The following is a 55,838-nucleotide window of genomic DNA, read 5'->3' on the forward strand; positions in this document are numbered from 1 at the left end:
GGCGGCGGCGACGCCGACGATCGACAGCGCGCTGAGGCCGAGCACCAGGCTGTAATCGCCGGCATGCACCGCTTCGATCAAGAGATTGCCGATGCCGGGATAACCGAAGACGATTTCGGTGATGACGGTGCCGTTGAAGATCGCGCCGAGCGACATGGCAAGCCCGGTGAATTGCGGCACCATGGCGTTGCGGGCGATATAGGAGCGCAGGATCTTGCCCTTCGGCACGCCGCCGAGCTCGGCAAAGACGACATAGTCGTCGGTGATGATGTTGGAAACCAATGCCCGCATCCCGATCAGCCAGCTGCCGGCGCCGACCAGGATCAGCGACAGGGCCGGCAGGATGGAGTGTTTGAGGATATCGACGACCAGCGCAAGGGAGAGGTCGAGATTGGCGTTCATCTCATAGCCGCCATTGATCGGCAGCACCGGCCAGATGAAGCCGAAGACGATGAGCAGCACGAAGGCGAGGATGTAATAGGGAATGGGCAGCATCGCGATGAAGACGAGGCTGACGGCCTTCAGCACCATGTCCTTGCGGTAATAGCCCGCAAGCGCGCCGATCGCATTGCCGAGCACGAAGGTGATCAGCGTCGACACCGTCATCAGGCCGATCGTCCAGGGCAGCGAGCGCAGGATGATGGTGGAGACGGGGGTCGGAAAGGCCGAGAGCGAGGGGCCGAGATCGCCGGTCGCCAGCCGAAGCCAGAAATGCAGATATTGCTCCCAGATCGAGCCCTGCATGCCGTAGAGCTCGCGCAGCGACTGGCGCATCAGCTCGATCGCATTGGGATCGGACTGACCCATCTGGGTGATGGCGCCTATGCTTTCTTCGACCGGATCGATCGGGGTCAGGTGGGTGACGAAGAAGGTGATCGTCACGCCGAGAAAGACGACGAGCAGAAACTGACCAAACCGCTTCAGCACAAAGATCAGATAGGGCGTCATAAGGCAGTGGTTCCTCTCTGCTTCCCTTCTTGAAAGGATCGACGAGCATGGCAGCTGGGGCACATGCCCGCCGATAAGGGGGCCGGCGCGGTGGCTTACGCGCCGGCGTTGGGAGGGTTATTGCGGCTGAGCCGGCTTCAGCTTGACCATCATCAGCCGCGAATTCGCCCAGTTCGGCACCGGATCCGTATAGGGGTCCTTGATGGTGGGATAGCCGGTCCAATAGGTCGTATCCATCGAGGTGAAGACGTTATAGGACATCAGCGGGATCGTCGGCATTTCGCGGGCGACCAGCTTCAGATAGTCCTTGCCAAGCTCCATGCCCTTCGGATCGTCGGCGCTGATGCCGCGGATGCTCTCGATGATCTTGTCGAGCTCCGGATTGGACCAGCGCTGCCAGTTGCGCGGCGGCTGAACCTCGCCCTTCTTGGCGACGAACTGCGAGTGCCAGCTGTCGAGGAAGAAGGAGAGGTCGGGATCGCCGCCCCAGGTTTCGACGCTCCAGGCGATCGCCACCTGGAAATCGCCGGGCTGCAGCGCCGTCTGCCAAAGCTTGGCGGCCGGCACGGCCTTGGCGTCGATGCCGAAGGCCGCCCATTGCTGCGCGATCAGCGTGCCGGCGCGGGTGAAGACGGAGCGCGTGTCGCCTTCGACCGTCATCCGGATCTTGAAGGGCTGACCATCAGGCGTCAGCCACTTGCCGCCTGACTTTTTGAAGCCGGCCTTCTCCAGCAGTTCACCGGCCGCTTTCGGGTTCGGCTTCCACCAGCCATAGCCGAAGGCACCGCTGATCGCTTCCGGATCGGTCGGGATCTGGTCCTTGAACTTCGGCTGCTTGCGCAGGATATCGGCGATCTGTTGCCCGACCGTCGGGTCATAGGGCTTGATCTTGCTCTTGCCGGTATCGATCTCGAAATCCTTCAGCCAGTCCTGCATCGGCGCCTGATAGTCTTTCATCGTCGCCGCTGTCGGCGGCACGCCGAGTGCCGAAAGCGTCGCCGCTCCGCGATAGCTCGCCATGTCGACGGCCTTGATGTCGATCAGCAGGGCCAGCGCCCAGCGCACATCGGCATTGTCGAAGGGCGCTTCCTGGGTGTTGAAGATCACGGCCGGCAGGGTCGGATCCGGATGAGCGAACGGGAAGCCCGGGAACCAGGTGTCGATCGTCTTCGACTTCTCCTTGAGGGTGAACATGCCCTCCGGCGTGTTGTCGTGGATGATATCGAGATTGTGCTCGAGCTGGGCGATCGTGCGCTTATCCGGCGGGCCGGGATCGGTATAGGTCACGTATTTCGGGGCCGGCTCGCCGAAGCGGGCAAGCGAGGTGCGCTGCCAGTCGTCGCGCTTCTCCCAGGTGTACCATTTGCCCTGCGGATCGTAGGCCTTCAGCTTGTAGGCGCCGAGCGAGACGGGATTGGCGAAATCGTAGCGAAGCGGATCCTCGACCTTCTCGAACACGTGCTTCGGCATGATCCAGGCGCCGTTCCAGCGCACGGTGAAGATCGCATGGAAGCGCGAATTCGGCTTCTTCAGCTTGAACACCACGGTCTGCGGATCGGTCGCCTCGACGCTTGCCACCTGCACCGAGAAGGCCGCACTCCAGACCATGCCGGGATGGTCCATCTGCGTCTTGACGGTATAGACGACGTCATCGGCGGTGAATTCCACGCCGTCGCTCCAGTAGAGCCCCTTGCGCAGTTTGACGGTCATTTCGGTGAAGTCGGCATTATATTGCGGCTTGTCGGCGGCGAGTGAATTGTCCCAGGCCGCACCGCCAAGCCCCTGTTCGGGATCGATATACCAGAGCGTATCCATGGTCAGCTGCTGCAGGCCGGTCGAAACCCCGCCGCCGCCATTGACCCAGATGTTGAACCAGCCGGGATTCTTGATCGTCCCTTCCGGATTTTCAACGATGAGCGTCTCCTTGCGCGGCAAGGAGGTGTAGTCTTCGGCGATGGCCAGACCGGTCAGGCCGAGCGTGGCCAGCACGAAGCCGAATGCAAACCTCTTCCACTTTTGCATGAACTCCTCCCTTGTAAGCGACGATGCGGCGGCCGCTGAGGCGCGCATGGGCATGTCGCGGTTGTCGGTTCGCAGAAGTGACTTGGCAGAGCCGTTAAGTCTTCGGCGAACCATCCGTCCGGCTACCTGCCTCCTCGCAGGGAGCCGATACTTCAGCCGGGGCTTAACCCGGCGGCGGCTGTCACACCGACAGCCGGATGACGTTGTAGGACAGCGGCTTCAGCGCCGCCCGTACCCGTCCGTCCTCGATCTTGGCGCTCTCGACCTTGGCGGGCACGACTGTCTCCGGCCGCCGCGCCGTGTTGACGGCTTCGAGATCGCCATGGGTCATCTCCACCTGCTCGATCAGCCGGGCGCCGCCAAAACCCTCCAGCCGCACGTCGAGATCGAGCGCGCTATCCGGGTGGCGGTTGACGGCAAAGAAGGTCAGCGACCGGCCATCCTCGGAATGCACCGCCGAGACATCGAGATAGGGAACCTCGTTCTCTTCGTCGCTGTCATAGGTCGGGCCGTCGACGACGAGTTGCAGCGCCGATCCGCGGCCATATCGCGAGGCGTAATAGAAGGGATAATAGATCGTCTGGCGCCAGGCCGCACCACCGTCCTCGGTCATGATCGGCGCGATGACGTTGACGAGCTGGGCGATGCAGGCGATGCGCACCCGGTCGGAGCGGCGGATGAAGGTGTTGAGGATGCCGCCGACCTGCAGCACGTCCTCGAAATTATAGACGTCTTCGAGCAGATGCGGCGCGTCCGGCCACTCGTCGCGGGCCAGGATCTCCTTGTCCTGCTGGTTGGAATGGTACCAGACGTTCCATTCGTCGAAGGAAATGCCGATCGTCTTCTTCGAGCGCTTCTTCGCCTTGATGTAATCGATCACGCCGCCGATCGTGGTGATGTAGCGGTCGAGCTTGGTCGCCCGGGCAAGGTAGTTCAGCGTGTTCTTCTCGCGGTTGGCGAAATACATATGCAGCGAGATGTAGTCGGCGCTGTCATAGCACTGGTCGAGAACCTCGGCCTCCCACTGCGGATAGGTCTTCATGTCGGAATTCGACGAGCCGCAGACGACGAGCTCGAGCGACTTGTCGAAGCCGCGCATGGCTTTTGCCGTCTCGTCCGCCAGCCGGCCATATTCATAGGCCGATTTGTGGCCGACCTGCCAGGGCCCGTCCATCTCATTGCCGAGGCACCAGAGTTTCACGTCGTGCGGATTGGACCAGCCGTGCTTGCGGCGCAGGTCCGACCAGTAGGTGCCGCCGGGATGGTTGCAATATTCTAGGAAATTGCGGGCGGCGTCGAGGCCGCGGGAGCCGAGGTTGACGGCGAGCATCGGCTTGGTATTGGCCTTCTTGCACCAGTCGACGAATTCGTTGACGCCGACCTGGTTGGCTTCGCGGGTGCGCCAGGCAAGGTCGAGGCGCACCGGCCGCTCCGAGCGCGGGCCGACGCCGTCTTCCCAATTATAGGCCGAGACGAAATTGCCGCCGGGATAACGGCAGTAGGGCGTGTCGAGCTCACGCACCAGATCGAGCACATCGCGGCGGAAGCCGTCTTCATCGGCCGTCGGATGTCCGGGCTCGTAGATGCCGCCGTAGATCGCTCTGCCGAGATGCTCGAGAAACGAGCTGTAGAGCCTGGCGTCAATGGTCGCGATGCGAAAATCGCGGTGGGCAACGACATTCGTCTTCAACGGATCCTCCCCGTTTATGTATCAGGATTTTTGTTTTCGTGCCTCTAACTTGATATCAGGAATGTGGTGATGTCAACCGAGAGGCTGATTTAATCATACTAATGCCTATCCGGATGAAATATGTTAAGTTACAATAACTTACCTAAATTTAGCGGCTACTGAAATAGGAAATAAATGCAATTTTTAAATCAGGATATCCGATATTATAAATTCACACATGCAGCCGCATGATGATATCGCGGCCGTGATTGCCGAAGCCGCGGCCGAAGATATTGACGCCGCCGGTATGGCCGGCGTTCTCGGCGATGCCGACGCGCAGCCGGATCGAGGAATGCTGGCCAAGCGCCAGATCGCTGAGCGTGACGTTCGATGCGGCGATACCGTCGATAAAGGTGCCGCGCGTCGAGATCCGCCAGGTTTTCATCGTCCCGTATTGCGAACCCTCGAGCTTCCACCAGGCCGGCGTGAAGGAGCCGCGCTTGTCGCCGTAATCGCCGGGCGAGGTCCAGGTGCCGATCGCCATGCCGTTGACCCAGAGCGTGACGTCGGACGGCCAGTCCGGATTGGTGCCCGGCACCTCGGACGACAGCTCCAGCGAAAATTCGATCGCCCGGATTTCCTTGTTCAACACCTTGGCATTGTTTGGAAATTTGTATTCGACATAACCCCTGCCGAACCAGACGAGCCCGGCCTGCATGCGCTGTGGGTCGAGGAAATAGTCGGGCACATCGAGCGGGCCGATGACGCTTTCGGTCGAGCAGAGGCCGCAGGGCGCATGCACGTCGCAGCTCGTATAGAGCCCGACCGGCATCTCGACCTCGATGATATTGTTGGCCCGCTGCGCCGCACTTTCCTCGAAGCTGATCAGGATTTCGCTATAGACCGCCGAGCAGATCTTCTGGTTGCCCTTGCGCGCCTTGGCGAGCCTGGAATCGACCAGCCCGGCATCCTCGAGGATCTGGATGCCGGTGGCGACGGTGGATTGCGGCAGGGAAAGCGTCTGGGCGATATCGTTGATGTTGAGCGGTCCCTTGGCGCAGAGCAGCTTCAAGATCTCGATCCGCGCCGGCGCCGAAAGCGCTCGAATGGCCTCACTATTCTCGCCGGCGGCGATCGTTAAAAACGAACGTTCCATCATGTCCCCATAATTTCCGAAGTAATGATGTATATCGGAAATTATGATGCATCAAGGGATAGTTGGGCCGACCAGGTCTGGATTATACGAGTTGCATTCGATGCGGGCTCAGCGATACTTCCACGGATTGATGATCTGCAAGCCACTTCCCTCGAAATCGGACACATTGCGGGTAGCGAGTGAAGCGCCGCGCGAGATGGTGATCGCCGCGATCTGTGCTCAAACTGGCTGATCGGCCTGCCGGCCTTGCGACGATCGGTGGCAATGATGGCGTAGACATCTGCCGCGTCACGATCGAATGGCAGGACACGGCTACTGAGATCCTCATTGAATATCGGCAGGACCGCCGCCTCGAGATCACTCCGGCGCCGACCGGGAGGGAGGAGGCGCAAGCTATATAGAATTTCCGCTTCGGTGACCGCTGTCGTAAATACCGATGAGGGATGTTGTGCGCCCAGCGAGTCGATGACAGCCGCAGTCGGCGCCGGCGTGAGCAGTTCCGAAACGACGTTGGTATCGAGAATGATCACGCGTCGAAGTCCGGCGCGTCGCGGATCGGCTCTCGGGGTGGAATTTCGAGTTCAACTCCCCCGACCGGGCTGCAGGCGGGCGCGAATGATCTCGGCCAGGTTGCGCGCTGCCGGCTCGGGGTCGCAAGTGCCGTACGCAGAATATCGCGTGCTTCATCTTCCATGGAACGGCCATGCGTCGCGGCGCGAACGCGCAGCCGCTGCTTCAATCCCTTATCCAGATTGCGGATCGTCATGCTGGATCTTCTTAAACAATTGCTGCGCAAGGATACTCATTTTAAACATGAGGATGTCGTATCCGCTTTGGCTGAATTGAAAGCGCCGGAAGCTATAGAAGCGTTGTCTCAAGCTTGCTTGTGGGTTCCAGCTTATCTGGAATTTGACGAAGCTCGAGCTCTCGCGGTCAAAGTCATTTGGGCGCTAGGCGCGCGCGATCCCTGGCCAGCAGGCGCAGGCTGCCTTGATTGCGCTCGGTGAAAATCAAAACGCAAGCAGAGGCGGGCACGAAACTAAGTGTCGGCAATTAGCTGCGCCTATCGACCGGGGTGTATAGTGAAACGCCCGCCTTTCCGGCTGCTCCCTGCAGACGCTTGTCTCTGGTCCAGAGGGCTGCTCGCCGATCAAGGAGGACCGAGGCCAGCACATGGGCATCCGTATAGCCAATGCCCATGCTGAAAATGTTGTGGCGATCAATCATGACCATGACTTCGTCGTGTGTGGCGACGGCGACTTCGCGTTGGGCCGCGAGGAAAGCGATAACGCTGCCGCGATTGCGAAGGCTGCCAAGAGCCAACTCGCCAATCACAGCCGGATGGCACAGGAGACGATCATCCTCGATAATCTTGCGCAGCTCTGGATCGGCATGGCGGAAATGATCAATCCAAATCGAAGTGTCCGCCAGAATCACTTGGCCACGGCGCTCCGGCGTCGTGGGGCTGCCTCTGCCTCCGGCATGGTTCCCCCGAGCGCGATGAGGCGTTTTCCGGATTCCACCCGGACAAGTGTCTCCAACGCTTGGCGGACGAGAGCGGCAGTTTCTTTTGTGCCGGTCAGGGCCTTGGCTTTTTGCATGAGAGCGTCGTCGAGGTTAATAGTCGATCGCATCGTCCAGTTCCCTGTTCTGACGCTTAAATAGCACCATTTGGTGCTGAGATCCATGCTTGACTCGACCCCGATACGTCGGAAATTGTTAGAACCTTCAGCCTATTCAGCGATTGCGTCAGTGCCCGTTCGCCTCGGGCTGCAGATCGGCATCCGTCAGCGTCCCGAGGAAGGCGACGATGTCGTCGATCTCGGGATCGGTCAGTGCGGGCGCATCACCGGGTTTCCGGCCGAAGGGCGGGCAGCGGGATCTTCGCCTGATCGGCGCCGCGGTCGACCCGGCCGTCCCAGGTCAGGCCGACGGTCGGGCCGTTGTCGACGCTTTCGTCACCCTCGTCCTCGGAATCGTAATAATGCTCGGTGAAGGCGGGCACGGCCTGCAGGTAGCGCAGCGTCGGAACGGCGCGCAGGCCCGGCCGGTCCATATGCTCGCCGCCCAATTCGACCGGCGCTGCCGATGCCGGGCCGAAAGCATGCGCCGGGTCATGGCAGGAGGCGCAGGCCTGCAGCCCGGAGGCCGACAGCGATGGATCCGAGAAAAGTTTGCGGCCGAGTGCGGTCAGCGTCTCGGCCCGGGCGAAGGCCTCGGCGCTGCCAAGGACGGCGATCCAGCCTATGCCGATCCCAATGCGGCAACGACCCTGCCGCCGCAACATGAAACCACCATCGGCGATCTCCTGTCGCTGAAGGGCGTCAGCTGGGGCCTGGTAAAGCGGCGCCTGGCAGGCGGCCCTTGACGGCAAGAACGTCACGCCGGTGCCGAACTTTCAGTTCCACCACCAGCCCTTCAACTATTTCGCCAATTTCGCCCCCGGGCACCCCGGCGCGTGCCGAACATCTGAAGGATGGCGGCCTGGCCGGCGAGGCCTTCCTGAAAGATATCGACGACGGCAAGCTGCCGGCCGTCTCCTTCTACAAGCCGCAGGGCAACCTCAACGAACATGGCGGCCATGCCGATGTTTCGAGCGGCGACCAGCATCTTATCTTGCCGATATCGTCTCGCATCTCGAGAAGAGCCCGCAATGGAGCCATATGCTGGTCATCGTCACCGATGACGAGAATGGCGGTTTCTGGGATCACGTCGCGCCGCCGAAAGCCGACCGCTGGGGGCCCGGGCAACCGCATTACGGCCTTCGTCATCTCGCCCTTCGCCAAGGCTGGCACGGTCGATCACACCCAGTGCGATACGACCTCGATCATCCGTCTGATCACCGCGCGCTACGATCTGCCGCCCGCGACACGGCGCTGCGCGCCAACGGCCAGCCGCCGCTGGGCGACCTCACAGCCGCGCTCGAGCTGACGCATTGACCGATTGCACGTGGCCCCGGTTTTAACTGGGGCCGCGCCGCCTTCAGGCTCTTCTTCACCGGCGCAGCAGCGGCCGCAAGGCGGCCTGCGTTTCCTTCAGCAGTTCGAGATAGCGCGCTTTCATCTCGGCGGCCGGGACGAGGGCGGCCGGCGCGCCGATATTGATCGCCGCGATCGTTTCGCCGCGGTCGTTTTCGATTGGGACGGCGATCGAGCAGAGGCCGATTTCCAGCTCCTGGTCGATGATGGCGTAGCCCTCGGCGCGCACCCGGCGGAATTCTTCGATCAGTTCTTCCGGGTCGGTCCTGGTCTTTGGCGTGTTTTGTTTGAGCTCGCTGCGGGCGAGGATGGCGCGCGCCTCGTTTTCGGAAAGGGCTGCCAGCAGCACCCGGCCCATCGAGGCGCAATAGGCGGGCAGGCGGCTGCCGGGGGTGAGATTGATCGACATGACCCGGCGCTGCGCGGCGCGGGCGATATAGACGATCTCGGTGCCGTCGAGCACCGAGGCCGAGGCGCTCTGGCCGGCCTGTTCCGAGAGATGATCGAGATGCGGCTGCAACAGCGCCGGCAGCGGTGTCGCCGCCAGATAGGCATGGCCGAGCCGCAATATCTTCGGCGTTAGCGTGAAGAACTTGCCATCGTAATCGGCATAACCGAGCTCGGCGAGCGTCAACAGCGAGCGGCGCACGGTGGCGCGGTCGAGCCCGGTCAGCTTCGCGGCTTCGGCGATCGACAGCCGCGGGCGCGTCTCGCCGAAGGCTTCGATGACTTTCAAGCCGCGGGCAAAGCCGCTGACGAAATCGGTTTCGCGCATGAATTCGCTTCTCCACTTATCCAGCATTGTGTGCGATATACGAACAAAAGTCAAATAACGCACAAAATATCTTGCCGCTGCTCCTGCTGCATTCTATTTCTGATGACAAGAACGGGCTGAGGAGATCCCCATGGACAAGACAATCGCGAGCACGGCGCAGGCCGTCTCCGAGATCGGCGACGGCGCCACCGTCATGATCGGCGGTTTCGGCGGCTCCGGCGCACCGATCGAGCTGATCCATGCCCTGATCGACAAGGGCCCGAAAAACTTGACTGTGATCAACAACAATGCCGGCAACGGCCGCATCGGCATCGCCGCAATGATCGATGCCGGCCTGGTCCGGAAAATGATCTGCTCCTTCCCGCGCTCCTCGGATCCGCGCGCCTTCACCGACAAATATCTGGCCGGCGAGATTGAGCTCGAACTGGTGCCCCAGGGAACGCTGGCCGAGCGCATCCGCGCCGGCGGCGCCGGCATTCCGGCCTTCTACACCCCGACCGGCTACGGCACCGAACTGGCCGAGGGCAAGGTCATCGCCGAATTCGACGGCCGCCACTATGTGCAGGAGCGCTGGCTGAAGGCCGATTTTGCGATCGTCAAGGCTCAGGTCGGCGACGTCCACGGCAACCTCACCTACAACAAGGCCGGCCGCAATTTTAATCCGCTGATGTGCATGGCGGCGGCCAGGACGATTGCCCAGGTCTCCTCGATCGTGCCGGCCGGCGGCATCGATCCCGAGCATGTGGTGACCCCCGGAATCTTCGTCGACCGTCTCGTCGCCGTCCCCCATCCCCAGCAGGAAGAAGAGCTCATCCGAGCCGGAGTGGCCTACGCATGACCGTCGATATCAGGGACGACATCAAACTTTCCAATGCGCAGATCGCCTGGCGCGTCGCCCAGGACATTGCCGACGGCGCCTATGTCAATCTCGGCATCGGCTTTCCCGAAATGGTCGCCCGCTATCAGCCGCCCGGCCGCCAGGCGATCTTCCACACCGAAAACGGCATCCTCAATTTTGGCGAGCCGCCAGCCGAAGGCGAAGAGGACTGGGATCTGATCAATGCCGGCAAGAAGGCGGTGACGCTGAAGCCGGGAGCCGCCTTCTTCCACCATGCCGACAGCTTCGCCATGGTGCGCGGCGGTCATCTCGATGTCGCGATCCTCGGCGCCTACCAGGTGGCGGAGAACGGCGATCTCGCCAACTGGCGGGTCGGCAGCAAGGGCGTGCCGGCGGTCGGCGGCGCCATGGACCTGGTGCATGGCGCCAAGCAGGTCTGCGTCATCACCGAGCACGTCACCAAGACAGGCGAGCCGAAGCTGGTGGAGAAATGCAGCTTTCCGCTGACGGGTGTGGCCTGCATCACCCGCGTCTATACCAGCCATGCCGTCATCGACATCGTCGACGGCCGTTTCGTCCTGCGCGAGAAGCTTGCCGCCATGTCGCTGGAGGAATTGCAGGCGATGACCGGCGCGGCCCTCCATCTCGAGGGGCCGGTGGCCGATCTCGTCGTCCCGAAACTCTAAAGGAAACGCCATGACCGAAGCCTTCATCTGCGACTATATCAGGACGCCGATCGGCCGCTTCGCCGGCGCGCTTTCTGGGGTGCGGGCCGACGATCTCGGCGCCATCCCGCTGAAAGCGCTGATGGCGCGCAACGGCAGCGTCGACTGGGAAGCCGTCGACGACGTGATCTTCGGCTGCGCCAACCAGGCGGGCGAGGACAACCGCAATGTCGCGCGCATGTCGGCGCTGCTCGCCGGCCTGCCGGTCGCGGTGCCGGGCACGACGATCAACCGGCTTTGCGGCTCCGGCATGGATGCGGTGATCACTGCGGCGCGCGCCATCCGCGCTCGCGAGGCGGAGCTGATGATCGCGGGCGGCGTCGAAAGCATGTCGCGCGCGCCCTTCGTTATGCCGAAGGCCGAGACGGCCTTTTCCCGGGCCGCCGAAATCCACGACACGACGATCGGCTGGCGTTTCGTCAACCCGATGATGAAGAAGCAGTACGGCGTCGATTCCATGCCAGAGACCGGTGAGAATGTCGCCGAGGACTACCATGTCAGCCGTGAGGACCAGGATGCCTTCGCGCTACGCAGCCAGACGAAGGCGGCGGCAGCACAGGCGAGCGGACGGCTGGCGAAGGAGATCATCCCGGTCACCATCCCGCAGCGCAAGGGCGAGCCCGTCATCGTCGACAAGGACGAGCATCCGCGCGCGACGACGATCGAGGCTCTGGCGAAACTTGGCACGCCATTCAAGAAGGAAGGCGGCACGGTGACGGCGGGCAATGCCTCCGGTGTCAATGACGGAGCGGCGGCGCTGATCGTCGCCTCGGGAGCGGCGGCGCGAAAATACGGCCTGACGCCGATTGCCCGCGTCCTCGGCGGCGCATCTGCCGCCGTTCCGCCACGGGTGATGGGCATAGGGCCGATCCCGGCCTCGCGCAAGCTGATGGCGCGGCTCGGCCTGATCCAGGAGCAGTTCGACGTCATCGAACTCAACGAGGCCTTTGCTAGCCAGGGGTTGGCGGTGCTACGCGAACTCGGCATTGTCGATGACGATCAACGGGTGAACCGCAATGGCGGCGCGATCGCGCTCGGCCATCCGCTCGGCATGTCGGGCGCCCGGATCACCGGCACGGCGGCGCTGGAGCTTGCCGAAACCGGCGGACGGTATTCACTGTCGACCATGTGCATCGGTGTCGGGCAGGGGATTGCGATCGCGCTCGAGAGGGTTTGAGCGCAAAACCGACGCTTGATATCGAGAGGCGCCGCATCTCCAGCTGAAGGTGCTCCGTTGCCGCGGCACATCATTTCAGACGCGAAATCCTATCACGGGAGATGGATTCCGGTTGCGCGCATGGGTCATGGGCAGTGGGAAAGCAGGTCCTTTCAGTCTGAAAGCGTGGGCAATCTTGCAGCGCTTCAGCCCTCGAGCACGCTTTCCTGACGCCGTCGCAATGAGTTGAAGACCGTGTGCGGGAGCCGTAGTTTAGGATCCTCGGAAAAACGCCGGCTCAACGCATCGAAATCTGCATCTGGATCGGCCGTAATCAAAGCGACCTCGTCAAAGAAATCCAGTTCGGAATGCGAAAGCGTCGCGTTTAACGCGGGTTGCGCTCCCCAAACGTCCCAAGGCAGGATTTCGCGACCGTTGAGAGTGGCGAGATCTCGGATCAGGTTACCGGCGATGAACCACAGACCACGAAGCTGCTCAAACTCGATGCCGAACAGATTTGGATCGAGTTCTCCGCTGCGGCATCTGCGCCAGGCCTCGGAAGCGGTCAGGAATTGGGCGCGCGGAACGTCATGGATGTCGAAACGAATTCCGAGATTGCGGATGAAACCCCCGTCGAGCTGGCTGTCCAGCAGGGCCCAGCGCCCATCAGCCGCTTTCCAATACTCACATACCCAATGATCCTCGAACTTGCCCGGATTGAAGTAAGTGGCGAAGCCTCCGCGGCCACGGGCGGGAATTCCGTGCTGCCGAAGGATTGCGACGGACAGCAACATGTAATGGCGGCAGATTCCGACCAGACGCTTCTGGGGCGGCCGGGCGACGGAGAGCGGACGGTCGTCGAGCACCAGCAACGCATCGAGCATCTTCTCCAACGGCCGGACGTGGCTTTCGCCGCGGCGCGCTTCGGGAACCTTGTAACCGTAGAATGGTTCTGCGGCGTGCTCGTAGATCAGCAAAGCCTGCGCCGTGTGGGCAACGCCGGCCGGATCGGACGGCAGTATGTCGAGGAGCGCAGAATGGCGGCCGGGCGCGCTAAAGGCAGAATGCCTTGTATAATGTTCATGCTTGCAATGCTGCGCGCCATCATTGCCCGCGCAAGGGGCGGAAAGGGCCTTGGCGTTCATGATAAACCTCCTGCGGATGGACTGCCGGTACGCCTGTTCTGCCATGGGCTCTGAAGGGGTGTTTGATCCTGGTTGCTGACGTTTGCGCCTTATTCGCCCCTGGAGCTTTGTGAAGACAGCGCGCTGTTCGCTCCCGGCAGGGCGCATCGTAACCGGCACGATATAACCGGCCGCGCTATGAAACGCGCGGAACGTTGCGTGCCGCGATCTCCTTCGATAAAAACCCGGCATGCTGATCCGACTCGCAAACGACGACGACCGAAGCGCGATCTGGCGGATCATCGGCCCGACGATCCGCGCCGGCGAGACCTATGCGCTCGATCGCGATCTTTCCGAAGTCGATGCGCTCGCCTACTGGATGGGAGCGGACCGCGAGACCTTCGTCGCGGAAGAGGATGGCATTATCCTCGGCACCTATTACATCAAGGCCAATCAGGCGGGCGGCGGGCGCCACGTCTGCAATTGCGGCTACATGACCGATCCCGCCGCAAGAGGCCGCGGCGTCGCCCGCCGCATGCATGAACATTCGCTGCAGCATGCCCGCTTGCGGGGTTTTCGGGCCATGCAGTTCAACTTCGTCGTCAGCAGCAATCGCCGCGCCGTCGCGCTGTGGCAATCGCTCGGCTTCGACATCGTCGGCCGGCTGCCCGGCGTCTTCCTTCATCCGACCGAGGGCTATGTCGACGCCTTGGTGATGTTCCGCACTCTCTAAACGGCACGTGGAAAAAAGATGTAAGCGCGCTGTCGAAATCGCAGCGGTTCAAACGTCTTTAATCGCAAGGCGCGGAACCGGCGGACCGGCTGCACGCGCCGCGATCACTCTGTCGGCATGGAGGTATGAAGCCATGAGTGTTTCCTATCGTTGGGTCATCGTCGCAGTCGGCGCCCTGATGTCGTGCGTCGCCATCGGCGCAATGTTCTCGCTGGCGATTTTCCAGGAGCCGATCGCCACCGCGACCGGCTGGTCGCATGTCGGGATTGCCGGCGCCATGACGCTGAATTTCCTCGTCATGGGTCTCGGCGGTTTCCTCTGGGGGGCGGCAAGCGACCGTTTCGGGCCGCGCCTCGTCGTGCTGGTCGGCTCGGTGTTGCTCGGCCTGGCGCTGGTGCTCGCCAGCCGCACCGCAACGCTCATCGAATTCCAGCTGACCTATGGCATCCTGGTCGGACTGGCCGCCAGCGCCTTTTTCGCGCCGATGATCGCCGCGACCACCGCCTGGTTCGACGTCAACCGCGGTCTTGCCGTATCACTCGTATCGGCCGGCATGGGGGTGGCGCCGATGACCATCTCGCCCTTCGCCCGCTGGCTGATCTCGGCCTATGAATGGCGCCCCGCCATGTTGATCATCGGCGTCGCCACCTGGGTGCTGCTGGTGCCGGCCGCGCTGCTGGTCAGGCGCCCGCCTGCCGAGAGCGTCGATGCCGGCACGGAGTTTGCCGCGGCGGGCGCTCGGCCGCAGCTGTCGAAAGTCTTCCGGTCGCCGCAATTCATCGTGCTCGGCCTCACCTTCTTTGCCTGCTGTGCGGCCCATTCCGGGCCGATCTTCCACATGGTCAACTATGCGACGATCTGCGGCGTCGCGCCGATGGCGGCCGTCAGCATCTACAGTGTCGAAGGCCTGGCGGGCCTCGGCGGCCGGCTGCTCTATGGCAGCCTCGCCGACAGGCTCGGCGTGAAGCCGGTCCTGGTCGCCGGCCTCCTCGTGCAGGCGGCCGCGCTCGCGACCTATCTCCTGGTCAGCGAGCTGACGGAGTTCTATGCGCTCGCCATCGTCTTCGGCAGTGCCTATGGCGGCGTAATGCCGCTCTATGCGGTGCTGGCGCGGGAATATTTCGGCCAGCGCATCATCGGCACCGTGCTGGGCGCTGCGACCATGCTCTCCAGCCTCGGCATGGCCTTCGGCCCTCTGATCGGCGGCTGGATCTTCGATACGTTCGCTAATTATTCCTGGCTGTTCATCGGTTCTGCGATGGTTGGGCTCGGGGCTGCGGCAATCGCGCTGGCATTTCCGCCGCTTGTCCGGCGGGAGCAGGAGGCGGTTTTCGGTGTGTCGTCATGAGGAGTCTCCAATCAAGGAAGTCTGCAAGACCAGTCTCAAGAAAGAACCCTCCCCAATCCCTCCCGATAAGGGGGAGGGGCTAAGCTCTCGCTGTATGGGGCCAAACAGCGAAACTTTTCTGCAGATGAAACGGTGAAATGGTACGCGGTTGCGGCACTTTGGTCCCTTCCCTTGTGGGGAGGGGTCTTTGGCCCGAACCGGCCAGCCATGACATCTTCCAGGACGCAAATCTCCGGCTTTCGTGCATTGCCCTTCCCCGATTTCGGCTGATAGACTTCCCCCATCTGTTTCATCACCTATGTCCTTGGTTTTCGGGAGGCTTCTTGGCCATGACAGAACTTGCTCAATTGCTCGCATCCATCAATCTGCCGGATCTCGCCGGCAAGGCCGTGCTGATCACCGGCGCCTCGACCGGGATCGGCGCGGCGCTCGCCCGCGCCTTTGCGGCTCAAGGCTGCAAGGTCGGGGTGCATTACAACGCCAGCCGTGAACCGGCCGAGAAGCTCGCCGAGGAAATCCGAGCCGCCGGCGGTACGGTGCATCTGATCCAGGGCGACGTGTCGAGGGAAGGCGAGACCGAGCGTGTCGTCGAGGAGACGGCGAAGACCTTCGGCCATCTCGACGGGCTGATCAACAATGCCGGCGGCATGCTGGGGCGCAAGCCAACCTCCGAATATACCGACGCCCATTATGCCGCGGTGATGGACCTCAACGCCCGCTCGGTGCTGGCGGCGACGCGCGCGGCCCATCCCTGGCTGAAAAAGCAGGGCGGCTTCATCATCAACACCACCTCGATCGCCGCCCGCAACGGCGGCGGCAATGGCGCGGTCCTCTACGCCGCCTCCAAGGGCTTCGTCTCGACCATCACCCGCGGCCATGCCAAGGAGTTCGTCGCCGACAGGATCCGCGTCAACGCGGTGGCGCCGGGCGTGATCGCCACGCCCTTCCACGAGCGCTATACCAATGACGAGCAGATGGAGTTGCAACGCAAATCGATTCCGATGGGCTTCGTCGGCACATCGGAGGATTGCGTCGGGGCCTATCTCTTCCTCGCTTCGCCAACACTTTCGGGCTACATCACCGGCCAGGTCATCGAGGTCAACGGCGGCCAACTGATGCCGTAAACGCTTCGATCGGCAAACGACAGCGTCCGCTTTTGCCTAGGGCTACGGAACTTTCGAACCACCTTCACGTTTCCCGCTTGGTCTTTTCATCAAGCGGGGCGCCATGAGCTTTTCCTTTTCGGAACTCGACTTCCTCAAGCCGGAGCTGGGGGCGGAGTATACGGGTTCCGGTACTCATTTCGCCGTCTTCTCGGCGCATGCGCAACAGATCGAGCTCTGCCTGTTTTCCCCTGACGGAAAAGATGAGATCGCCCGGCTGCCCTTGCCCAAACGCGAGGGCGACATCTGGTCGGGCTATATAGCCGGTATCGGACCGGGCACCGTCTATGGCTATCGCGCCCATGGCCCCTATGATCCGGGTGCCGGCCATCGCTTTAATCCGAACAAGCTGCTGCTCGACCCCTATGCCAAGCAGGTGACGGGCGAACTGCAATGGCACGATGCACTCTTCGGCTATCGGATCGGCGAGGACGATCTTTCCTTCGACGACCGCGACAGCGCGCCCTTCATGGTCAAGGGCGTCGTCCAGGATCCCGACTTCGACTGGGCAGGCGAAGAGGCGATCCGGCGGCCGTGGCCGGATACGATCATCTACGAGGCGCATGTGCGCGGCCTGACGATGACGCATCCGAAAGTGCCGGACCGGCTGCGCGGCACCTTTCTCGGCATGTGCAGCGATCCGATCATCGATCATCTCGTCGGACTTGGCGTCTCGGCGATCGAGCTGCTGCCGATCCAGTATTTCCTCGACGACCGCTATCTCCTCGAAAAGAATCTGAGGAATTATTGGGGTTATCAGACGCTCGGCTTCTTCGCGCCGCAGGCGCGCTATCTCTCAAGTGACAAGATCACCGAAATCAAGACCATGGTGAAGAGGTTCCATGCGGCCGGCATCGAGGTCATCATGGACGTGGTCTACAACCATACGGCCGAAGGCAGCGAGAAAGGGCCGACGCTCTCCTTCCGTGGGCTCGACAATGCGAGCTATTACATCCTCTCTCCCGACGATCCCCGCCACACTTTCGATACGACGGGGACCGGCAACACGCTGAATGTCGCCAATCCGATGGTGATGCGCATGGTGCTCGACAGCCTGCGCTATTGGGTCGGCGTCATGCATATCGACGGCTTCCGTTTCGATCTTGCCAGCACGCTCGGCCGACAGGATCTGGAATTCGACCGTCAGGGCCTGTTCTTCGGCGCCATCCGTCAGGATCCGATCCTTGCCGGCGTCAAGCTGATCGCCGAACCCTGGGATATTGGCGCGGGCGGTTATCAGGTCGGCGGTTTCCCACATCCCTTCCGCGAGTGGAACGACAAGTTCCGCGATGACGTGCGCCGTTTCTGGAAGGGCGACGGCGGCATGGTGTCGGAGCTGGCGGCGCGCATCACCGGTTCGGCGCCGCAATTCAATCATTCCGATCGGGGCGCGACCTCCTCGATCAATCTTTTGTCTGCCCATGATGGCTTCACGCTGATGGATACGGTGTCCTTCGACGGCAAGCACAACGAGGCAAACGGCGAGGATAACCGCGACGGGCATTCCGACAATCATTCCGACAATATGGGGGTCGAGGGTGCGACCGATGATCTCGAGATAAACGCGGCACGCGCACGCCGACGGCGCAACATGATGGCGACGCTGATGCTGTCACAGGGCGTGCCGATGATTTTGGCCGGCGACGAGCTCGGCAACAGCCAGGGCGGCAACAACAACGCCTATTGCCAGGACAACGAGATCGGCTGGACGAGCTGGGACGGGCTGGACGACCCCTTCCTCGATTTTTGTCGGCAGGCCGTTGCCTTCCGCAAGGCTCATCCCGTCCTGCGCCAGGAGCGGTTCCTGACGGGGGAGACCAGTGAAGACGGGCGTATCGAGATCGCCTGGTACAAACCCGACGGCAGTTTCATGGACGACGGAGCCTGGAACGACGACGGACTGCAGGTACTCGGCGTCTACTTCTCGAAGAGCGCGCATGCACTCGATACCGAGAAGATGGACGACCTCTTCCTCGTCTTCAATGCCGGCGGTGATTGCGAAGTTCATCTGCCTGAGGTGAACGGACTGACGCAGTGGTCACGGGTTCTCGACACCGGGGCGGAGACCGGCGCCTTCGAGGTACACGACGAGGCCAATCCTGTCATGGTCTACACCCAGAGCTTGGCCGTCTTTGCGCCGACAGGCCAGACGCAACCGCCGGAAGGGGCGACCAAGGCCCAGCGCCGCCGGTGGTTTCAGTTCGGCCGCCGTGACAAATAGCGGGTCGCCATCAGCATGAATGCCGAAACCATTACCGAACTTGGCCTGATCTATGTCAGCGATACCGAACCGGGCATCCGCAGGCGAAGGAAAGGCAAGGGCTTCAGCTATGTGATGCCTGACGGTAAGACGCTTTCCGATGAATCGCAGCGGGCGCGCATCGGTGCGCTCGGCCTGCCGCCCGCCTACGAGAACGTCTGGATCTGTCTCTACGAGAACGGTCATCTGCAGGCGACCGGCATCGATGCGCGCGGGCGCAAACAATACCGCTATCACAAGGACTGGCAATCGTTCCGCAGCGCCGGGAAGTTCTACCAGCTGATTGAATTCGGTCAGGCATTGCCGAAGATCCGCCGCACCGTGCTGCGGCATCTCGACACCGGTGCCGAGGATGTCAACGGCGTACTGGCGGCTCTGACGACACTGCTCGACGAGGCGCATCTGCGGGTCGGCAACCAGGCCTATGTCAGGGAGAACGGCACTTATGGCGCGACGACCCTATTGAAGCGCCATCTGAAAATCGTCGACGGGCGGATCGAGCTCAAGTTCCGGGCCAAGGGCGGCAAGCGCGTGCAGCGCAGCCTCAAGCATCCGAGGCTACAGAAAATCCTGGAAGAAATTTCCGACCTTCCCGGCCGCCAGCTCTTCGTCTGGAAGGATGAAAGCGGCGCGCTGAAACCGGTCGATTCTGGCCGGCTGAATGCCTACCTGGCCGAAATATCGGGGATTCCGATCTCCGCCAAGACGTTCCGCACCTGGGCCGGATCGCTGGCGGCCTTCGGGGTCGCCCGCGAAAGGATCGTCGGCGGCGGGCGGCCGACGGTGAAGGAAATGTCGGAGGCTGCGGCCGAGGCGTTGCACAATACACCGGCGATCTCACGCTCGAGCTACATCCATCCGGCCATCATCGGCCTCGCCGGCAATGGCCATGCTTTGATCGAAGGCGGCAACGAACCGCTGCGGGGCTTGCGCGCCGAGGAAAACAGGCTGCTTGATTTCCTCATACGCGAGACTGAACTGAACTCTTCAGCTTTCGGCGTCTAGCTCGGGATAGTGCCTGAAAATTCCATCCTCATTGAAGGCGAGGCGGCGAGGGGAGGCGAGATAACGGGCGATGTTCGGCCGCTTCGCCACCGCATCCTGCAGGGCAAGGAGAGCAGGGTACTCCGCGTTGCGCTTCGCCATGGCTTTGGGAAAGGCATAGGTGAGACCCTCGATCACCTGAAAGACCGAGAGGTCGACATAGGTGAGAGCGTTGCCGATCATATGATCGGCGCCTTCTGGATTGCGCTTCAGGACACGCTCGAAATAACCGAGGAATTTTGGAATGCGATCGCGGGTGAAGGCGGCCGAACGGGTTTTGGCTTCCTGCTTCTGGTCTTCGTAATAAAGAGACAGGTCGATCGGGTGGTGCGTATCGTGCGCTTCGGCGACGAAATCGGTGATGGTGAGCTGCAGGCCGTTGGCGACATAGCGAAGGCTTTCGTCCTCCGGCGCAAGGCCGAGCTTCGGCCCGAGGTAAAACAGGATGTTGGCGACATGCGGGATGAGGAGGTCGCCGTCCTTCAGGAAGGGCGGAGCGAAGGGGATGTGCGGCTCGCCTTCGCTCTTCATGATCTCAAGCATGGCGCCTGTTCCCCGGCCGGGCTGACGCGTGACGTCGACATAGTCGGCGCCGGCTGCTTCCAGTGCCAACCGCACGAATTCGCCGCGGCCTTGAATGCCGTCCCAATAATAAAGCTCATATGCCATGCTCAATGCCTCGGTTGACGACCGAAGTCTTTTCGCAGTTCGTCCTTGGCCTTTTCAAGGGTGTCGCGCCGCTTTTTCGACAGCTGCTCGCCGGCGCGGTTGATGTAGAAGGTCAGCATCGACATGGCAGCGCGAAACGGGCTGGACTTGCGGCGATCGCTCTCCTCGGCGGAATGCTTGATCGACCGGGCAATCTTCTTCGGATCGTCCGATTTGAACGCGCCTTCCTTGAGGTCCATAGCGTTGCTGTGCTCGGTAACGTTCTGGGACCATTTCTTCTTCGATTTGGCCATGACGAAAACCCCTTTGCCGGACGGGCTGGCGATAGACTGACGCTTGCCGTTTCCCTTATCGATTACAGAGTTGGAGCATGACGGCGCCCGAAACCGCTCACACCCTTCGGCACATGCTTAGTGGTGGCTATGGTGCTCGTTGCGCTTGCGTGTCGCGGCCGCCTTCTTGGCGGAAGCGGACCGTTCCTCCTTCGAGCGTGCCGCGGATGCAGCGCCGCCAGCCCGGCCGCCTTTTTCAGAGGATTCATGCGTATCCTTCTTGCCGCGGCCGGAACCCGATTTGTTGCCGCCGCCGCTTTCCTTGTTGACGGTCGCCCAGGCGCGCCGTTCGGCCTCCTTTTCGGAGACGCCGCGCTCCTCGTAGCTCTCCTCGATGTGTTCGGCCTTGCGTTTCTGCTTGTCGGTATAGTCGGATTTGTCTCCTCGCGGCATCTTCGCCTCCTGTGGTTTGCAAAGCGCTCGAACGCGGTTTGTAAGAGAAACCAACCGGTGCCGAGGGTAAAAGTTCCCTCTAGGGTCATTGTCCCAGATTTCGGAACAAAAGCCGGTTTTCTCAGGTTTCCGATGTGTGAGCCTGCTTAAAGCCTGCATGCGGCAAGGAACCGAGAACATGGAAAAACACATCGTCAAAGCCGATGGAAACGGCGCGATCGACGTGAACGGCCAGGTATCGCCGGTCACCTACACCGTCAGCGTCAAGGAAGGGAAGGGGCATTCCTACGAGGTCGATATCCGCCTGATGGCGCCGCGCGACTGGCTGCTGCAGAGGGGTTTCAACAGGGATGCCGTGCTTGTCAGCCAGAGCGGCGCCCGGATTCCCGTCTATCACGATGGTGCCAATCATCACGATGGCGGCAGCCATCACGATGACGATCATCATGACGGCGGCCGCCTCGATCCTGGCGACACGATCTCGATCGTATTGACGGCCCGCGACGACAGCTGCACCAGCGAGGTCGACCTGATGCGCAAATATCCCGAATTCGACGGTGCGGGTTAGAGCGGTTCAGCTTGGGAAAGCTGGGCGGCGCTCTTGACCGCCCGATCGAGTGCGGCGCTGGTGTAGGGTTTCGTCAGCAGCACCGAGCCGAAGAAGCGATCGGCGTCCGGCGGGTCGCTGTCGCCTGTGGCGAAGACCAGGCCGACGGACGGAAAGGCCTCCCGCGCCTTGGCGGCGAATGCCGAGCCCGACATGCCGGGCAGGCCGACGTCGACGACGATGACGTCGAGGAGCGTGTGGCCAAGGATATCAACGCCCTGTTCGCCGCTGTCGACCTCGATGACGTCGTAGCCGAGGTCCTGCAGGATTGCTGCGGTATCCATCCGGATGAATGCGTCGTCTTCCACGAGCAGCAGCCTCAGCTTGCCGGCCGTGCCGGAAACCTTTGGATCAGGTTGCTTTGCATTGGACACCGGCGCATTGGCCTCCACCTGGTGGCGTTGCGGCCGGTTGGCGAGCACCTGGCGGATCTTGCGGGCGAGCTCCTCGCGCGTATAGGGCTTGGAGAGCAGCTCCAGGCCCGGATCGAGCCTGCCGCCATGGACGATCGAGTTTTCGGTATAGCCCGAGGTGTAGAGCACGGCGATGTCGGGCAGGCGCTGTCGCGCCATGCGCGCAAGCTCCGGGCTCCGCAAGGGGCCGGGCATGACGACGTCGGTAAAGAGCAGGTCGATATGGGCGCCGCTCTCGATGACGGTGAGGGCGCTGTGCGCATCCTTCGCCTTCAGCACGTAATAGCCGAGGTCCGAGAGCATCTCGACGACCGTGGCGCGAACGCCCTCGTCGTCCTCGGCGACAAGAATGGTTTCGGTTCCGCCGGTCGCCGGCATGGTGTCGGCCGCCAGGGCGCGATCCTCGCTGCGGAACGAGCGGGCGAGGTAGAGTTTGACGGTCGTGCCTTCGCCGATCTCGCTGTAGATCTTCACATGGCCGCCGGATTGTTTGACGAAGCCGTAGACCATCGACAGGCCGAGACCGGTGCCTTTGCCTTCCGGTTTCGTCGAGAAGAACGGCTCGAAGGCCTGCTCCATCACCTCTTGCGTCATGCCGGAGCCGGTATCGGTGATGGCGAGCACGACATACTGGCCGGCCTTCACCTCAGGATGGCTGCGACTGTAGGAATCGTCAAGGAAGGCGTTGCCGACCTCGATCGTCAGCTTGCCGACGCCATCCATCGCGTCGCGCGAGTTTATCGCGAGGTTGAGCAGGGCGTTTTCGATCTGGGCCGGATCGGCGAAGGTGCTCCAGAGACCGCCGGAAACGATGGTCTCGACTTCGATTTCCTCGCCGAGCGCGCGACGCAGCATGTCGTCCATGCCGGTGACCAGGCGGCCGATATTGACGACCTTCGGCTCCAGCGGCTGGCGGCGGCCGAAAGCGAGCAGCTGGCTTGCCAGCCGCGACCCGCGTTCGACGGCAGCGAGCGCATTCGCGATGCGCTCCCTGGCCCGGCCGTTCTCCGCCACGTCCTTGCCGAGAAGCTGCAGATTGCCCGAGATCACCTGCAGCAGATTGTTGAAGTCATGGGCAACGCCGCCGGTGAGCTTGCCGATCGATTCCATCTTCTGCGACTGCTGGAGCGCTGCTTCGGCCTGTTGGCGATCGGCGATCTCGGCCGCGACCCGGACCTCGAGCAGTTCGTTGAGTTTGCGCAGCTGATCTTCCATGTGGCGACGCTGGTCGATTTCGATTTTGGCGGCGCGGAACAGCCGGATATTGTCGATCGCGACGGCCGATTGGCCGGCGAGGCTGACGAGGCTCGCCTCGGCCGCTTGAGAGAAGCGGCCGGGTTCGCCGTGGCCGAAGAACAAGCCGCCGATGACGCTGCCGTCGCGCGATTTCACCGGCACGGCGAGATAGCTCCTGACCGGCAGATGCCCCGTCGGCATGCCGGAATGCGGCGGATTCTGGCCGTAGCGCCGGTCGAGCTGGATGTCGTCGGAGCGCATGATGCCTTCGCCGCTGAAGGTCGGCTCGAAGACTTTTGTATTGCGTGGCATCGGGAATTTCTCGAAGTTCTTCCGGTCGACGCCGGAGAGCGCGTAAAGCATGTAGCTGCCGCCCTCGCCGTCATCGACATTGTAGAAGAAGGCGCCGAATTCGGCGCCCGTCAGCGTCACGCCGGCATCGACAACAATCTGGGTGAGACGTTCGACATCGGGCTCGATGGTGATAGCGGCGCCTGCCTGGTTGACGACTGCAAGCGCCTCCGATTTGGCGCGCAGTTCTTCCAACGCCAGCTTCTCGCCGCGCTTGGCGGCTACCTGGTCGGTGACGTCGAGGGTCGCGCAGAGGATGCCGGCGATGGTGCCGTCATCGTCGCGCAGCGGCGTATAGGAGAAGGTGAACCAGGTATCCTCGGTGCGGCCGTCCCGGCGCATCGGGATGAGCAGCTCTTTGAAGAGCTGCGGCCTGCCTTCGAGCGTGCTGGCGACGATCGGCGAGAACTGTTCCCAGATATCCGCCCAAACCTCGCGAAAGGGTCTTCCGAGTGCGGCAGGATGCCGGTCGGGGAAAACAGGCACATAGGCATCATTGTAAAGAAAGGCGAGATCCGGACCCCAGGCGACGAATTTCGGCTGGCGCGAATTCAACACCATTTCGGCGATATGCTTGAGAGAAGCAGGCCAGCTTTCGACCGGTCCGAGACCGACGGCGTCAAAGGCCGGATGCCGCAACAATTCGCCGATTTTGCCGCCGCCTCTCGGCCAGCCGTTGCCGACGCTTCCCATTCAAAACCGCTTCCCTGTCGCCCGCCGCGCCGGTGTGAACGGCAGAAATTCAACGTTCTACAGCATCTCTTGCGCGCCTGAAAAGGTGCGCACCGTAGGGGTTCAGCTCGTCCAACCGTCAACATAGAGGCTTGCAATGGCAGGGAAAGGGTCCGGTTGAAATATCGGTGTTCAGTGCTTTGTCATCGGGACAGGTTCAGTGCTCGGTTTGCTGCTCGGCGACGACGCTCGCGAGCACCTCGTCGCTACCGTTCGGGTAGATGGGAAGATCGAGCGTCACCGCCTCTTTCAACCCGTCGCGCTCGATCGTGAAGAACTTCCGAATACGTCCTTCACCGTTCTGCTCGCCGGACGGTTTTGCCGCTCTCGTCGAAACCAGACTGCGCTCGAAGCCCTCGGCATCGGTACCGGCGAAGGCCATCGTGCAGCTCTCGACAGCCTTCTCGCCGACCGTAGCCCTTCCAACGACCAGGGCCTCGAAGGGCGCGGCGCTGCCCGCCCCGGTGATCCAGCCGTCGAATGCCACGGGCTCCGAAAGAGGCAGAATGCTCAACACCATGTCGGCAGCAAGCGCCGGCCACTTGTTTCGGTGCGCGAGAGCGGCCGCGCGATCATACTGCGGCCCGCGGTCCAGGCAGCGGTCGGCAAAGCGGTCGAACGAAGACAGAGCATCGTCGGCCAGGGCGTCGGCGAGAGGCCCGAATGCAATCGCCGCCGAGACGAGTATAGTCTGAAGTCTTCGCATCGCTCTGATCCTCATCGCGCGTTCAGCCAGTTCGCTATCTCGACCGCGGCGACGGCGACGAGCACGAGGCCAGCCACACCGGACGTCGCGCGCGAGACGGAGGCAAGCAATTGCGGATGCCTTCTCATCAGATAGGAGATCCTGTTCCGGAAGACCACTGCGAGCAGGGCGACCGCGGACAAGGTCAGAGCGACGCCCATCATCATCGTGGCGGCGAACAGCAGGCCGGTGACGACGACCTGGTGGATCATCGCGAAAGTCATCACGAACAAGGTAAGCGGGCATGGCACGAGGCTGGCGGCAAATCCCATCAGCAGGCCTTCACCCTGAGCGTGCGAGTGGCTATGCCGGAGGAGCGCGGTCAGCACCATCCAGAGACCGATGACGCCCAGCAGCCCGCGACTGACGACCTCGAGTGCCGGCGACGACCCGGCGTCGACGAATGAGGGCGATATCAGGGGAAGGGCGAGCAGCGCGATCACCACGGCCATCGTGACATGGGTGAAAGACAGCGCGAGCGACACGAAGAGCGCCCGATGCGCTTTTGCGGACGAGCCCGCCAGATAGGTGGCGAGCACCGATTTGCTGTGGCCGGGGGTCATCGCATGAACGGCCCCGAAGACGACGCCCATCGGCAGGAAGGCCAGAAACGATGCCCAGCCACTGCCCGCGGCGAAGTCCTTTATATGGCCGGCAAAGGTCAGGTAGATTTCCCGCTGGATGTCGATGATCTGCTGAAACATCAGGCCAGCCCCGTTGTCACTGCTGCAAGCACCAGATATCGCCCCACTTTGGCGACGGTCACCAATAGCAGGAAGGTCGGCAGGGGCTCCCGCAAGAGACCGGCCACGACCGTAATCGGGTCGCCGACGATTGGCAGCCAGCTTGCGAGCAGCGACCATTTGCCGAAGCGACGATACCATAGCTGCGCCCGGTCGAGGGCCGTCGGTCCCACTGGAAACCACCGTTTCTCCCGAAAGCGTTCGATGCCGCGGCCGAGCAGCCAGTTCGCCAGTGCACCGAGAACATTGCCGAGACTGGCAACGACGAGCAACCACAAGACAGGGAACTTCTCGGACAGGAGGAGGCCGACCAGAACGGCTTCCGACTGCATCGGCATGATCGTCGCAGCCCCGAAGGCGGTCGCGAACAATCCCAGATAGGCCAGCAGGTCGGCCATGCAGTCAAAGATATTTCGTGATCGTCTTGAACTCGTCGATCGACTGCCGCTTATCGCGGGGGAGGGCGCCGACGGTGTCTTCGAGGCAATGGTCGAGATGGTCCTGGATCAGCGTGCGCTTGGCGTTGACGATGGCCTTCTCGACGGCGGAAAGCTGTTGCGCGATGTCGAGGCACGGCTTGCCGCCCTCGATCATCGCGATGACGCTTCGGAGGTGGCCTTCGGCCCGCTTCAGGCGCTTGACGATCTCCGGATGGGTGGCGTGGGTGTGCGGTTCGCTCATCGTGTCCATGTTCTCGATCCTTCCGAGGGGAAGGCGGCTCGACCTTACGCCGGCGACCGCCCCCGGGACAAGTCAGTGATGATGGCCTTCCGGCTCTTCCATCCGGAAGGGAAGGTCGTCGATCTCGACGCCCGCCATCAGCTTCAGCATGGCGTCGAACTCGTGCGGTTCGGCCGGGGCGACGGCGCTTACCAAAGCATGATGATCGGTCGGCGAAGGAAGAAGCGGCAGCCGTTCGACACTGCCATCGCGGGCGATCTCCACCACGGCCTCGAGTCCCTTGACGTGCTTCGAGATCGAAAGGCGTAGGCGCTCGCCGTCCGGCGTGTCGACGATCTCCAGCAGTCCGGTCGCCAATCGGGAACTCACCGTGAACGGAGCGGGCGCGTGATGATGGTCAGGTGCGGCATGTGCCGGCTGATGCTCGTGCGCCGCGGAAGCCGAAGCCGGGGTCGCGCCGCCGTCGTCGAACTGGATTGTGGCGTTTCCAAGCGAGGGCAGATGTCCCTGCAACTCGCGGCGCAGCGCGGTCGCGATGGCGTTCGCCTCCGAAACGGTCTTCGACCGATCGACGGCGATGACCACGTCGGTGAAGAGCTTATGGCCAAGCCAGCGGGCCTTTACGTCGATGATCTCGTCGATACCTCTGATGCGTTCGGCTGCATGGCGGATATCGTCCGTGATCCCCGGTTCGACGCCATCCAGGCTACGGGTGACGATGGCCCTCGCGGACTGCCAGACGATGCCGAAGATCGCCAGCGTAATCATGAGGCCGACAATGGGGTCGGCGAGCGGGAAGCCAAGCCAGACGCCGATCGCGCCGAGCACGACCGCAAGACTTGTCAGGCCGTCGGTGCGCGCATGGTAACCGTCGGCAATCAGCGCTGCGCTGTTCATCTCGCGGCCCACCCGGATGCGGAACACCGCGACTGCCTCATTACCGACGAAGCCGACGACGCCCGCGATTGCGACCGCGGCGAGCTGTGTAATCGGCTGCGGATTCAAGAGGCGGTCGATCGCTTCGTAGCCGGCGACGAGCGCGCTGAAGAGAATGATGAGAACGATAACGAGGCCGGCGTACTCCTCGACGCGGCCGAGACCGTAGTTGAAAGTCTTCGTCGGCGCCCGACGGACGAGCGAAAAGGCGATCCACAGCGGAATGGCCGTCGCGGCGTCGCCGACATTGTGGATGGTGTCCGCAAGGAGCGCAACGCTGCCCGAATAGAAGACGACGACCAGCTGCAGCGCTGCGGTGATCGCCAGAATGACGAAGGACCATTTGATGGCCCAGATGCCGCGCTCGGAGGAGGCGATGCTCGGGTCGACGACGCCGTGCGTGTGGCCGTGTCCGCCCTCACCGTGCGAGTGCCCATGCGCGCCGTGGACGTGCGAATGCGCCTGGCCCGCCTGGCCGAAATCGAACAATTCCTTGATAGTCGAAAGCATTGCCTGCTCCAGGTTCGAAACCGCCATTCCTATCCCCCTGGAGAGGATAGGGCAAGCTCGAACGCCGGGAGCCGACTCGTTAAACCGTTACATGCAGGTGCCGGCAAGCCGCTGCTCGGCAATCTGAAGGGAATGTGGAAGCACAAGCACATTGACCGGGGCTAACGGCGACCTATCCGAGGAGGGTGCTCCACGCCATGGCGATGCCGAACGTGAGAATGGCGCCCGCAAAAACACTGTTGAGCGCAGATTGATAGGGCCTAAGGCGGTGCACAAGCTTGCAGCCGAGGACGGCGCCAAACGCGCCTCCCGCGATGAAGACCGCGGCGAGCGGCCAGTCGACGAGACCTGAGATGGAATAGGTGGCAGCCGTAGTCGAACCGAACGCCACGATCGCGACCAAAGAGGTCGACACCGCATTGATCGTCGGCATTCCGGTGGAAAACACCAGGCCGGGGACGATCAGGAAGCCGCCGCCGATTCCGAAAAAACCGGAGACGACGCCGCTTCCACCACCGATCGCAAGAACCTTGGTGGTGTTCCGAGGTTCGAAGATACAGGTATCTTCGCTGGCGACGCTTATTCGACGCAGCATCAAGATGGCGATGGCGATCATCAGCCCCGAGAAATACAAAAGTAGATGCTTCCCATCGAGCATCTTTCCGATCGATGCTCCGAGCAGCGCCCCGACGGTCCCAGTCGCGCAGTAAAGTCCCGCATACCGCCATATCACCGTTCCTCGGCGCGCGTGCATGACCAGGCTGATCAACGCATTCGAAGCAACGGCAACGGCGCTGGTGGCAATGGCGGTATGGGCGTCGGTCAGCCCTACGGCATGCACAAGAAGCGGGACTGCAAGGATGGAGCCTCCGCCGCCCAAAAGGGCGAGGGTGAAGCCAACCAAGGCGCCGCTGAGGGTCCCCATGCCATATTGAAAAAGATCTAGCGCCATTTTCAGGATCCTGCTCGAGCATAGAATGTTCAGTAAGCGGACGAGGTGCCGTATCGCCGAGAACAGCGATCGGGTTGCTCAGGACCAGACGGAACCTTGAAAGGCACCCATCGGGAGCTTGAGGTAGCGAAGGCCGTTTCCTTCGGGTTCCGGTAGCCGGCCGCCGTTGATGTTGACTTGCAGCGCGTGAAGTATGAGCTTCGGCATTGGCAGCGTCCGATCACGCGCCTCCCGAAGGTTGACGAACGCATCGGCGCAAGCACATCGCGCAACATGGATGTTTTCCGCCCTCTGACGTTCTACTGTGCTTTCCCAGAGTGGTTGCCGGCCGCCGGGCTGATAGTCATGTCCCACAAAGAGGCGCGTATCGCCGGGTAATGTCAGGATGTTCTGAATGCTCAACCAGAGTGACCTGGCGCTACCGCCTGGAAAATCCGCGCGGGCAGTGCCGCTGTCCGGCATGAAGACAGTGTCATGAACGAACACGGCGTCGCCCGCTGTGTAGGTGATCGAGGCAAGGGTGTGGCCGGGCGAATACATGACGCCGACCTCGATATTCCCAACAGAGAAGGTGTCTCCATCGAAGAAGAGCCGATCCCACTGGCTGCCGTCGACGGGAAGATCAGGCCGGTTGTAGATCTTCGACCAGATTTTCTGAACATCCGTGATGCGGCTCCCGATCGCCGTTGGCGCGCCGGTCACCTCCTTCAGATAGGCGGCGGCCGAAAGGTGATCGGCATGCGGATGCGTGTCGAGGATCCAGTGCAGGCGCAGGTCCTGGTCCCGAATGTGACCCAACAGCATCTCGGCGTTGTGGGTCGTCGTCGATCCTGACTTCTCATCGAAGTCGAGAACCGGGTCGATGATCGCACAGGCCCTGGTTTGCGGATCGCTGACCACGTATTGAATCGAGAAGGTACGCGGGTCGAAGAAGGCGGCGACATCAGGTCTACGCACAGGCCGCCTCCTGTCGACCGGACGCGACCGGTGAGAAAATCGCGCGCGCCGGATCGAAGGTGTATTGCCCGACATAGGCCGATGCATCCCGCGCGAGTTGCGCGACCGAATCCAGGATGAAGGCAACCGTTTCGTCCGATGCCAGGACGCTCAAGTTGAGCCGCGTGAATCCGGGCTTCTCGATTTCGTTGCCAGCCAAGATCGCCTGCCGCATGCGCTGCGACGTCCGGGCGTCTATCGAAAGCAGCCGATGCACGTAAGGACCAGCGCAGGCGCAGCCGCCACGGGCCTGAATGCCAAACCGGTCGCTGAGCATGCGGGTGACCAATTGCTGGTGGATGTAGCTGCCCTTGCCATCGCGCACGCGAAACGAAAAGATCGGCAAGCGTGCAATAGAGGTGGAGCCAAGCAGTTCGATCTCCGAAACGTCCTTCCACGCGGTGAAGGCGCGCCGCGCGTATTCGTCATTCAGCCGCTTGATTGCATCGAGTCCGATCGCATCCTTGACCAGGAAGGCGAGCGCCGCACGGATGTCGCCGATGACGTTGGGCGTTCCCGCTTCCTCCCGAGACTCCAGGCTGTCGCTGTAATCGTGACCCGTGGGTGAAACGAATTTGACCGTGCCGCCACCGGGCCAGGATGGCCTGCTCGCCACCACCGCGTCGTGCCGCACGACCAATACGCCGGAAGCCCCTGGGCCGCCCAGGAACTTGTGGGGTGACACGACGACGGCGTCGATTTCGGCGTCAGGCTCAGGCGTCATCGCAATCGGTACGTATGGTCCGGCCCCCGCGTAGTCCCAGACCACTTTCGCGCCTGCAGCCTTTGCGATCTTCGTGAGCGACGCGACGTCGGTCAGGATGCCAGTGACGTTCGATGCGGCAGAGAACGAGCAAATGGTCAAATCTGCGGGGGCGTTCTCAAGGCCCTTCTGCAACATGACCGGATCGGGGCCACCGTCGTTGCCCTCGACAATTTCGATGACCTCCGCTCCGCTCTCGCGCCAAGGCAGGATGTTCGAGTGGTGTTCATATGGGCCGAGGATGACGCGCACGCTTTTGCCGGCCGCGATCGCTTCGGTGACGCCCAGCAGGTTCACCAGGCGATTGAGGCCCGCCGTCGCGCCGGATCCGGCAAAAATGACGGCATGCTGTCGATCGGCACCGCAGAGCTCTCCAATGATTGAGCGGGCTTCCCGTCGAAGCCGGGTCATCATCCCTCCGCAGTAGGACGCCTCGGTATGGCTGTTCGCGTAGTAGGGAAGGACGTCTTCGAGGATGAATTCTTCGATCTGTCTGAGGGCGCGTCCCGAAGCCACATAGTCGGCATAGACGAGGTCCCTGGGGCCGAACGGGCCGTCGACCTTCGCCTTTGAGCCTATCAGCCCCGCCCTGAACCTGCCGATGGGGTCATCTCGGTTGAGATCACTCTTGAACTTGCCGAGAACAGTGGAGAGTTTTTTTGATGGATAGTGCGCCGCCAGCTCGTGCATCGTCATCCTCCGCGAAGGGTTTGACAACGATTCTAATCTGCATCACCGTTGAAAACTTCACCAATTTTTTGGATGAATGGGATAAGATTGGGTCGTATGATCGATAATAATTTGAAAATCGACGAAATTGATCTGAGGATTCTGACGTGCGCGCAGCGGGATTCTTCGCTTTCTCAACGTGATTTGGCCGAGCAGGTCGGACTGTCGCAGAATGCTTGCTGGCGCCGGCTTCAGCGCCTTTATGCGACTGGCATCATCAAAGGATCGCGCGCCTCCATCGATTTCGAAGCGCTCGGTTTTGATCTCACGGTGATCGTCATGATCCGAACTCGCCATCACTCAAAGGAATGGTCGGAAGATTTTCGCAAGCACGTCGACCGGATGCCGGAAGTCGTCGATTTCTACCGAATAGGCGGCGACTGGGACTACCTGATCAAGGTCATCACCAAAGGAATGTCGGGCTATGATGCCTTCTACCAGAAGCTGATAACAAACTTCGATCTTGCGACAGTGACCGGCTATTTTTCGATGGAAGCAATCATCAGCAATCGCGCTGTGGACCTGATGCGCATGCGGTGACGCCTACGCCGAATCCGCGGTGCACCCCCAGCGGCGTGGCATTCAAACCTCACCGCCTAATTCCGGGGCCAGGTATGAATGCCGGCGGCCACACTGCTCCGTCGCGCCGGCGCGAAGTCGTCGTGGGCTGCGACGACCTCAATTCGATAGGCAGCGGTTCAAGAAGCTTCAACCGTCAGACAGCTCAGTTTTCTAACTTATGCGAATCAGCTCCGGGCGCGACGGATCAAATCCAGACCGGGACGCGATGTGGAACTTCTGCCTGCCAAAGCACCTAGTCCTTGACTGGTTCGCCGAGCGTATGCATCAGGCGGTTCGCCCAGCCGAATATGGCGGACGACAGCACGAGGTCCAGGGCCTCAAGCTCGGAAAGACCGACGTCCGTCAGCGCCTGCGCGTCAGCTTGCGTTGCTTTCGGCGGCGTCATCGACAGATGGGCGGAGAAATCGAAGATGGTTTGAAGGTGCTCATCGAGTTCGGCGTCGAGCCCATCGGCGAAAATGGCGTCGATCACGTCAGTCCGCTTGGTATGGCTGATGAACCGGGAGGCATGGACGGCGGCGCAGTAGACGCAGCGATTGACGACGGAAGCAGCAGTGGCGCCTAGTTCGCGTTCTCCCGGTGAAAGCCCGTCCTTCCCGTACATGATCAGGTTGAACAGGGGTGAGCGGACAGCGAGGGATTCCGGGTCGTGCGCAAGCGTCAGGACGTAGGGGGAGATGCCCTTGTTGGAGGGCGTGACCTGCATTGCCTCCCGCTGCTCGGCGGTCGCAGTTTCAAGATCGACTGGAATGACGTAAGGCTGCCAGCGCGGAACCTGGGTGGTGAAGGTGTGGACGACTTCGCTCATTGTCTTCCTCCGATCAGCGCCAGCCCTGCGATGACTCGAACCTGATAATTTACGAAGGCCGCAAGCTCCGACAGCCGGACGATGTCGGCGTCGGTCGTTCCCGCACGGCGCAATCCTTCTATGTGGTCGCGGGTCGCTTCCTGCGGCGCGACCGTCAGTCGGTCCGCATGGCGGACGATCTCTGCGATGCGTTCATCGGTTGCGCTAGTACCCGGCTTAGCGAGCGGCGCTGTCGATGCCTCGGCGGCACGTTTCACCAGTTCGTCGTAGTGCTTCGCCAGTTTTTCGTTGTGGTTATGACGGGCCATACGGGCGGCAAGCGCCGCCCTGAGACCATACGACAGGCCACCGGGATCACGCGGAAGAAGGACTGCGTCGTGGGCGGCTTCGCTGAGGCGCAGGATCTCCGCCCGCTTTCCCATGGCTTCGGCAAGGGCCGAACCGGGTCTGACGGCGGCAAGAGTTTGGATGAGCGTCAAGGCAGGCTCCTTTCATCTCGCGGGAGAGCATTAGATCGGTCTGTTCATTATGTCAAAATAGCATGAAGGCTTGCAATCCATGCGAAATAATTATCTACTATCCGCTCAAATTATGGGAAGCCCATGCTTCCAAAAGCATGGCTGGCGGGAGTTCATGTTGAATATGAATAGAAACCCGTTCGACATTCGGCAACTCGAAGCCTTCGCGGCAGTGATGTCGGCTGGCAGCGTCACCGGCGCAGCCCGGCTGCTCGGCCGTTCGCAGCCAGCCGTGACGCGGCAGATCCAGGATCTGGAAGCCGATCTGGGCTATGCGCTCCTCCACCGAAGCGGTCCGCGCATCCAGCCGACGTCGCGTGGACGGCGCTTCCATGCCGAGGTCGAACGTCATCTCGCCAGCCTGACCCACATCCGCGAACGGGCCGAGGCAATCGGTCTTGACGAGCCCGCGACCTTGACCATCGCGGCAACGCCATCCCTGGCTGCAGGAATCCTGCCGGAGGCTTTGGCGGCCGTCTCGCCCGACCTGATCCCGCGTCATCTCCACGTCCAGGCGCTCGCCGCCGAAAACGTCGTGCAGGCGGTTCTCGCCCGGTCGGCCGATCTCGGCATATCGAGCCTGCCGCTCGAACATCCCGGTCTTGACATCCACTGGATCGCGGAAGCACCGTGCGTGATTGCCATCGGCGCCGACGATCCTCTCGCTGCGAACGATGTCGTTCGCCTGGCCGATCTGGCGGAGCGTCGCATCATCACGCTCGCGAACCCCTATCGGCTTCGTCATCGCGTCGACGAGGCGCTGGAACGGGCAGGGGTGGCGCCGGATCGCATCATCGACGTCAACGCCTCGCTGACTGCGCTCTCGCTGGTGCGCGCAGGACTTGGCATTGCCATCGTCGAGCCCGCGACCGTCTGCGGCGTGCCCCTCGATGGCATCGTCATGCGCGTGCTCGACCAGGCCATTCCGTTCCTGTTCGGTGCGATTACGGCGGCGGCGTTGCCGCTCGCACCGACCGTCGCCGCCGTAATCGATGCCGCGCGACTCGAGGCATTGAAGATGCCCGGCTGCCGCCTGCTGGAGGCGAATGGCATCGAAACCTTGGCGGACACGGTTTACGGGCAGGCGGCAATTCCCGAAGGAGCGCCCGCATGAGCGATCTCTCCACACATCCGGACAATCTTCACGCCCTCGAAGCGCGTCTGCGTCAGGACCTCACCTGGCTGGAACTGCCTGCCAAGGCCTGGGTTCCGGCGCGTGAAGTTGATGGCAAGCCTGTCATCGACGTCGTCATCATCGGCGGCGGCATGGCAGGCCTCGTCGCTTCCGGAATGCTGAAGCGCCTTGGCGTCGCCAACCATGTCACCCTCGACAAGGCACCTGCCGGGGAGGAAGGGCCGTGGGTCACTTTCGCCCGGATGCGTACCCTTCGATCTCCCAAACAACTCACCGGTCCCGCGATGGGACTGCCGGCGCTCACCTTCCGGGCCTATTATGAAGCGCGCTTTGGAAGCGCGGCGTGGGTGGCACTCGACCGGGCGCCGCGCGAGACGTGGATGGACTACCTGATCTGGTATCGGAAGGTGCTCGAGCTGCCGGTGCGCAACGGCGTCTCGGTCGATGCGATCCTGCCGCGCGACGACGGCATGCTCGACCTCGCCTGCAGCGAGAATGGCCGCACGGAAACGATCATCGCCCGCCATGTGGTTCTTGCAACCGGCCGCGACGGTCTCGGCGGCCCCCTCGTGCCCGACATCGCCGAAAATATCGATCGCAGGTTCTGGGCGCACACCGCCGATGCGATCGACTTCGCAGCGCTGCGCGGCAAGCGGGTAGGGGTGATCGGTGCGGGTGCGTCGGCGATGGACAATGCCGCGACGGCGCTCGAAGCCGGTGTCGCCCGCCTCGACATGTTCGTCCGCCGCAAGGAACTGCCGCGGATCAACAAGTTCACCGGCATCGGCAGCCAGGGCGTCGTCCATGGCTTCGCCGGACTGCCGGACGAATGGAAGTGGCGCTTCCTCGACTACGCCATGAGCCAGCAGACGCCACCGCCGCGTCCGAGCGTGCTGCGCGTCAGCTCCTTCGAGCAGGCCCACCTTCATCTCCAAAGCCCGATCACCGGCCTGCAGCAGGACGGCGACCAGATCCTCGTGACGACGTCGAAGGCCAGCTACCCCCTCGACTTCTTGATCTTCGGGACCGGCTTCAAGATCGATCTGACCAATCGGCCGGAACTGGCCGTCTTCGAACCCCACATCCGACTTTGGCGCGACCGCTTTCCGACGCCGGCCGGGATGGCGAATGCGGAGCTTGAAGGATCGCCCGATCTTGGCGAGGCTTTCGAGTTCCTTGAGAGGGAACCGGGTTCCTGCCCGGTTCTCTCGAAGATTCATTGCTTCAACTTCCCGGCGACCCTCAGCCACGGCAAGCTCACCGGCGACATCCCTGCAATCAGCGAGGGCGCCGACCGCCTGGCGCGCGGCGTCGTCCGATCGCTCTTCGTCGAAGACCGCGAGAAGCACTTTGCAAACCTCCGGGCCTTCGACACGCCGGAACTTCTCGGCGACGAGTGGTTCGATGCCGAGACCGAAGCGCTTTCCGAACTATCTTCCGAAAGGACCTGAGATCCGAAATGCTTGAGATCAAGAACCTGAAGCTGTCCTACGGTCGCACGCAGATCCTGAATGGCGTCGATCTCTCGGTGAAACGAGGTGACGTGGTTTCGATCATCGGTCCCAGCGGAACCGGCAAGACGACGCTGTTGAAGTGCATCAACCATCTAGCGAAGCCGGCATCCGGAACGATTGCCTTCGACGATATCAGGATGGACTTCGCGCGGCCGGACAAGACCGCCGTTCGGGCGATCCGTCTGCGCACCGCGATGGTGTTCCAGCAGTTCAACGTCTTCAAGAACATGACGGTTATTCAGAACGTCATGGATCCGCTGATGGTCGTACAGGGCAAGGCCAAGGACGAAGCCCGTGCCATCGCGCTGCAGGAGCTTGAGCGGGTGGGGCTTTCCGACAAGCTCGACAACTACCCGTCGCAGCTTTCCGGCGGGCAGCTCCAGAGAACGGGCATCGCCAGAGCGCTCGCGGTCAAACCGGACGTGATGCTCTTCGACGAGCCGACCTCGTCGCTCGATCCCGAACTCGTGAACGAGGTTCTCAAGGTGATCAAGGATGTCACGTCCTCGGGCATCACCTCGCTTCTCGTCACGCACGAGATGCAGTTCGCCAAAAACATCTCGAACCGCATCGTCTTCATGGACCGGGGTGTCGTCGCAGCCGACGGCAGTCCGTCCGAAATCTTCGACACGCCGTCCAACCCGCGCCTCGCTCAGTTTCTCAATTCCGAACGCGCGATCCAGTAAGAAAGGATGCCTGAAATGACTTCCATGAGTTCAATCTCCCGCCGTGGTCTCGGTCTCGCCGTAGCAGGCGTCGCGATCGCGTTCGCAACCGCGTCCTTCGCCGAGGACGTTCGGACGATCAAGATCGCCACCGCGGCGGAATCGAAGCCGCTCTCCTGGGGCGCGATCGGCGTCGAACCGCAGGGCTACGAGCCCGACGTCTTGAAGGCGATCAACGCCAAGCTGCCGCAGTACAAGTTCGTGATGGAGGGTGCTGCCGACATCGCGCAGGAGACGGGCCTCGCGACCGGCAAGTACGATGTCGCAACCGGCGGCTACTACCGTGCTCCCGCCCGCGAAAAGCAGTTCCTCATTCCGGAAGCGCCGATCGGCGCCAGCCTGATCAAGATCTACAGCCGCAAGGACAGCGGCATCAAGGAGATGAAGGATCTCGTCGGCAAGAAGATCGTGCCGGTGACGGCGGGCGGCGGCATCTACAAGTTCGCGACCGCATGGCAAGAGCAGAACCCCGACTACAAGATCGAGATCACGGCTTCGAGCGCCGGCATTCCCTATCCGGATCGCCTGAAGGAGGTCGAGAACGGCAAGTATGACGCGCTCGTCCTGCCGTCGAATCTCGGCGAGCAGACCGTGATCGACCAGCAGAAGCTGAATGTCCAGGCAAGTGAGCCGGTCGCGATCAACAATACCTTCGTGCTCATCCACCGCTCGGAAGAGAACAAGGCGCTCGCCGACGGCATCGACAAGGCTTTGAAGGAGCTCAAGGCCGACGGCACGCTCGCCAAGCTCTCGCAGAAATGGTTCGGCGAGGACATCACCACGTACATGAAGTAACGCCGGGCGTCGAAGCCGGCGACCAGGCCCAAGACTGAAAGAAGGAGCGTTCCCAAGTGGACCTTTCCATAATGATCCCCGAGTTGCTTTCGGCGTTGCCGCTGACGCTTGCGATCACATTCACGGCCATGGCCGCCGGCTTCGTGCTGGCATTGATCGCGACGACGTTCCGGGTGCGCAGGATCCTTGTGATTAGCCAGTTGGCCGACCTCTACGTATCCTATGCGCGCAGCGTTCCCGTCGTCCTTCAGTTGTTCGTCGCCTTCTACGGGCTCCCCGTGCTCGTCGGCCTATTCGGTATCGGCGACTTCGTCTCGCCGACGATCGCCGCCATGCTGGGCCTCAGCCTCTACCATGGCGGCTATCTCTCGGAGGTCATGCGTCCGGCCTATCTCGCAGTCGAGCGAGGCCAGCACGATGCGGCGGACAGCTTGGGCTACACCTTCTGCCATAAGCTGCTGCGCGTCATCGCTCCGCAGGCCGTCCATATTGCGCTGCCGGGGTATGGAAACTCGATCATCTACCTGATCCACAACGTGGCGCTTGTCATGTACATCGGCGCGGCCGACGTCATGGCCACCGCCCACCTCGTCATGGAGCGGGACTACAACCAGTATCAGTTCGAGACCTACCTCGTACTGGCGGTGCTGTACTCGGTCCTTTGCCTCATCGCCTGGGCGACCGTTCGGCTCTTCGAGCGCCGCTCCGGCAGGTACGTACCAGGCGAAAAGACAGTCCGTGCCCCATTGATGGCCAGCGTCTGATCGAGGAAGGAAGTCATGATTTTCGACAGCGAAGTTCTTCTCCCCGACCTTTATGAGATCCTGGGCGCTGTGCCGCTGACGCTTGTCATGGCGCTCGCCATCTTCGTCCTGTCGACGGTCGTCGGCAGCTTGTTCGCCATGGTCGAGTATCAGAGGATCCCGGTGCTCCGCCAGCTCGTGATCGCCTACAAGGTGGCGTTCAAGGGCGTCCCGATGGTGGTGGTGATCTTCCTTGCCTATTATGGACTTCCGTCGACGCTGCGGTTCCTCACCTCGCTCGTCGGCGTGGAGTACAATGGTCACTCGACGCCGAACTGGGTGACGCTCATCGTCGCCCTGACGGCCTGCGTCGCGGCTTTCCAGGCGGAGGTGGTCAAGGGCGCGCTGAACTCGTTCGACACGGGGCAGGCGGACGCCGCCTATTCGCTCGGCTACAAGAAGAGCCAGCTCTTCCGCCGGGTCATGCTGCCGCAGGTTATCGTCGCGGCCATCCCGGATCTCGCCAACTCCTTCATGGTGATCATGAAGGCGCTGTCGCTAGGATTCGCCATCGAGGTGGTCGACATCTTCGCACAGTCGCAGTTGACCGCGGCGCTGAACTTCTACTATCTCGAAGCCTTCCTGGTTGCCGTGGTGATCTACATGGTGATCGCCTATGCCGTGACCCAAATCGCCGACAGAACGGAACGAGCGCTCAGAATACGAACCTGAGGGGCATAGGCGCGTTGCAGCTGACGCTGCTCGCGCCCGCGGCGCAGCGTCAGCGCTGCGTTTTACGGGCGGTAGCCGATGAACTTCCGCCCGAGGCAGGCAGTGCACTTCAGGATTCCTCGGGCGGCTTGAGATGGCGGAACTGCAGCAACAGCAAGAGGTCGTATATGATCTTCAGGCCGGCGCAGATGACAAACGGCCAGGCCCGATAAGACGCGGCAAAAAGAGCACCTGCCAGCGCAGGGCTGGCCGCCGATGCGAGGCTGCGCGGCACCGATGTGAAGCTTGCGGCAGCGGCTCGCTCCGCCTCAGTGACAACAGCCATCACGTAGGAAGAACGGGTTGGCACATCCATCTGCGAAAGCGCGGCCCGGACCAGCAGCAAGGCAAGCACCAGTGGCAAGGTGGGGGCGAATGCGGCAAGGCCGAGGGCAAGGCTGGACGGGATGTGGGTGAACACCATGGTGTTCACGAGTCCAATCCGCTTCGATAGCCGGGCGGCGACAGGAAACGAAAACGCCGACAGCACGCCCGTCCAGAAGAAAAACACTCCAGCCTCGGATAGCGAAAGATCGAATCGTTCGAACAGCCACAGCGCGAGCAAGGACTGGACCACGAAACCTCCGGCAAAGGCATCGAGACTGAAGAGGGCTGCGAGCTTCATGACAATGGCCCGCGAAGGCCCGAGTGCCGCCGGCTTGTGGTCTTCGTGCGTCACCGGGCGAGGCGGTATGCGGGCATAAAGAAGGCCGCCGAGAATGCCGACGAGCGCATAGACAACGAACATCAGCCTGATCGAACTCAGTTGCGTCATCCCGAGCCGCATCATGACATCTGGCAGCGCCGCAGCAAGCGCGCCGCCGGCGCTTGCGAGCGCCCCGACCAAGCTATAACGCGCAAACATTCTCGTTCGATCGGCGTTGGTCACCTCCCGGGCCAGGACCGCATGTTCAAGCGGCACGAAGATGCTCACGCTGCCTGCCGACGGATTGATCGTACCGGCAAAGGCGACGGCGAGCAGCAGCGCATAGTCGCTGATCATCGGCATAGCGAGACCGGTGGCGACCATCAGGCCGGCGGCGGCCAAAAGCAGGCGGCGGAGATCATGATGCGCGCCGAGAAAGCCGATGATGATCGTCAAAAGTGCGGATCCGAAGAGGGATGTCGTCGCAATGACGCCGACCTGCAGGGGCGAAAATCCAAGAGCAAGGAGATAGACCGGCAACAGGATGGCCACGAAACCGTCGCCGAAGTCGCGCAAGGAGCGCGCTGCAAAAAGCCATGTCGTCGGCTGAACGCTTCGGGCCTGTCCCATTGTCCTCGATCTCATCCTGCTTTCCGAAAATCAATTCCGATTTTCGGGCCGATGCGCCAGATCCACCCTACTTTTTAACCGCGCGCGGGCGCCAGCTGAGAACCGTTATTTCCGGTGGAATTTCTGCGACGCTGCGAAGGCGCGGCCGATGTCGAAGGAGGGCAGTTGCAGCGGCGTACGGGACTCGCGGAAAACCAGACCGACGAGCTTATCGACGACCAGGATGAAGCCGAGCGCCAGACCGAGATAAAGCAGAGCGGCGATGAGCAGGAGCGATATTTCCATGGCTCACACGTTGGAAGCGTGGCTGCGGGCGGCAAGAGGCGCGACGACGAGCATTTCGATACGATCGTTCATGGCTGCCTCCCTGGTTTCGCCATAAACAGTTTTTGTATGATCCCCGGCTTGCGGGCGAAGGCTCAATTTTTTCGGAGGCCTCAAAGCTTGCAGCGTCATCCGGCCCTTGTTCACCCCCCCGCGCGGAAAACCCGCCTGCAAGCTTCCATAAAACACAGATGATTCAGACATATGACAAAGAGAGACCGAAGGGCGCCACGGTGACGCCCTTTCAACGATGTCAGCGGTTTTCAATATTCAGGTCGCCGTCTTGCGGCTTGCAGTCCGCTTGGGCGCCGGCGTGACGACGCCGTTCGTCTTGGCGCCTGGGGCGGCCTTCGTGGTCGTTGCGGCGCGCTTGACCCTGGGTTTGGCCTCTTTGCCGTTGGAAGAGGAGCCTTCGAGCGCGTCGCGCTCGTGGCGTGCCTGTTCCCAATGGATGGAATCCCGCCCTGTCGGATAGCCCTCTTCTTCCCAGAGGGCGTATGCACGTTTCTTGATCCACTCTTCCCGAGTTTCTGCCATCGCTGATCTCCAGTCACATTTTGCCGTCGTTCGAACGCGATACTGGCAGGATGGTTCCAGAGGAGGAGCCCGGTTTCAAGCGAAATCGAACCGCAACCGCAAATATTTCGCATTGCAGCATATCAAGGTTGAGAATCGGCATTCATCGAAGTTGAAATTCCGCCGCCTTGTGCAGATCTGACACGAATGCCTGGCGCTGCTTTTGCTGCTCGGCCTCATCGCGAATTCTCAGGAGATAAGAGGGGTGGATTGTCACCAGAACCGGGGGATGGTTTGCAGGCTGCAGGACATGACCGCGCTCGGGCGTCAATTTCGCCTTCGGCCCGAGCAGCGCATAGAGGGCGCTCGCGCCCAGCGCCACCACGAGTTTCGGCTGCAGGATGTTGAGCTCCGCGCCAAGCCACCAGGCGCAACGCCTTATCTCGCCGGCATTGGGTTTCGCATGCAGGCGCCGTTTGCCGCGGGGCGTGAACTTGAAGTGCTTGACGGCATTGGTGACGTAGCAGCGTTGACGGTCCAGACCGGACTCGTCGAGACAGAGGTCGAGCAGATGGCCTGCCGGGCCGACAAAGGGCCTGCCGGTGATATCTTCGCGGTCACCCGGCTGCTCACCGACAAGGACGATCTCGGCCTTTCCCGGGCCTTCACCAAAGACGATCTGCGTCGCATTGCGATAAAGGTCACAGCGGGTACAGTCCTCGGCCTGATGCCGGAGTTCGGCAATGCTTTCTGCATCCGCGACTTCGAGCGCCAGGGCAGGACCAATGTTTGCGGCGATGTTCACGATGGCAATCCTCATCTCCTGAGGAGGAATCGATCTCAACCGGGATTGTTCCCGCGATCGAACGGGGACTCCCGGCAAAACAATCCCGAAGAAAAATTTCGCGCCATGGGGGAGCGGCTGCATAATTGAACGCCGCCGTTTCGCGGCTATATTGGCCAGCGATGTTCTATCTCCTGTCGACCTACTGGCCGCATATCCTCTTTGTCGTTTCGATCGCCATGGGAGCCGCGGCGGCGATTCATGCCGCCATGACCAAGGAGGAGGTGCGCGCGGCAATCGGCTGGGTCGGCGTCATCATCCTCTCGCCAATCGTCGGTGCGCTGCTTTACGCGATCGCCGGCATCAATCGCATCCGCCGCAAATCGCTGAGCATTCGCCGCGACGCCCTGCTGCTCGCGCCGGGGACCGACGAGCTGGAGACGTTCGACGCCGACGCCGAGACCGTGATCAGCCAGTTCGGCCGCCGCTTTGCGGCGCTGCAGACGCTGGGCGACCGGGTGACCCGCAACCCGCTGACCTCGGGCAATACGATCGACATGCTGGAGACCGGCGATGAGGCCTATGCCGCGATGAAATCCGCCATCGATGAAGCGAGGCGCAGCATCCTGCTCGAAACCTACATCTTCGACCGTGATGTCATTGGTCTGCGGATCGCCGATGCGCTGATTGCCGCGGTGAAGCGGGGTGTGACGGTCCGGGTGCTGATCGACGCCGTCGGCGCGCGATATTCGGTGCCGAGCATTCTCGGCCATCTCAAGGAGGGCGGCGTCACCGTCGCCGTCTTCAACGGCAATGTCATCATGGGCTTGCGGCTGCCCTATGCCAATCTGCGCACCCACCGCAAGATCCTGATCGTCGACGGACGCATTGCGCTGACCGGCGGCATGAATATCAGGGCGGGTTTCAGCGAGGAGGCGACGGGCGAGACCTTTGCCCGTGATACGCATTTCAGCGTCACCGGCCCCGTCGTCACCGATCTCTTCGATCTTGCCGCCGAAGACTGGCGGTTCACCACCGACGAACTGTTGAACGACGAGGTCTGGCGCATCGAGCCGCCGCCGCGCAGCCCCGGCGACCCCATCCTGATGCGCATCGTCGCCTCAGGGCCGGACCGCAGCCTCGAGACCAACCATAAGATGCTGATGGGCGCCTTTTCGGTTGCGCGTCAATCGATCCGCATCATGTCGCCCTATTTCCTGCCGGACCGCGAACTGATCAGCGCCCTGGTGACGGCGGCGCGGCGCGGCGTTGAAGTCGATATCGTCGTGCCGGCTCTCAACAATCTCATGCTGGTCGACCGGGCGATGACGGCGCAATTCGATCAGATCCTCAAAAATTATTGCCGCATCTGGCGCTCGACCGGCAGCTTCAGCCATTCGAAGCTTCTGACGATCGACGGCACCTGGGCCTATGTCGGCTCTTCCAACCTCGATCCACGTTCGCTCAGGCTGAATTTCGAGGTCGATCTCGAAGTGCTGAATGAGGGCTTTGCCGCCGAGATCGACGAGCATATCGAGGAAATCCTGAAATCGGCAACGCTGGTGACGCTGGAAGGCTTACGCGCGCGGCCCTTCCCGGTGCGGCTGATCGAGAAGGTCCTGTGGCTGGGTTCGCCCTATCTCTGACGGATTTTTTGCATTCCGACATGGCAAGTTCCGCGCGGCCGCCTATACTGCCGAGTGAGTAGCCTCTTTGATCAACGGAACAAGTGCGCCTCCCGATGCACGCCAGGAAAGACAGTCTTCCCGCCAGCATTCTCGCCTCGATCAGGAGCAGGAAAAAGCGGCTTGACGCGGCGCATATGGAGGCAAGGCCGCGCAGCGCCGGAACGTTGATCGCCTCCTACAATGTCCACAAGTGTGTCGGTACTGATCGCCGCTTCGATCCGGAGCGCACCAGCCGGGTGATCCATGAAATCGGTGCCGACGTGATCGCGCTGCAGGAAGCCGACACACGCTTCGGCGAGCGCACGGGCATTCTCGACCTCGGCCGGCTGGAGCGGGAGACGGGGCTAATCCCTGTGCCGGTCGCCGGAATGGCGAAGGCGCATGGCTGGCACGGCAATGTCGTGCTGTTCAAGAAGGGGCTGGTGCATGACGTGCACCAGGTCAGGCTGCCGGGGCTGGAGCCGCGCGGTGCGCTGGTCGCCGAAATCGAGCTGGAGGAGGGCGGGGTGCTGCGCATCATCGCCGCGCATTTCGGCCTGCTGCGCCACAGCAGAGCCCAGCAGGCCCGGACCCTCGTCGAACTGATCAACGACAGGCACGAGATGCCGACCATCCTGCTCGGCGACCTCAACGAATGGCGGCTCGGCGACCGCTCGTCGCTCAACACCTTCCAATCCGCCTTCGGCGAGCTGCCGCCAGCCGTGCCGAGTTTTCCCGCCGGCCTGCCGCTGCTGGCGCTCGACCGCATCATCGCCAACCGCAAGGGCATCATCTCCGAGGTGGAGGCGCATGATACACCGCTCGCCCGCATCGCCTCGGATCACCTGCCGATCAAGGCGCTCGTTGACCTGACGCCGGTGGGTGGGTAGCATCTCTAAGCTGATGTTTCGAAAGCTCCCGACGAGTATGATGCGTCTGACACTCCTTTGATAACTGCCTCGACTGCGCTTAAGAGGTCGCCCACTCCATCAATGCGTTCTGGGCGTGAAGCAGGAAAGCCTTTGCCTCGCGGAAACGACATGTCGGATTTGATGTCGCGTCTGCGCCACTTCCTGCCTCTCGCCACTAGTGGACAAGGCAAAAAGATTGTGTTGCGGCGCCCTTGGTCGAGGAGCGATGCCGACACCTATAAGGCCGCCAATTCGCCTTCTTCTGCGTCACTGGGCCACGGGTCTGTTACAATCACGTCCGCAGCGATGCCGACGCCGTTCAGAACCCTCAATGCTCCTCATGCGCCTAACCGGCTCAGTTTTGACCAACAGCCGTTGGCCACAAATCGTGATCGCCGGACTTTGTGGATACCGAGCTCACGCTGATGACGACGTGCAGCAGGCGCTCATGATTCACATTTGAAAGCAAGTCAAAGGGTCTGCGAATACACGCTGCCGTCATGCGGCGGCCTCGTAGCCTCTAGAAGCCGGGCTCTCAGGGCCTTCAAGCTGAAAGCGTGCGATCATCTCGGTAAGTGCGAGCGCCTCTGACGATAGCTGTTGCGTGGCGGCATTGGTCTCTTCCACCATCGCCGCATTTTGCTGCGTCATACGATCAATATCGTTCACCGACGCATTGATCGAATTGAGTGTCGTCGCTTGATCGCGGCTTGACGCGGCGATCAGTTCAATATGGCCGACGATGTGGACGATCTCGGTGGAAATCTCCATCAGCGCATCGCCAGTGCGGCCGACGAACTCGGAGCCCGACGCAACCTCTCGGACAGAATTGTTGATGAGCTCGCCGATTTCCTTGGCTGCGCGAGCCGATCGCTGCGCCAGCTCCCGCACTTCCTGCGCCACGACTGCAAAGCCCTTGCCGGCCTCGCCCGCTCTCGCCGCTTCGACTCCCGCATTCAGGGCCAAGAGATTGGTCTGGAAAGCGATGGAATCGATGGCGCTGACAATCTGTACGATCTTGCCCGACGCGTCCTCGATCCGTCCCATAGCCGATACTGCGTTTTGGACCACCGAAGCCGAGGCGTCGGCGCCTTGTTTGGCGCGTTGGACAAGCGCCAGCGCTGCTGCTGCCCGTCCTGAAGAGGTGTTGACGGCGGAAGAAATCTCCTCCACAGCCGCTGCGGTTTCTTCAAGAGCAGCCGCCTGCTTTTCAGTTCGACTGGCCAAGTCATCGACAGCTTCCGCCATCTGGCGGCCATTATTGCTAATGAGGGAAGACGTCTCACGGATCTCGTGGAGGGTCTCTCTGAGACCCTCCACCGACATGTTGAAATCGGTGCGGATCCGATCGAGATCAGGGGCAAAGGGCGTATCGATCGCAAAATTCAACTGCCCGCGCGACAGCCGCGTGAGCCCTTCCGCCAGCGCCTCGATTGCGGCATCAACCTGAACCTGTGCGTTACGTCGCTCGAGTTCGTTGCGGGCGCGCTCAGATTCTGCCTCACGACGCGCGATCTCGGCCTGTTGTTCCATTTCGACTTTCGACAGCGCATTTTGTTTGAAGACCGAAAGCGCACGGGCCATTTCCCCGATTTCGTCGGCCCGTGTCTCGCCCGTTATTGTGGTGTCGAGCCTTCCCTCGGCGATCTTGCGCATCGCTGCGGTAATCTGGGCGATAGGTCCCTTCAGTGTGAAGACCAGCGCGGCACCTGCGGCCATGGCAATTAGGATGCCGATGACAATCGCGCCGCCGGATATCCTATTGGCCTGTTGACGATCCTGCCCAGCATTTTCCTTCTGCGTCTCGGCGAACTGCGCAAGCAGGTTCCAGGTGTTGTCGATCTGCTCCGCGGCGCGGTCGAACTCAGCAAGCTTGCGGAGCGCACCGTCGGAGAGCGCTGCCGCGTTCGCCGCAAGCAGATCGAGAACGGGTTGAGCCTTCTTCGGAATCTCGGCAAAAACCGGATCGTCGGTCACCACGCCGGCGAGACGGCCGAGCTCGGTCTGATACATGTAGATTGATTGCTGGACTTTCTTCACTCGCGCGTCGTCTGGCTTGCCTGCAAGTTCGGCGAAGCCGACGCGGATCTCGTTATTGCTGTTAACGATAGCACGCAGTTGGTTGCCGACATTCGTCGCCTGAGAGATATCCTTGTCCGACGCGGCAAGCGCGAGTACTGAGGTCCGCATCAGGTCGTCGCCAATTGTCTTGAGACTGTCCCCAATAGCAGCAAGATTAGCGATGGCGGTATCCGTTGTCGGGACATCCAAAGTGTCTGGCGACGCCTTCGAAGCGTTAAGGATGGCATCTACCGCAGCGGCATACTGCGTTGCGAGGGCTTCTCTGTCGGTCCCTATCGCAGGCGAAAGCTGCTCCCTTGTCTTCTGCAAATCGGGCGCATATTTGGCTAGAAGGCTAAGCTTGTCAGCCGACGTTGTAGCGTTCGTATAATCATTGCTAAGTTTTGTCGCAACACTGGCGGCCGCGGTGATGGAGACGGCGTTGCTGAGGCCGCTCTTGTTGGCATTTTCCATCTTTTTCGCACTCGCCATCAGCATGAACGAGCGCTTGCCAACCTGCCCTTGCAGGTCAAGAAGCGCCGCGGAAGCAGCGTCCACGTCGCTGAGAATTTTCTGCTGTCCCGTTTCGATTTGCCAGATCGCTTCGATCTTTTGCGGGATGATTTGCGACTGATCGAGCGCGCGGTCGAGAAGCCCCACATCGGTCGTCGGCCTTAGAGTCTCGATCGTCTGCTTCAGGTTTGCCAATTGCTCTCGGGCGTCCGCAAGCGCGGTGTCACGAGCTTCCTGCGACGGCTTCATCAGAAAGCCGGTCATGCTTGAAGAAACAAGCTTGAACCCGTTCAGAGACTGCAAAATATGGTTGGAGATCTCCATCCGACCTTCGAGAAGGCTCGACGCGTAGTACCCCGTCAACCCTACTGCGCATAGGCTAATGACGAATGGCGCCAAAAGCGCGAGCACCTTCGTCTGAATGCGAGCCCGCCACATCAACCCATGTACCATATATGCACCCCCCCAAATTTGAGGTAAAGCTGCCATCCTTTTCTTAAGGACCGATGAAGGGACTAGGCGTCGCCTCTGTTGCCGCCGCGGAGAACAACACCGGACAAAATCGCGAAACGGAGGCTGCCGAATTGCGGGTGTCATTCGGTATGGCGATGGCCATGCCATGCATCTCCCTTGTAAGCCCCAGGCGAGCCGGAAGGCTTACGTGATCACGAGACGGAAAAGCGAAAGCCGAATTGACTATTCATCAGGCGTCCATGATCGCTCGATATGGATGTCAAGGTTTTGCGCTATCCTTTGCTCCAGGATGCTTTCAAAGCCGAAGAGGGCTGGGTCGGATCTGCATTCATCCGTCCGTGCCCATCGCCAACGGAGAGTGCTCCGTACTTCGCAGCGTTCGTTGCGACTTCGTGAAACAGGAGCGCGAGATTGTGAAAATCGCGGTTCGGGCAGGTCGCAGGCGCCGACGCTTTAGGCGCTCCCGGTGACGGGGCAATCCTTGCCTAGGTCCTGTTATAATGTGCTTGGCCAAATCAGCTAAGTTTTAATTCAAGGTGCCTTTCAGGAGGCTGCCCTGGTACGTGGTGACCTACCGACGCAAAATGGCGAACCGTAGAACCGCTTCTGCCCAGGGAGCGACGCAGCAAGATCGGCCTTATTATAAAGACAACTCGGCTTGACGTCTTGCCCCGTTTGCGAAATGCTAAGATGTCAGACCAATTCAGATCTGGCTGCCTGATAGAAAAAATGGGGAACCATGAAGGCAAATCGTAGCGACAGGCCGGTGATCCGGCCGCTTCCCGTCATGGACCGGGCGCGTCAGGTGACCGATGCGCTGGCGGATTATGTGGAGGAAGCGCGGTTGCAGGCGGGTGATCGGCTGCCGGCCGAGCGGGAGCTGATGGCGGCCCTTGCCGTCGGCCGTTCGACCATTCGCGAGGCGATCCGGCATTTCCAGGCGCTCGGCGTCATCGAGACGCGCAAGGGCAGCGGCACCTATCTGCTGAAGCCGGTGTCCCGGGCGACGATCCATATGCCGCTGTCTTTCGACGCGGCGCATCTGCGCGATGCGCTGCTGCAGACGCTGGAGGTTCGCCGCGGCATCGAATGCGAGGCGGGCATGGTCGCCGCCCGGCGGCGCACGACAAGAGACCTCGTCGTCATCGAGGAGAAGCTCAACGAGATGGAGCGGGTGCACCTGGAGAAGGGCACATCCGGGCCGGAGGATCTCGCCTTCCATCTCGCCGTCTACGACGCCACCCACAACCCGCTGTTTCGCCAGCTTCTCGAGCAGATGCGCGAGACATTCGAGCGCTTCTGGGAGCATCCGTTCGACCGGCAGGATTTCGCTCGCCGGTCCTTTCCCTTTCACCGCACGCTTTTTAACGCGATCGCCGCTCGGGATGCCGAGGCGGCGCGGGCGGAGACATTGAAAATTCTCGATATCGTCGAGGAAGACATCAAGGAAATGTCCAAATGAGCAACGGCGCAGACCCGTTCGATCTTGCTTCCCTTATCACCGCCCACGACGACGGCAACTTCGCCGACGCCGTCGTGCCGCCGATCTTCCAGACCTCGCTTTTCACCTTTTCCGATTATGACGAAATGATCACCGTCTATCGCGGCGAGAAGGTGCGGCCGACCTATACGCGCGGGCTGAACCCGACGGTGCGCGCCTTCGAGGAAATGCTGGCCAAGCTCGAAGGTGCGGAGGATGCGCTGGGTTTTGCGAGCGGCATGGCGGCGATCTCGTCGGCGGTGCTGAGCTTTGTCGAGCCGGGCGACCGCATCGTCGCCGTCCGGCATGTTTATCCCGATGCCTTCCGCCTGTTCGGCACCATCCTGACGCGGATGAAGATCGAGGTGACCTATGTCGACGGCCGCGACGAGGAGGCGGTGGCGAAGGCGCTGCCCGGTGCCAAGCTCCTCTACCTGGAAAGCCCGACGAGCTGGGTCATGGAGGTGCATGACGTCGGGGCGCTCGCAGCCCTTGCCAAGCGACACGGCGTCGTCTCGATGATCGACAACAGCTGGGCGAGCCCGTTCTTCCAGCGGCCTCTGACGCTCGGCGTCGATCTCGTCATCCATTCCGCCTCCAAATATCTTGGCGGCCACAGCGACGTGGTGGCGGGCGTCATCGCCGGCTCGAAGGCGATGATTGCGCGCGTCAAGGCCGAGGCCTATCCTTATCTCGGCGGCAAGCTTTCGCCCTTCGACGCCTGGCTGTTGATCCGCGGCCTGCGCACGCTGCCGCTGCGGATGAAGGCTCATGAAGCCTCCGCCCTGGAGATCGCCAGACGGCTGCAGAAGCTCGATGTGGTGGAGACGGTCTGCCACCCCGGGCTTGCCAACCGTCTGCCCGCCGGGCTCCACGGCACGTCGGGCCTGTTTTCGTTCATTTTCCGAGAAGGCGTCGATATCCGCGCCTTCGCCGATCGCCTCAAGCTCTTCAAACTGGGAGTGAGCTGGGGTGGGCATGAAAGCCTGATCGTACCGGGCGAGGTGGTGCTTCAGCAGAAGGCACAGCCGAATTCCGCGCAAACTTTTGGAATTCATGCGCGATCCGTACGCCTCCATGTCGGCCTCGAAGGAACCGAGGCCCTGTGGAGGGACATCGAGGAGGCGCTCGCCGCCGCCTCATAATCCTGAAACCAGAGAGAACCTGACAAGAGAGACCTATAAGGGGGAACTGAGCATGAAAAAGCTGATAATCTCGACACTCTTTGCTTCGATGATGGCGGGTACGGCGTTCGCCGATACGACGCTGAAGTTGGTCGAAGTCATCACCAGCCCGGAGCGCACAGAAACGCTGAAATCGATCGTCGGCAAGTTCGAGGCCGCCAATCCCGGCACCAAGGTCGACATCATCTCGCTGCCCTGGAACGAAGCCTTCCAGAAATTCGCCACCATGGTGTCGGCCGGTGACGTGCCCGATGTGATGGAGATGCCCGATACCTGGCTGTCGCTTTATGCCAATAACGGCATGCTCGAAAGCCTTGAGCCCTATCTCGAAAAATGGGAGCACACCAAGGAGCTGACGCCGCGCGCGCTCGAGCTCGGCCGCGACGTCAAGAATACTGCCTACATGCTGCCCTACGGCTTCTATCTCAGGGCGATGTTCTACAACAAGAAGCTGCTTTCGGAGGCTGGTGTCGCCGCGCCGCCGAAGACGCTGGACGAGTTTACCGCCGCGTCCGAAAAGGTCTCCAAGCTGCCGGGCAAATATGGCTACTGCATGCGCGGCGGCCCGGGCGGCCTCAATGGCTGGATGATCTTCGCCGCCACGATGGCGGGCGACAACAAGTACTTCAAGGAAGACGGCACCTCGACCATGAACAGCCCCGGCTGGGCAAAGGGCATCGAGTGGATGGTCGATCTCTACAAGAAGGGCTATGCGCCGAAGGACAGCGTCAACTGGGGCTTCAACGAAGTCGTCGCCGGTTTCTATTCCGGCACCTGCGCCTTCCTCGACCAGGATCCGGACGCGCTGATCGCCATCGCCGAACGCATGAAGAAGGAGGATTTCGGCGTTGCGCCGCTGCCGAAGGGGCCTGACGGCAAGTCCTTCCCAACCATCGGCTATGGCGGTTGGTCGATGTTTTCGACGAGCGCCAACAAGGATCTCTCCTGGAAGCTGATCGCCACACTCGAAGGGCCGGAAGGCAATATCGAGTGGAACAAGCGCATCGGCGCCCTGCCGGCCTATACCGCGGCCGAAAAGGATCCCTTCTATGCCGGTGACCAGTTCAAGGGCTGGTTCGAGGAACTGGCGGATCCGAACACCGTGCCGACCGTCATGCCGACCTATCTGGAAGAGTTCGCCTTCTTCAAGGATTCGCTGGCGATCAAGACCTCGCAGCAGGCCTTGCTCGTCGACATCTCGGCGAAGGATCTGGCGGATCAGTGGGCGGATTATCTGACCAAGGCGCAGCAGAAGTTCTTGAGCAAGAAGTAGTGAAAAAAGGGGGCTTCGAGCTGTGGGGCCCCTCATCCGCCTGCCGGCACCTATGGCTGGGTCGAGCCACTGGTCTCGACCCGTCCTTCAGACCCCCGCTGGGGAGAAGAGACTCGTGGCGGCGCCTCATTCTCCTTCTCCCCAGCGGGGAGAAAGGTGGCCCGAAAGGTCGGATGAGGGGGCTCCGGTCTCTTCGTTCAGAAGCGTCACAATTCCCAACCGGGTAAGACAATGGAAACCGCAATCCGATGACCATTTCCGCCGATATGCTCGACATGCGTCGCGACCGCAGGCCGTGGCTGCGCCGTCTTGCCGATGCTTCGGAGCCCTATCTCTACAGCGCGCCGTCGCTGATCCTGATCATTGCGGTGATGCTGGTGCCGCTGACGCTCGGGCTGTCCTATGCCTTCCGCGATATCCAGCTGCTCAATCCCTTTTCCGGCGGCTTCATCGGGCTCGAGCATTTCCGCGAGTTGTCGGGCGACGCGGCCTTTTACGGCGCGCTGAGGAACACGCTGTGGTGGACCGGCGCCTCCGTCGTCTTGCAATTCATCTTCGGCCTCATTCTGGCGTTGCTGCTCGACAAGCCGTTCCCGGGCCGGGCGATCGCACAGGCGCTGGTTTTCCTGCCCTGGGCGGTGCCGTCCTTTCTCGCCGGTCTCAACTGGGCCTGGCTGTTCAATCCGGTCATCGGGCCGATCCCGCACTGGCTCTTCGCACTCGGGCTGATGCATGAGCCGGGCAACATTCTCTCCGATCCCGATCATGCGATGTGGGGGCCGATCGTCGCCAATGTCTGGTGGGGAATTCCCTTCTTTGCCATCACCCTGCTTGCGGCGCTGCAGGCGATTCCGCGCGATCTCTACGAGGCCGCCTCGATCGATGGTGCCGGCTGGTTTCAGCGTTTCCGCTCGATCACCCTGCCGTTTCTGGCGCCGACGATCGCCATCACCGTGCTGCTCCGCACCGTCTGGATTTCCAACTTCGCCGATCTCATCGTCGTCATGACCAATGGCGGCCCGGCCGACCGGACGCAGATCGTCGCGAGTTATATCTTCACCACGGCCTTCAAGCGGCTCGATTTCGGTTATGCCTCGGCGATTGCACTGGTGCTGCTGGCGCTGCTGCTCGCCTATTCGATGCTGATCATCCTGCTGCGGCAGACGCTGTTGAACAAGGATTGAGACCATGAAACGATCAATCCTTCCCACCATCGCGCATCGCTTAGCGATCCTCTGCTACATCGCCTTCGCGCTCTTCCCGCTGTTCTGGCTGCTCAAGGTCTCGGTGACGCCGAACGATCTGCTCTATACGGAAGGCGTGCGCATGTGGCCGTCGCGCACGAGCTGGGATCATTATGCCTTCGTGCTGCAGCACAGTGCCTTTCCCACCTTCTTCAAGAACAGCCTGATCGTCTCGGCCTCGACGGCGGTGACGGTGACGATCTGCGCCTCGCTCTCGGGCTACGCGCTGTCGCGCTTCAATTTCCGCGCAAAATACTGGATCGTCGCGCTGATGCTGCTGACCCAGATGTTTCCGCTCGTCATGCTGGTCGCGCCGATCTTCAAGATCCTGTCGCCCCTGCATCTGACCAACAGCCTGACTGGGCTCGTCATTGTCTACACCGCCTTCAACGTGCCCTTCGCCACCTTCCTGATGCAGTCCTTCTTCGACGGCATCCCCAAGGATCTCGAAGAGGCGGCGATGATCGACGGGGCGACGCAGTTCACGGCCTTCCGCCAGATCATCCTGCCCCTGACGCTGCCAGGCATCGCCGCGACGCTCGGCTTCGTCTTCACCGCCGCCTGGAGCGAACTGCTGTTTGCGCTGATGCTGATCAACGGCAATGATGCGGCGACCTTCCCTGTGGGACTTCTAACCTTCGTTTCGAAATTCTCGGTGGATTTCGGGCAGATGATGGCGGCGGGCGTCATGGCGCTCATTCCGGCCGGCCTCTTCTTCCTGCTCATCCAACGATATCTCGTCCAGGGCCTGACGGCCGGCGCGGTCAAGGGTTAAACAGAATGGCATCGATCGATATCCAGAATATCCGCAAAGCCTATGGCCACGTGCAGGTGCTGCACGGCGTCGACCTCGAGATCAGAGATGGCGAATTCGTCGTGCTCGTCGGTCCCTCCGGCTGCGGCAAGTCCACGCTGTTGCGGATGATCGCCGGGCTGGAGGACGTCACATCGGGTGAGATCCGTATTGCGGGCGCCCGTGTGAACGAACTGCATCCCAAGGACCGCGACATCGCCATGGTGTTCCAGTCCTATGCGCTCTATCCGCACATGAACGTCGCCGGCAATATGAGCTACAGCCTCAGGCTGCGGAAGACCGCCAAGGAGAAGATCACCAGCGCGGTGGCGGCGGCCGCCGCCAAGCTCGGTCTCGATCCGCTGCTCGAACGGCGGCCGAAGGCGCTCTCCGGCGGTCAGCGCCAGCGTGTCGCGATGGGCCGCGCCATCGTGCGCCAGCCGAAGGCCTTCCTGTTCGACGAACCGCTGTCCAATCTGGATGCGCGGTTGCGCGAACAGATGCGCGCCGAAATCAAGAAGCTGCATGGCGAGTTGAAGGCAACCTCGATTTATGTCACCCATGACCAGATCGAGGCGATGACGCTCGCCGACCGGATCGTCGCCATGCACGGCGGCGTGGTGCAGCAGGTCGGCAGTCCGCTCGAACTCTACGATCGCCCCGCCAACCTCTTCGTCGCCGGTTTCATCGGTTCGCCGGGGATGAATTTCCTCGACGCCACCTATGAAGCAGGCGGCGTCAAGCTGAAGGATGGGACGATTGTGCCGCTGGCAAGGCCGCTGCCGCTTGCAGACGGCGCGAAGGTGATGCTCGGCATCCGGCCCGAGCATGTGCTGATGACGAGTGACGGGACGGGGCTTGGCACCGATGTGGAGCTCGTCGAACCCACCGGCTTCGGCATTATCCTGCACCTCACCCTCCATGGCCTGCCCTTCAAGATCTTCACTCTGGACCGCGAAGCGTTGAAGGCGGGGCCGAAGGTCAATGTCGCCTTCCCGCCCCAATATCTGCATGTGTTCGACGGCGAGGGACAACGCATCGATTGAGCAGCCGAGCTCCTCAGGCGTCCCTATCTGCTGGTTGCTGTCATTGTAAAAAGCACCCCGAGAGAAAAAGATCGATCAGATTCAACGGGATGAGCGAGACTCGGAAAACGCGTGGATGATTCTTGCTAAGCTATTGAAATTTGATTCGTTTTGATTCGGAACCAATCGTAAAGTGATTCGGTTGACTCGCACTGGTTGCGGCAGGAGCGCGTGCGAAATGGTTGCCCCGAGAGCGAATTGGAAAGGCTTCATCAAGTTCGGGGAGGTGGCCTTCCCCGTGGCCCTTTACACCGCCGCCTCCACATCCGAGCGGATCGCGTTTCACACACTGAACAGGAAGACCGGCAACCGGGTGCGCCGAGAATTCGTGGACGGCGAGACCGGCGACCCGGTCGAGCGCGAGGACCAGGTCAAGGGTTTTGAGATTGAGGACGGCCGCTACGTCGTGCTCGAGCCCGAGGAAGTCTCGGCCGCCATTCCTGAAAGCGACAAGACGCTGAAGGTGGAGGCGTTCATTCCTTTTGACGAGGTCGACGACGTCTATTTCGACAAGCCTTACTATCTGGCTCCCGACAAGATGGGCAGCGACGCTTTCAAACTCCTGAGGGATGGTATGGAAAAAGCCAAGGTCGCGGCCATTGCCCGAACGGTGCTGTTCCGCCGCCTGCGAACTCTCCTCATCCGCCCCCATGGCAAAGGGCTGGTCGGCTCAACCTTGAACTTCGATTATGAGGTTCGCTCCTCGGAGAAGGCATTCGAGGAGATGCCGGATCTCAAGATCGAAGGCGAGATGCTGGAGCTTGCCAAGCACATCATCAACACCAAGAAGGGCGAGTTCGACCCGAAGCAGTTCGACGACCGATATGAAGCGGCCGTCGGCGAGCTGGTGAAGGCCAAGATCGAAGGCCGCACCCTTCCGAAGAAAAAGGCGCCGCCGGCTCCCAAACCGAGCGACCTGCTACAGGCGCTACGCG

Annotated in this window: 55 protein-coding genes and 3 pseudogenes (2 of these 58 cut by a window edge); 27 read left to right on the forward strand and 31 right to left on the reverse strand. The window is 61.6% G+C overall.

The window, feature by feature from the left end; genetic code table 11:
- The 6 genes and pseudogenes from HJB91_RS01280 to HJB91_RS01305 all read right to left on the reverse strand — a co-directional run.
- Positions 1–948, reverse strand: the 5' portion of a protein-coding gene (locus HJB91_RS01280; protein ID WP_221153338.1) for an ABC transporter permease. It extends 57 nt beyond the left edge of the window; 948 of the gene's 1,005 nt are visible here — the first part of the coding sequence; it begins with the start codon at positions 946–948; its stop codon lies beyond the left edge, outside the window.
- Between the two features lie 117 nt (positions 949–1,065).
- Positions 1,066–2,970 (reverse strand): ABC transporter substrate-binding protein, encoded by a 1,905-nt coding sequence (locus HJB91_RS01285; RefSeq protein ID WP_221153339.1) that lies wholly within the window; start codon positions 2,968–2,970, stop codon positions 1,066–1,068.
- Between the two features lie 181 nt (positions 2,971–3,151).
- Positions 3,152–4,660 (reverse strand): alpha-N-arabinofuranosidase, encoded by a 1,509-nt coding sequence (locus HJB91_RS01290; RefSeq protein WP_221123295.1) that lies wholly within the window; start codon positions 4,658–4,660, stop codon positions 3,152–3,154.
- A 211-nt stretch (positions 4,661–4,871) separates the two neighbouring features.
- Entirely contained in the window at positions 4,872–5,798 is a 927-nt protein-coding gene (locus tag HJB91_RS01295) for a transcriptional regulator (protein ID WP_221153340.1), read from the reverse strand.
- Between the two features lie 105 nt (positions 5,799–5,903).
- Positions 5,904–6,325 (reverse strand): annotated as a pseudogene (locus tag HJB91_RS01300) (type II toxin-antitoxin system VapC family toxin).
- Positions 6,322–6,561, reverse strand: a complete 240-nt coding sequence (locus HJB91_RS01305) for a FitA-like ribbon-helix-helix domain-containing protein (protein ID WP_221123297.1) — start codon at positions 6,559–6,561, stop codon at positions 6,322–6,324. Before HJB91_RS01305 ends, HJB91_RS01300 begins: the two are co-directional and overlap by 4 nt.
- Between HJB91_RS01305 and HJB91_RS01310 the strand changes: the two genes are divergently transcribed.
- On the forward strand, positions 6,560–6,802 hold the full coding sequence (locus HJB91_RS01310) for a hypothetical protein (protein WP_221123298.1): 243 nt from the start codon (positions 6,560–6,562) through the stop codon (positions 6,800–6,802). The genes HJB91_RS01305 and HJB91_RS01310 overlap by 2 nt on opposite strands.
- Before the next feature lie 46 nt (positions 6,803–6,848).
- On the opposite strand, the gene HJB91_RS01315 is transcribed toward HJB91_RS01310, so the two are convergent.
- The 3 genes and pseudogenes from HJB91_RS01315 to HJB91_RS01325 all read right to left on the reverse strand — a co-directional run.
- Positions 6,849–7,232: a type II toxin-antitoxin system VapC family toxin gene (locus tag HJB91_RS01315; protein WP_221123299.1), complete on the reverse strand. Its 384-nt coding sequence runs from the start codon at positions 7,230–7,232 to the stop codon at positions 6,849–6,851.
- The gene (locus tag HJB91_RS01320; RefSeq protein ID WP_210632655.1) at positions 7,229–7,429 is read right to left on the reverse strand and encodes a type II toxin-antitoxin system VapB family antitoxin; all 201 of its coding nucleotides are present in this window, start codon (positions 7,427–7,429) and stop codon (positions 7,229–7,231) included. Before HJB91_RS01320 ends, HJB91_RS01315 begins: the two co-directional genes overlap by 4 nt.
- 239 nt (positions 7,430–7,668) lie before the next feature.
- A pseudogene (locus HJB91_RS01325) lies at positions 7,669–8,025 on the reverse strand (cytochrome c peroxidase); the annotation flags it as partial.
- Between HJB91_RS01325 and acpA the strand changes: the two are divergent.
- A pseudogene (gene acpA / locus HJB91_RS01330) lies at positions 8,020–8,734 on the forward strand (acid phosphatase); the annotation flags it as partial. The pseudogenes HJB91_RS01325 and acpA sit on opposite strands and share 6 nt — an antisense overlap.
- A gap of 55 nt (positions 8,735–8,789) precedes the next feature.
- On the opposite strand, the gene HJB91_RS01335 reads toward acpA, so the two are convergent.
- Positions 8,790–9,548 (reverse strand): IclR family transcriptional regulator, encoded by a 759-nt coding sequence (locus HJB91_RS01335; RefSeq protein ID WP_210632234.1) that lies wholly within the window; start codon positions 9,546–9,548, stop codon positions 8,790–8,792.
- Between the two features lie 130 nt (positions 9,549–9,678).
- On the opposite strand from HJB91_RS01335, the gene HJB91_RS01340 reads away from it, so the two are divergent.
- The 3 genes from HJB91_RS01340 to pcaF are packed head-to-tail and all read left to right on the forward strand — an operon-like array spanning position 9,679 to position 12,288.
- On the forward strand, positions 9,679–10,386 hold the full coding sequence (locus HJB91_RS01340) for a 3-oxoacid CoA-transferase subunit A (RefSeq protein ID WP_210632235.1): 708 nt from the start codon (positions 9,679–9,681) through the stop codon (positions 10,384–10,386).
- Positions 10,383–11,072 (forward strand): CoA transferase subunit B, encoded by a 690-nt coding sequence (locus HJB91_RS01345; RefSeq protein WP_210632236.1) that lies wholly within the window; start codon positions 10,383–10,385, stop codon positions 11,070–11,072. Before HJB91_RS01340 ends, HJB91_RS01345 begins: the two co-directional genes overlap by 4 nt.
- Before the next feature lie 10 nt (positions 11,073–11,082).
- Positions 11,083–12,288, forward strand: a complete 1,206-nt coding sequence (pcaF, locus tag HJB91_RS01350) for a 3-oxoadipyl-CoA thiolase (protein ID WP_221153341.1) — start codon at positions 11,083–11,085, stop codon at positions 12,286–12,288.
- Positions 12,289–12,473: 185 nt separating this feature from the next.
- On the opposite strand, the gene HJB91_RS01355 is transcribed toward pcaF, so the two are convergent.
- Positions 12,474–13,412 (reverse strand): transglutaminase domain-containing protein, encoded by a 939-nt coding sequence (locus HJB91_RS01355; protein ID WP_210632238.1) that lies wholly within the window; start codon positions 13,410–13,412, stop codon positions 12,474–12,476.
- A gap of 229 nt (positions 13,413–13,641) precedes the next feature.
- On the opposite strand from HJB91_RS01355, the gene HJB91_RS01360 reads away from it, so the two are divergent.
- The 5 genes from HJB91_RS01360 to HJB91_RS01380 all read left to right on the forward strand — a co-directional run bounded on the left by HJB91_RS01360 (position 13,642) and on the right by HJB91_RS01380 (position 19,900).
- Positions 13,642–14,124: a GNAT family N-acetyltransferase gene (locus HJB91_RS01360; RefSeq protein WP_210632239.1), complete on the forward strand. Its 483-nt coding sequence runs from the start codon at positions 13,642–13,644 to the stop codon at positions 14,122–14,124.
- A gap of 133 nt (positions 14,125–14,257) precedes the next feature.
- Positions 14,258–15,472, forward strand: coding sequence for an MFS transporter (locus HJB91_RS01365; RefSeq protein WP_221153342.1), 1,215 nt, complete (start codon positions 14,258–14,260; stop codon positions 15,470–15,472).
- 329 nt (positions 15,473–15,801) lie between these two features.
- On the forward strand, positions 15,802–16,596 hold the full coding sequence (locus HJB91_RS01370) for an SDR family NAD(P)-dependent oxidoreductase (RefSeq protein WP_210632241.1): 795 nt from the start codon (positions 15,802–15,804) through the stop codon (positions 16,594–16,596).
- Positions 16,597–16,699: 103 nt separating this feature from the next.
- Positions 16,700–18,856 (forward strand): glycogen debranching protein GlgX, encoded by a 2,157-nt coding sequence (gene glgX / locus HJB91_RS01375; RefSeq protein ID WP_221144983.1) that lies wholly within the window; start codon positions 16,700–16,702, stop codon positions 18,854–18,856.
- Positions 18,857–18,871: 15 nt separating this feature from the next.
- Positions 18,872–19,900 (forward strand): DNA topoisomerase IB, encoded by a 1,029-nt coding sequence (locus HJB91_RS01380; RefSeq protein WP_221153343.1) that lies wholly within the window; start codon positions 18,872–18,874, stop codon positions 19,898–19,900.
- Here HJB91_RS01380 and HJB91_RS01385 read toward each other — a convergent pair.
- The 3 genes from HJB91_RS01385 to HJB91_RS01395 all read right to left on the reverse strand — a co-directional run bounded on the left by HJB91_RS01385 (position 19,883) and on the right by HJB91_RS01395 (position 21,333).
- The gene (locus tag HJB91_RS01385; RefSeq protein ID WP_221153344.1) at positions 19,883–20,608 is read right to left on the reverse strand and encodes a glutathione S-transferase; all 726 of its coding nucleotides are present in this window, start codon (positions 20,606–20,608) and stop codon (positions 19,883–19,885) included. The two genes, HJB91_RS01380 and HJB91_RS01385, sit on opposite strands and share 18 nt — an antisense overlap.
- Before the next feature lie 2 nt (positions 20,609–20,610).
- Entirely contained in the window at positions 20,611–20,901 is a 291-nt protein-coding gene (locus HJB91_RS01390) for a DUF3175 domain-containing protein (RefSeq protein ID WP_221144987.1), read from the reverse strand.
- Between the two features lie 117 nt (positions 20,902–21,018).
- Positions 21,019–21,333, reverse strand: a complete 315-nt coding sequence (locus HJB91_RS01395) for a plasmid stabilization protein (protein WP_210632246.1) — start codon at positions 21,331–21,333, stop codon at positions 21,019–21,021.
- Between the two features lie 178 nt (positions 21,334–21,511).
- Between HJB91_RS01395 and HJB91_RS01400 the strand changes: the two genes are divergently transcribed.
- Positions 21,512–21,901 carry a hypothetical protein gene (locus HJB91_RS01400; RefSeq protein WP_221144989.1) on the forward strand — a complete coding sequence of 130 codons (390 nt, stop codon included), beginning with the start codon at positions 21,512–21,514 and terminating at the stop codon, positions 21,899–21,901.
- On the opposite strand, the gene HJB91_RS01405 is transcribed toward HJB91_RS01400, so the two are convergent.
- The 9 genes from HJB91_RS01405 to HJB91_RS01445 form a co-directional block, all read right to left on the reverse strand.
- Entirely contained in the window at positions 21,898–24,633 is a 2,736-nt protein-coding gene (locus tag HJB91_RS01405; RefSeq protein ID WP_221153345.1) for a response regulator, read from the reverse strand. The two genes, HJB91_RS01400 and HJB91_RS01405, sit on opposite strands and share 4 nt — an antisense overlap.
- 196 nt (positions 24,634–24,829) lie before the next feature.
- On the reverse strand, positions 24,830–25,378 hold the full coding sequence (locus tag HJB91_RS01410) for a hypothetical protein (protein ID WP_221144993.1): 549 nt from the start codon (positions 25,376–25,378) through the stop codon (positions 24,830–24,832).
- Positions 25,379–25,389: 11 nt separating this feature from the next.
- Positions 25,390–26,121 carry an ABC transporter permease gene (locus HJB91_RS01415; protein WP_221153346.1) on the reverse strand — a complete coding sequence of 244 codons (732 nt, stop codon included), beginning with the start codon at positions 26,119–26,121 and terminating at the stop codon, positions 25,390–25,392.
- Complete coding sequence (locus tag HJB91_RS01420) at positions 26,121–26,558, reverse strand: YqaA family protein (RefSeq protein WP_221153347.1); 438 nt, start codon at positions 26,556–26,558, stop codon at positions 26,121–26,123. Before HJB91_RS01420 ends, HJB91_RS01415 begins: the two co-directional genes overlap by 1 nt.
- A 4-nt stretch (positions 26,559–26,562) precedes the next feature.
- On the reverse strand, positions 26,563–26,850 hold the full coding sequence (locus HJB91_RS01425) for a metal-sensing transcriptional repressor (RefSeq protein WP_405047652.1): 288 nt from the start codon (positions 26,848–26,850) through the stop codon (positions 26,563–26,565).
- A 63-nt stretch (positions 26,851–26,913) separates the two neighbouring features.
- Positions 26,914–28,287 carry a cation diffusion facilitator family transporter gene (locus HJB91_RS01430; RefSeq protein WP_210632657.1) on the reverse strand — a complete coding sequence of 458 codons (1,374 nt, stop codon included), beginning with the start codon at positions 28,285–28,287 and terminating at the stop codon, positions 26,914–26,916.
- A 172-nt stretch (positions 28,288–28,459) separates the two neighbouring features.
- Complete coding sequence (locus HJB91_RS01435; protein WP_210632252.1) at positions 28,460–29,239, reverse strand: sulfite exporter TauE/SafE family protein; 780 nt, start codon at positions 29,237–29,239, stop codon at positions 28,460–28,462.
- Positions 29,240–29,317: 78 nt separating this feature from the next.
- The gene (locus HJB91_RS01440) at positions 29,318–30,196 is read right to left on the reverse strand and encodes an MBL fold metallo-hydrolase (RefSeq protein ID WP_221144998.1); all 879 of its coding nucleotides are present in this window, start codon (positions 30,194–30,196) and stop codon (positions 29,318–29,320) included.
- A complete protein-coding gene (locus HJB91_RS01445) occupies positions 30,189–31,688 on the reverse strand; it encodes an aminotransferase class V-fold PLP-dependent enzyme (protein ID WP_210632254.1) in 1,500 nt (499 codons plus the stop codon). Before HJB91_RS01445 ends, HJB91_RS01440 begins: the two co-directional genes overlap by 8 nt.
- 96 nt (positions 31,689–31,784) lie before the next feature.
- Here HJB91_RS01445 and HJB91_RS01450 point away from each other — a divergent pair, with 96 nt between their 5' ends.
- Positions 31,785–32,267 carry an Lrp/AsnC family transcriptional regulator gene (locus HJB91_RS01450; RefSeq protein ID WP_210632255.1) on the forward strand — a complete coding sequence of 161 codons (483 nt, stop codon included), beginning with the start codon at positions 31,785–31,787 and terminating at the stop codon, positions 32,265–32,267.
- 274 nt (positions 32,268–32,541) lie between these two features.
- On the opposite strand, the gene HJB91_RS01455 is transcribed toward HJB91_RS01450, so the two are convergent.
- A complete protein-coding gene (locus HJB91_RS01455; protein WP_210632256.1) occupies positions 32,542–33,117 on the reverse strand; it encodes a peroxidase-related enzyme in 576 nt (191 codons plus the stop codon).
- Positions 33,114–33,596, reverse strand: coding sequence for a CMD domain-containing protein (locus tag HJB91_RS01460; RefSeq protein WP_210632257.1), 483 nt, complete (start codon positions 33,594–33,596; stop codon positions 33,114–33,116). The genes HJB91_RS01455 and HJB91_RS01460 overlap by 4 nt, the downstream gene beginning before the upstream one ends.
- Positions 33,597–33,759: 163 nt before the next feature.
- Here HJB91_RS01460 and HJB91_RS01465 point away from each other — a divergent pair, with 163 nt between their 5' ends.
- From HJB91_RS01465 to HJB91_RS01490, 6 genes are read left to right on the forward strand one after another with little or no spacing between them, the layout of a single operon-like run.
- On the forward strand, positions 33,760–34,749 hold the full coding sequence (locus HJB91_RS01465; protein ID WP_405047653.1) for a LysR family transcriptional regulator: 990 nt from the start codon (positions 33,760–33,762) through the stop codon (positions 34,747–34,749).
- Entirely contained in the window at positions 34,746–36,221 is a 1,476-nt protein-coding gene (locus HJB91_RS01470; RefSeq protein ID WP_221153348.1) for an NAD(P)-binding domain-containing protein, read from the forward strand. The genes HJB91_RS01465 and HJB91_RS01470 overlap by 4 nt, the downstream gene beginning before the upstream one ends.
- A gap of 8 nt (positions 36,222–36,229) precedes the next feature.
- Positions 36,230–36,970, forward strand: coding sequence for an amino acid ABC transporter ATP-binding protein (locus HJB91_RS01475; RefSeq protein ID WP_221145007.1), 741 nt, complete (start codon positions 36,230–36,232; stop codon positions 36,968–36,970).
- Positions 36,971–36,985: 15 nt separating this feature from the next.
- Complete coding sequence (locus tag HJB91_RS01480) at positions 36,986–37,804, forward strand: amino acid ABC transporter substrate-binding protein (RefSeq protein ID WP_221145009.1); 819 nt, start codon at positions 36,986–36,988, stop codon at positions 37,802–37,804.
- Positions 37,805–37,860: 56 nt separating this feature from the next.
- Complete coding sequence (locus tag HJB91_RS01485; protein WP_221153349.1) at positions 37,861–38,568, forward strand: amino acid ABC transporter permease; 708 nt, start codon at positions 37,861–37,863, stop codon at positions 38,566–38,568.
- An 18-nt stretch (positions 38,569–38,586) separates the two neighbouring features.
- Positions 38,587–39,279, forward strand: a complete 693-nt coding sequence (locus HJB91_RS01490) for an amino acid ABC transporter permease (RefSeq protein ID WP_210632658.1) — start codon at positions 38,587–38,589, stop codon at positions 39,277–39,279.
- Between the two features lie 109 nt (positions 39,280–39,388).
- Here the strand turns inward: HJB91_RS01490 and HJB91_RS01495 are convergent, their stop codons facing one another.
- The 5 genes from HJB91_RS01495 to HJB91_RS01515 all read right to left on the reverse strand — a co-directional run bounded on the left by HJB91_RS01495 (position 39,389) and on the right by HJB91_RS01515 (position 42,239).
- Positions 39,389–40,594, reverse strand: coding sequence for an MFS transporter (locus HJB91_RS01495; protein ID WP_210632659.1), 1,206 nt, complete (start codon positions 40,592–40,594; stop codon positions 39,389–39,391).
- 105 nt (positions 40,595–40,699) lie between these two features.
- Positions 40,700–40,879: a hypothetical protein gene (locus tag HJB91_RS01500; RefSeq protein WP_210632263.1), complete on the reverse strand. Its 180-nt coding sequence runs from the start codon at positions 40,877–40,879 to the stop codon at positions 40,700–40,702.
- 3 nt (positions 40,880–40,882) lie between these two features.
- Positions 40,883–41,185, reverse strand: a complete 303-nt coding sequence (locus HJB91_RS01505) for a hypothetical protein (RefSeq protein WP_221153405.1) — start codon at positions 41,183–41,185, stop codon at positions 40,883–40,885.
- Positions 41,186–41,188: 3 nt separating this feature from the next.
- Positions 41,189–41,455, reverse strand: a complete 267-nt coding sequence (locus tag HJB91_RS01510; RefSeq protein WP_210632265.1) for a DUF2934 domain-containing protein — start codon at positions 41,453–41,455, stop codon at positions 41,189–41,191.
- 142 nt (positions 41,456–41,597) lie between these two features.
- Positions 41,598–42,239 (reverse strand): UdgX family uracil-DNA binding protein, encoded by a 642-nt coding sequence (locus HJB91_RS01515; RefSeq protein WP_221153403.1) that lies wholly within the window; start codon positions 42,237–42,239, stop codon positions 41,598–41,600.
- A gap of 161 nt (positions 42,240–42,400) precedes the next feature.
- Between HJB91_RS01515 and HJB91_RS01520 the strand changes: the two genes are divergently transcribed.
- Positions 42,401–43,864 carry a phosphatidylserine/phosphatidylglycerophosphate/cardiolipin synthase family protein gene (locus HJB91_RS01520; RefSeq protein WP_221153404.1) on the forward strand — a complete coding sequence of 488 codons (1,464 nt, stop codon included), beginning with the start codon at positions 42,401–42,403 and terminating at the stop codon, positions 43,862–43,864.
- Positions 43,865–43,959: 95 nt separating this feature from the next.
- On the forward strand, positions 43,960–44,775 hold the full coding sequence (locus tag HJB91_RS01525; RefSeq protein WP_210632266.1) for an endonuclease/exonuclease/phosphatase family protein: 816 nt from the start codon (positions 43,960–43,962) through the stop codon (positions 44,773–44,775).
- A 519-nt stretch (positions 44,776–45,294) separates the two neighbouring features.
- On the opposite strand, the gene HJB91_RS01530 is transcribed toward HJB91_RS01525, so the two are convergent.
- The gene (locus HJB91_RS01530; RefSeq protein WP_221153350.1) at positions 45,295–47,823 is read right to left on the reverse strand and encodes a HAMP domain-containing methyl-accepting chemotaxis protein; all 2,529 of its coding nucleotides are present in this window, start codon (positions 47,821–47,823) and stop codon (positions 45,295–45,297) included.
- Between the two features lie 760 nt (positions 47,824–48,583).
- Between HJB91_RS01530 and HJB91_RS01535 the strand changes: the two genes are divergently transcribed.
- The 7 genes from HJB91_RS01535 to HJB91_RS01565 form a co-directional block, all read left to right on the forward strand.
- Entirely contained in the window at positions 48,584–49,306 is a 723-nt protein-coding gene (locus HJB91_RS01535) for a FadR/GntR family transcriptional regulator (RefSeq protein ID WP_210632269.1), read from the forward strand.
- The gene (locus HJB91_RS01540) at positions 49,303–50,469 is read left to right on the forward strand and encodes a PLP-dependent transferase (RefSeq protein ID WP_210632270.1); all 1,167 of its coding nucleotides are present in this window, start codon (positions 49,303–49,305) and stop codon (positions 50,467–50,469) included. Before HJB91_RS01535 ends, HJB91_RS01540 begins: the two co-directional genes overlap by 4 nt.
- A gap of 52 nt (positions 50,470–50,521) precedes the next feature.
- Entirely contained in the window at positions 50,522–51,781 is a 1,260-nt protein-coding gene (locus tag HJB91_RS01545; protein WP_221153351.1) for a sugar ABC transporter substrate-binding protein, read from the forward strand.
- Positions 51,782–52,029: 248 nt separating this feature from the next.
- The gene (locus HJB91_RS01550; RefSeq protein ID WP_221153352.1) at positions 52,030–52,965 is read left to right on the forward strand and encodes a carbohydrate ABC transporter permease; all 936 of its coding nucleotides are present in this window, start codon (positions 52,030–52,032) and stop codon (positions 52,963–52,965) included.
- A gap of 4 nt (positions 52,966–52,969) precedes the next feature.
- Positions 52,970–53,800 (forward strand): carbohydrate ABC transporter permease, encoded by an 831-nt coding sequence (locus HJB91_RS01555; RefSeq protein WP_221145018.1) that lies wholly within the window; start codon positions 52,970–52,972, stop codon positions 53,798–53,800.
- 5 nt (positions 53,801–53,805) lie between these two features.
- The gene (locus HJB91_RS01560) at positions 53,806–54,864 is read left to right on the forward strand and encodes an ABC transporter ATP-binding protein (RefSeq protein ID WP_210632273.1); all 1,059 of its coding nucleotides are present in this window, start codon (positions 53,806–53,808) and stop codon (positions 54,862–54,864) included.
- Between the two features lie 217 nt (positions 54,865–55,081).
- Positions 55,082–55,838: the 5' portion of a Ku protein gene (locus tag HJB91_RS01565; protein ID WP_210632274.1), read on the forward strand. 143 nt of this gene lie beyond the right edge of the window; only the first 757 of its 900 coding nucleotides appear in the window; the start codon lies at positions 55,082–55,084; its stop codon lies off the right edge, out of view.

The sequence above is a fragment of the Rhizobium sp. NLR10b genome (genome assembly GCF_019685435.1).
Lineage (GTDB): Bacteria > Pseudomonadota > Alphaproteobacteria > Rhizobiales > Rhizobiaceae > Rhizobium.

Excerpts from the sequence above, each read along its gene's own strand:
- HJB91_RS01285 (WP_221153339.1), bottom strand. The coding sequence starts at position 2,970 with ATGCAAAAGTGGAAGAGGTTTGCATTCGGCTTCGTGCTGGCCACGCTC.
- HJB91_RS01295 (WP_221153340.1), bottom strand. The coding sequence starts at position 5,798 with ATGATGGAACGTTCGTTTTTAACGATCGCCGCCGGCGAGAATAGTGAG.
- HJB91_RS01310 (WP_221123298.1), top strand. The coding sequence starts at position 6,560 with ATGCTGGATCTTCTTAAACAATTGCTGCGCAAGGATACTCATTTTAAA.
- HJB91_RS01305 (WP_221123297.1), bottom strand. The coding sequence starts at position 6,561 with ATGACGATCCGCAATCTGGATAAGGGATTGAAGCAGCGGCTGCGCGTT.
- HJB91_RS01320 (WP_210632655.1), bottom strand. The coding sequence starts at position 7,429 with ATGCGATCGACTATTAACCTCGACGACGCTCTCATGCAAAAAGCCAAG.
- HJB91_RS01335 (WP_210632234.1), bottom strand. The coding sequence starts at position 9,548 with ATGCGCGAAACCGATTTCGTCAGCGGCTTTGCCCGCGGCTTGAAAGTC.
- HJB91_RS01340 (WP_210632235.1), top strand. The coding sequence starts at position 9,679 with ATGGACAAGACAATCGCGAGCACGGCGCAGGCCGTCTCCGAGATCGGC.
- HJB91_RS01345 (WP_210632236.1), top strand. The coding sequence starts at position 10,383 with ATGACCGTCGATATCAGGGACGACATCAAACTTTCCAATGCGCAGATC.
- pcaF (WP_221153341.1), top strand. The coding sequence starts at position 11,083 with ATGACCGAAGCCTTCATCTGCGACTATATCAGGACGCCGATCGGCCGC.
- HJB91_RS01355 (WP_210632238.1), bottom strand. The coding sequence starts at position 13,412 with ATGAACGCCAAGGCCCTTTCCGCCCCTTGCGCGGGCAATGATGGCGCG.
- HJB91_RS01360 (WP_210632239.1), top strand. The coding sequence starts at position 13,642 with ATGCTGATCCGACTCGCAAACGACGACGACCGAAGCGCGATCTGGCGG.
- HJB91_RS01365 (WP_221153342.1), top strand. The coding sequence starts at position 14,258 with ATGAGTGTTTCCTATCGTTGGGTCATCGTCGCAGTCGGCGCCCTGATG.
- HJB91_RS01370 (WP_210632241.1), top strand. The coding sequence starts at position 15,802 with ATGACAGAACTTGCTCAATTGCTCGCATCCATCAATCTGCCGGATCTC.
- glgX (WP_221144983.1), top strand. The coding sequence starts at position 16,700 with ATGAGCTTTTCCTTTTCGGAACTCGACTTCCTCAAGCCGGAGCTGGGG.
- HJB91_RS01380 (WP_221153343.1), top strand. The coding sequence starts at position 18,872 with ATGAATGCCGAAACCATTACCGAACTTGGCCTGATCTATGTCAGCGAT.
- HJB91_RS01385 (WP_221153344.1), bottom strand. The coding sequence starts at position 20,608 with ATGGCATATGAGCTTTATTATTGGGACGGCATTCAAGGCCGCGGCGAA.
- HJB91_RS01390 (WP_221144987.1), bottom strand. The coding sequence starts at position 20,901 with ATGGCCAAATCGAAGAAGAAATGGTCCCAGAACGTTACCGAGCACAGC.
- HJB91_RS01395 (WP_210632246.1), bottom strand. The coding sequence starts at position 21,333 with ATGCCGCGAGGAGACAAATCCGACTATACCGACAAGCAGAAACGCAAG.
- HJB91_RS01400 (WP_221144989.1), top strand. The coding sequence starts at position 21,512 with ATGGAAAAACACATCGTCAAAGCCGATGGAAACGGCGCGATCGACGTG.
- HJB91_RS01405 (WP_221153345.1), bottom strand. The coding sequence starts at position 24,633 with ATGGGAAGCGTCGGCAACGGCTGGCCGAGAGGCGGCGGCAAAATCGGC.
- HJB91_RS01410 (WP_221144993.1), bottom strand. The coding sequence starts at position 25,378 with ATGCGAAGACTTCAGACTATACTCGTCTCGGCGGCGATTGCATTCGGG.
- HJB91_RS01415 (WP_221153346.1), bottom strand. The coding sequence starts at position 26,121 with ATGTTTCAGCAGATCATCGACATCCAGCGGGAAATCTACCTGACCTTT.
- HJB91_RS01420 (WP_221153347.1), bottom strand. The coding sequence starts at position 26,558 with ATGGCCGACCTGCTGGCCTATCTGGGATTGTTCGCGACCGCCTTCGGG.
- HJB91_RS01425 (WP_405047652.1), bottom strand. The coding sequence starts at position 26,850 with ATGGACACGATGAGCGAACCGCACACCCACGCCACCCATCCGGAGATC.
- HJB91_RS01430 (WP_210632657.1), bottom strand. The coding sequence starts at position 28,287 with ATGCTTTCGACTATCAAGGAATTGTTCGATTTCGGCCAGGCGGGCCAG.
- HJB91_RS01435 (WP_210632252.1), bottom strand. The coding sequence starts at position 29,239 with ATGGCGCTAGATCTTTTTCAATATGGCATGGGGACCCTCAGCGGCGCC.
- HJB91_RS01445 (WP_210632254.1), bottom strand. The coding sequence starts at position 31,688 with ATGCACGAGCTGGCGGCGCACTATCCATCAAAAAAACTCTCCACTGTT.
- HJB91_RS01450 (WP_210632255.1), top strand. The coding sequence starts at position 31,785 with ATGATCGATAATAATTTGAAAATCGACGAAATTGATCTGAGGATTCTG.
- HJB91_RS01455 (WP_210632256.1), bottom strand. The coding sequence starts at position 33,117 with ATGAGCGAAGTCGTCCACACCTTCACCACCCAGGTTCCGCGCTGGCAG.
- HJB91_RS01465 (WP_405047653.1), top strand. The coding sequence starts at position 33,760 with ATGAATAGAAACCCGTTCGACATTCGGCAACTCGAAGCCTTCGCGGCA.
- HJB91_RS01470 (WP_221153348.1), top strand. The coding sequence starts at position 34,746 with ATGAGCGATCTCTCCACACATCCGGACAATCTTCACGCCCTCGAAGCG.
- HJB91_RS01475 (WP_221145007.1), top strand. The coding sequence starts at position 36,230 with ATGCTTGAGATCAAGAACCTGAAGCTGTCCTACGGTCGCACGCAGATC.
- HJB91_RS01480 (WP_221145009.1), top strand. The coding sequence starts at position 36,986 with ATGACTTCCATGAGTTCAATCTCCCGCCGTGGTCTCGGTCTCGCCGTA.
- HJB91_RS01495 (WP_210632659.1), bottom strand. The coding sequence starts at position 40,594 with ATGGGACAGGCCCGAAGCGTTCAGCCGACGACATGGCTTTTTGCAGCG.
- HJB91_RS01500 (WP_210632263.1), bottom strand. The coding sequence starts at position 40,879 with ATGGAAATATCGCTCCTGCTCATCGCCGCTCTGCTTTATCTCGGTCTG.
- HJB91_RS01510 (WP_210632265.1), bottom strand. The coding sequence starts at position 41,455 with ATGGCAGAAACTCGGGAAGAGTGGATCAAGAAACGTGCATACGCCCTC.
- HJB91_RS01520 (WP_221153404.1), top strand. The coding sequence starts at position 42,401 with ATGTTCTATCTCCTGTCGACCTACTGGCCGCATATCCTCTTTGTCGTT.
- HJB91_RS01525 (WP_210632266.1), top strand. The coding sequence starts at position 43,960 with ATGCACGCCAGGAAAGACAGTCTTCCCGCCAGCATTCTCGCCTCGATC.
- HJB91_RS01530 (WP_221153350.1), bottom strand. The coding sequence starts at position 47,823 with ATGGTACATGGGTTGATGTGGCGGGCTCGCATTCAGACGAAGGTGCTC.
- HJB91_RS01535 (WP_210632269.1), top strand. The coding sequence starts at position 48,584 with ATGAAGGCAAATCGTAGCGACAGGCCGGTGATCCGGCCGCTTCCCGTC.
- HJB91_RS01540 (WP_210632270.1), top strand. The coding sequence starts at position 49,303 with ATGAGCAACGGCGCAGACCCGTTCGATCTTGCTTCCCTTATCACCGCC.
- HJB91_RS01545 (WP_221153351.1), top strand. The coding sequence starts at position 50,522 with ATGAAAAAGCTGATAATCTCGACACTCTTTGCTTCGATGATGGCGGGT.
- HJB91_RS01550 (WP_221153352.1), top strand. The coding sequence starts at position 52,030 with ATGACCATTTCCGCCGATATGCTCGACATGCGTCGCGACCGCAGGCCG.
- HJB91_RS01555 (WP_221145018.1), top strand. The coding sequence starts at position 52,970 with ATGAAACGATCAATCCTTCCCACCATCGCGCATCGCTTAGCGATCCTC.
- HJB91_RS01560 (WP_210632273.1), top strand. The coding sequence starts at position 53,806 with ATGGCATCGATCGATATCCAGAATATCCGCAAAGCCTATGGCCACGTG.